This is a genomic window from Pseudomonas sp. GW821-FHT02H06 (assembly GCF_059421525.1).
On sequence record NZ_JBWKVD010000012.1, the window covers coordinates 1 to 56,867 of the forward strand.

52 protein-coding genes and 3 pseudogenes are annotated in these 56,867 nt (G+C 58.1%); 22 read left to right on the forward strand and 33 right to left on the reverse strand.

Annotated features, from left to right (window positions below):
* On the forward strand, positions 1–537 hold a 537-nt coding region (locus AC07VF_RS18735), incomplete at its 5' end, for a transposase (RefSeq protein ID WP_495007962.1).
* A 113-nt stretch (positions 538–650) separates the two neighbouring features.
* On the opposite strand, the gene AC07VF_RS18740 is transcribed toward AC07VF_RS18735, so the two are convergent.
* The 3 genes from AC07VF_RS18740 to AC07VF_RS18750 all read right to left on the reverse strand — a co-directional run bounded on the left by AC07VF_RS18740 (position 651) and on the right by AC07VF_RS18750 (position 3,790).
* Positions 651–1,100, reverse strand: a complete 450-nt coding sequence (locus AC07VF_RS18740; RefSeq protein WP_495007963.1) for a thiol-disulfide oxidoreductase DCC family protein — start codon at positions 1,098–1,100, stop codon at positions 651–653.
* Positions 1,097–2,092: an aldo/keto reductase gene (locus AC07VF_RS18745; RefSeq protein WP_282372009.1), complete on the reverse strand. Its 996-nt coding sequence runs from the start codon at positions 2,090–2,092 to the stop codon at positions 1,097–1,099. Before AC07VF_RS18745 ends, AC07VF_RS18740 begins: the two co-directional genes overlap by 4 nt.
* Positions 2,093–2,158: 66 nt before the next feature.
* Positions 2,159–3,790: a methyl-accepting chemotaxis protein gene (locus tag AC07VF_RS18750; protein ID WP_282372008.1), complete on the reverse strand. Its 1,632-nt coding sequence runs from the start codon at positions 3,788–3,790 to the stop codon at positions 2,159–2,161.
* A gap of 410 nt (positions 3,791–4,200) precedes the next feature.
* Between AC07VF_RS18750 and AC07VF_RS18755 the strand changes: the two genes are divergently transcribed.
* From AC07VF_RS18755 to AC07VF_RS18775, 5 genes and pseudogenes are all read left to right on the forward strand, one after another.
* The gene (locus tag AC07VF_RS18755; RefSeq protein ID WP_495007964.1) at positions 4,201–5,112 is read left to right on the forward strand and encodes a LysR family transcriptional regulator; all 912 of its coding nucleotides are present in this window, start codon (positions 4,201–4,203) and stop codon (positions 5,110–5,112) included.
* A 106-nt stretch (positions 5,113–5,218) separates the two neighbouring features.
* Positions 5,219–6,411: pseudogene (locus AC07VF_RS18760) on the forward strand (CaiB/BaiF CoA transferase family protein).
* Complete coding sequence (locus AC07VF_RS18765) at positions 6,408–7,346, forward strand: hydroxymethylglutaryl-CoA lyase (RefSeq protein ID WP_495007965.1); 939 nt, start codon at positions 6,408–6,410, stop codon at positions 7,344–7,346. Before AC07VF_RS18760 ends, AC07VF_RS18765 begins: the two are co-directional and overlap by 4 nt.
* Positions 7,347–7,455: 109 nt before the next feature.
* Positions 7,456–8,793, forward strand: a complete 1,338-nt coding sequence (locus AC07VF_RS18770; RefSeq protein ID WP_495007966.1) for an MFS transporter — start codon at positions 7,456–7,458, stop codon at positions 8,791–8,793.
* Between the two features lie 53 nt (positions 8,794–8,846).
* A complete protein-coding gene (locus tag AC07VF_RS18775; RefSeq protein WP_495007967.1) occupies positions 8,847–9,227 on the forward strand; it encodes a VOC family protein in 381 nt (126 codons plus the stop codon).
* 94 nt (positions 9,228–9,321) lie between these two features.
* Here the strand turns inward: AC07VF_RS18775 and tssA are convergent, their stop codons facing one another.
* From tssA to AC07VF_RS18850, 15 genes are all read right to left on the reverse strand, one after another.
* The gene (gene tssA, locus AC07VF_RS18780; protein ID WP_346625822.1) at positions 9,322–10,422 is read right to left on the reverse strand and encodes a type VI secretion system protein TssA; all 1,101 of its coding nucleotides are present in this window, start codon (positions 10,420–10,422) and stop codon (positions 9,322–9,324) included.
* 101 nt (positions 10,423–10,523) lie between these two features.
* Entirely contained in the window at positions 10,524–11,042 is a 519-nt protein-coding gene (locus AC07VF_RS18785) for an Hcp family type VI secretion system effector (protein WP_065988935.1), read from the reverse strand.
* A 160-nt stretch (positions 11,043–11,202) separates the two neighbouring features.
* Entirely contained in the window at positions 11,203–13,698 is a 2,496-nt protein-coding gene (gene tssM, locus AC07VF_RS18790; RefSeq protein ID WP_495007968.1) for a type VI secretion system membrane subunit TssM, read from the reverse strand.
* The gene (gene tagF / locus AC07VF_RS18795; RefSeq protein WP_192173525.1) at positions 13,695–14,621 is read right to left on the reverse strand and encodes a type VI secretion system-associated protein TagF; all 927 of its coding nucleotides are present in this window, start codon (positions 14,619–14,621) and stop codon (positions 13,695–13,697) included. Before tagF ends, tssM begins: the two co-directional genes overlap by 4 nt.
* Before the next feature lie 55 nt (positions 14,622–14,676).
* On the reverse strand, positions 14,677–18,615 hold the full coding sequence (locus AC07VF_RS18800; RefSeq protein ID WP_495007969.1) for a type VI secretion protein IcmF/TssM N-terminal domain-containing protein: 3,939 nt from the start codon (positions 18,613–18,615) through the stop codon (positions 14,677–14,679).
* Positions 18,616–18,645: 30 nt separating this feature from the next.
* Complete coding sequence (gene icmH / locus AC07VF_RS18805; protein WP_495007970.1) at positions 18,646–19,443, reverse strand: type IVB secretion system protein IcmH/DotU; 798 nt, start codon at positions 19,441–19,443, stop codon at positions 18,646–18,648.
* Positions 19,440–20,783 carry a type VI secretion system baseplate subunit TssK gene (gene tssK / locus AC07VF_RS18810; RefSeq protein ID WP_192173528.1) on the reverse strand — a complete coding sequence of 448 codons (1,344 nt, stop codon included), beginning with the start codon at positions 20,781–20,783 and terminating at the stop codon, positions 19,440–19,442. The genes icmH and tssK overlap by 4 nt, the downstream gene beginning before the upstream one ends.
* On the reverse strand, positions 20,776–21,561 hold the full coding sequence (gene tssJ, locus AC07VF_RS18815; RefSeq protein ID WP_495007971.1) for a type VI secretion system lipoprotein TssJ: 786 nt from the start codon (positions 21,559–21,561) through the stop codon (positions 20,776–20,778). Before tssJ ends, tssK begins: the two co-directional genes overlap by 8 nt.
* A 38-nt stretch (positions 21,562–21,599) precedes the next feature.
* Complete coding sequence (tssH, locus tag AC07VF_RS18820; protein WP_192173529.1) at positions 21,600–24,197, reverse strand: type VI secretion system ATPase TssH; 2,598 nt, start codon at positions 24,195–24,197, stop codon at positions 21,600–21,602.
* A complete protein-coding gene (tssG, locus tag AC07VF_RS18825; protein ID WP_346625830.1) occupies positions 24,194–25,264 on the reverse strand; it encodes a type VI secretion system baseplate subunit TssG in 1,071 nt (356 codons plus the stop codon). Before tssG ends, tssH begins: the two co-directional genes overlap by 4 nt.
* Positions 25,228–27,060 (reverse strand): type VI secretion system baseplate subunit TssF, encoded by a 1,833-nt coding sequence (gene tssF / locus AC07VF_RS18830; RefSeq protein ID WP_495007972.1) that lies wholly within the window; start codon positions 27,058–27,060, stop codon positions 25,228–25,230. Before tssF ends, tssG begins: the two co-directional genes overlap by 37 nt.
* Complete coding sequence (gene tssE, locus AC07VF_RS18835) at positions 27,060–27,542, reverse strand: type VI secretion system baseplate subunit TssE (protein WP_065988945.1); 483 nt, start codon at positions 27,540–27,542, stop codon at positions 27,060–27,062. Before tssE ends, tssF begins: the two co-directional genes overlap by 1 nt.
* 27 nt (positions 27,543–27,569) lie before the next feature.
* The gene (gene tssC / locus AC07VF_RS18840; RefSeq protein ID WP_065988946.1) at positions 27,570–29,072 is read right to left on the reverse strand and encodes a type VI secretion system contractile sheath large subunit; all 1,503 of its coding nucleotides are present in this window, start codon (positions 29,070–29,072) and stop codon (positions 27,570–27,572) included.
* Between the two features lie 14 nt (positions 29,073–29,086).
* Entirely contained in the window at positions 29,087–29,620 is a 534-nt protein-coding gene (gene tssB / locus AC07VF_RS18845) for a type VI secretion system contractile sheath small subunit (protein ID WP_062387737.1), read from the reverse strand.
* 68 nt (positions 29,621–29,688) lie between these two features.
* Positions 29,689–30,438, reverse strand: coding sequence for a hypothetical protein (locus AC07VF_RS18850; RefSeq protein ID WP_495007973.1), 750 nt, complete (start codon positions 30,436–30,438; stop codon positions 29,689–29,691).
* 597 nt (positions 30,439–31,035) lie between these two features.
* On the opposite strand from AC07VF_RS18850, the gene AC07VF_RS18855 reads away from it, so the two are divergent.
* Positions 31,036–31,599 carry a hypothetical protein gene (locus AC07VF_RS18855; protein ID WP_495007974.1) on the forward strand — a complete coding sequence of 188 codons (564 nt, stop codon included), beginning with the start codon at positions 31,036–31,038 and terminating at the stop codon, positions 31,597–31,599.
* Between the two features lie 293 nt (positions 31,600–31,892).
* On the opposite strand, the gene AC07VF_RS18860 is transcribed toward AC07VF_RS18855, so the two are convergent.
* Both AC07VF_RS18860 and AC07VF_RS18865 read right to left on the reverse strand, forming a co-directional pair.
* Complete coding sequence (locus tag AC07VF_RS18860) at positions 31,893–32,450, reverse strand: HD domain-containing protein (protein WP_495007975.1); 558 nt, start codon at positions 32,448–32,450, stop codon at positions 31,893–31,895.
* Positions 32,451–32,585: 135 nt separating this feature from the next.
* The gene (locus tag AC07VF_RS18865) at positions 32,586–32,849 is read right to left on the reverse strand and encodes a hypothetical protein (protein ID WP_192173536.1); all 264 of its coding nucleotides are present in this window, start codon (positions 32,847–32,849) and stop codon (positions 32,586–32,588) included.
* A gap of 199 nt (positions 32,850–33,048) precedes the next feature.
* Between AC07VF_RS18865 and AC07VF_RS18870 the strand changes: the two genes are divergently transcribed.
* The 3 genes from AC07VF_RS18870 to AC07VF_RS18880 all read left to right on the forward strand — a co-directional run bounded on the left by AC07VF_RS18870 (position 33,049) and on the right by AC07VF_RS18880 (position 36,104).
* A complete protein-coding gene (locus tag AC07VF_RS18870) occupies positions 33,049–33,777 on the forward strand; it encodes a hypothetical protein (RefSeq protein WP_346629085.1) in 729 nt (242 codons plus the stop codon).
* Positions 33,778–34,396: 619 nt separating this feature from the next.
* Complete coding sequence (locus AC07VF_RS18875) at positions 34,397–35,065, forward strand: hypothetical protein (RefSeq protein WP_346629086.1); 669 nt, start codon at positions 34,397–34,399, stop codon at positions 35,063–35,065.
* 307 nt (positions 35,066–35,372) lie between these two features.
* Positions 35,373–36,104, forward strand: a complete 732-nt coding sequence (locus AC07VF_RS18880; RefSeq protein WP_495007976.1) for a hypothetical protein — start codon at positions 35,373–35,375, stop codon at positions 36,102–36,104.
* A 514-nt stretch (positions 36,105–36,618) separates the two neighbouring features.
* Here the strand turns inward: AC07VF_RS18880 and AC07VF_RS18885 are convergent.
* From AC07VF_RS18885 to AC07VF_RS18915, 7 genes are all read right to left on the reverse strand, one after another.
* Positions 36,619–36,786: a hypothetical protein gene (locus AC07VF_RS18885; protein WP_495007977.1), complete on the reverse strand. Its 168-nt coding sequence runs from the start codon at positions 36,784–36,786 to the stop codon at positions 36,619–36,621.
* A gap of 205 nt (positions 36,787–36,991) precedes the next feature.
* Positions 36,992–37,501 carry an SMI1/KNR4 family protein gene (locus tag AC07VF_RS18890; RefSeq protein WP_495007978.1) on the reverse strand — a complete coding sequence of 170 codons (510 nt, stop codon included), beginning with the start codon at positions 37,499–37,501 and terminating at the stop codon, positions 36,992–36,994.
* A gap of 45 nt (positions 37,502–37,546) precedes the next feature.
* Positions 37,547–38,077 carry a hypothetical protein gene (locus tag AC07VF_RS18895; protein WP_495007979.1) on the reverse strand — a complete coding sequence of 177 codons (531 nt, stop codon included), beginning with the start codon at positions 38,075–38,077 and terminating at the stop codon, positions 37,547–37,549.
* A 92-nt stretch (positions 38,078–38,169) separates the two neighbouring features.
* Complete coding sequence (locus AC07VF_RS18900; RefSeq protein ID WP_495007980.1) at positions 38,170–38,586, reverse strand: hypothetical protein; 417 nt, start codon at positions 38,584–38,586, stop codon at positions 38,170–38,172.
* A gap of 22 nt (positions 38,587–38,608) precedes the next feature.
* Positions 38,609–38,917, reverse strand: a complete 309-nt coding sequence (locus tag AC07VF_RS18905) for a hypothetical protein (protein ID WP_065988957.1) — start codon at positions 38,915–38,917, stop codon at positions 38,609–38,611.
* 62 nt (positions 38,918–38,979) lie between these two features.
* Positions 38,980–39,282: a hypothetical protein gene (locus AC07VF_RS18910; protein WP_065989087.1), complete on the reverse strand. Its 303-nt coding sequence runs from the start codon at positions 39,280–39,282 to the stop codon at positions 38,980–38,982.
* A 277-nt stretch (positions 39,283–39,559) separates the two neighbouring features.
* The gene (locus AC07VF_RS18915; RefSeq protein ID WP_495007981.1) at positions 39,560–40,093 is read right to left on the reverse strand and encodes a hypothetical protein; all 534 of its coding nucleotides are present in this window, start codon (positions 40,091–40,093) and stop codon (positions 39,560–39,562) included.
* 220 nt (positions 40,094–40,313) lie between these two features.
* Between AC07VF_RS18915 and AC07VF_RS18920 the strand changes: the two genes are divergently transcribed.
* The gene (locus AC07VF_RS18920) at positions 40,314–41,024 is read left to right on the forward strand and encodes a CbrC family protein (protein ID WP_495007982.1); all 711 of its coding nucleotides are present in this window, start codon (positions 40,314–40,316) and stop codon (positions 41,022–41,024) included.
* Positions 41,025–41,042: 18 nt separating this feature from the next.
* The gene (locus AC07VF_RS18925; protein ID WP_495007983.1) at positions 41,043–41,513 is read left to right on the forward strand and encodes a hypothetical protein; all 471 of its coding nucleotides are present in this window, start codon (positions 41,043–41,045) and stop codon (positions 41,511–41,513) included.
* A gap of 2 nt (positions 41,514–41,515) precedes the next feature.
* On the opposite strand, the gene AC07VF_RS18930 is transcribed toward AC07VF_RS18925, so the two are convergent.
* The 6 genes from AC07VF_RS18930 to AC07VF_RS18955 all read right to left on the reverse strand — a co-directional run bounded on the left by AC07VF_RS18930 (position 41,516) and on the right by AC07VF_RS18955 (position 45,542).
* Positions 41,516–41,803 (reverse strand): hypothetical protein, encoded by a 288-nt coding sequence (locus tag AC07VF_RS18930; protein WP_495007984.1) that lies wholly within the window; start codon positions 41,801–41,803, stop codon positions 41,516–41,518.
* The gene (locus AC07VF_RS18935; RefSeq protein WP_495007985.1) at positions 41,800–42,723 is read right to left on the reverse strand and encodes a hypothetical protein; all 924 of its coding nucleotides are present in this window, start codon (positions 42,721–42,723) and stop codon (positions 41,800–41,802) included. The genes AC07VF_RS18930 and AC07VF_RS18935 overlap by 4 nt, the downstream gene beginning before the upstream one ends.
* A 214-nt stretch (positions 42,724–42,937) precedes the next feature.
* Positions 42,938–43,213: a DUF6966 domain-containing protein gene (locus tag AC07VF_RS18940; protein WP_495007986.1), complete on the reverse strand. Its 276-nt coding sequence runs from the start codon at positions 43,211–43,213 to the stop codon at positions 42,938–42,940.
* Between the two features lie 55 nt (positions 43,214–43,268).
* A complete protein-coding gene (locus tag AC07VF_RS18945) occupies positions 43,269–43,670 on the reverse strand; it encodes a DUF8479 domain-containing protein (RefSeq protein WP_197983970.1) in 402 nt (133 codons plus the stop codon).
* Between the two features lie 142 nt (positions 43,671–43,812).
* On the reverse strand, positions 43,813–44,037 hold the full coding sequence (locus tag AC07VF_RS18950; protein WP_192173546.1) for a hypothetical protein: 225 nt from the start codon (positions 44,035–44,037) through the stop codon (positions 43,813–43,815).
* Positions 44,037–45,542, reverse strand: coding sequence for a DUF6861 domain-containing protein (locus tag AC07VF_RS18955; protein ID WP_495007987.1), 1,506 nt, complete (start codon positions 45,540–45,542; stop codon positions 44,037–44,039). The genes AC07VF_RS18950 and AC07VF_RS18955 overlap by 1 nt, the downstream gene beginning before the upstream one ends.
* Before the next feature lie 752 nt (positions 45,543–46,294).
* Here AC07VF_RS18955 and AC07VF_RS18960 point away from each other — a divergent pair.
* The 10 genes and pseudogenes from AC07VF_RS18960 to AC07VF_RS19005 all read left to right on the forward strand — a co-directional run bounded on the left by AC07VF_RS18960 (position 46,295) and on the right by AC07VF_RS19005 (position 56,803).
* Positions 46,295–48,130: a type VI secretion system Vgr family protein gene (locus AC07VF_RS18960; RefSeq protein ID WP_495007988.1), complete on the forward strand. Its 1,836-nt coding sequence runs from the start codon at positions 46,295–46,297 to the stop codon at positions 48,128–48,130.
* A gap of 21 nt (positions 48,131–48,151) precedes the next feature.
* Complete coding sequence (locus tag AC07VF_RS18965) at positions 48,152–48,754, forward strand: DcrB-related protein (RefSeq protein ID WP_495007989.1); 603 nt, start codon at positions 48,152–48,154, stop codon at positions 48,752–48,754.
* Positions 48,751–49,533: pseudogene (locus tag AC07VF_RS18970) on the forward strand (PAAR domain-containing protein); the annotation flags it as partial. The gene AC07VF_RS18965 and the pseudogene AC07VF_RS18970, both read left to right, overlap by 4 nt.
* 336 nt (positions 49,534–49,869) lie before the next feature.
* The gene (locus tag AC07VF_RS18975) at positions 49,870–50,289 is read left to right on the forward strand and encodes a hypothetical protein (protein ID WP_495007990.1); all 420 of its coding nucleotides are present in this window, start codon (positions 49,870–49,872) and stop codon (positions 50,287–50,289) included.
* 354 nt (positions 50,290–50,643) lie between these two features.
* Positions 50,644–53,302: pseudogene (locus AC07VF_RS18980) on the forward strand (RHS repeat-associated core domain-containing protein).
* Positions 53,299–53,895, forward strand: coding sequence for an SMI1/KNR4 family protein (locus AC07VF_RS18985; RefSeq protein ID WP_346625847.1), 597 nt, complete (start codon positions 53,299–53,301; stop codon positions 53,893–53,895). Before AC07VF_RS18980 ends, AC07VF_RS18985 begins: the two are co-directional and overlap by 4 nt.
* Before the next feature lie 10 nt (positions 53,896–53,905).
* Positions 53,906–54,367 (forward strand): hypothetical protein, encoded by a 462-nt coding sequence (locus tag AC07VF_RS18990; protein ID WP_495007991.1) that lies wholly within the window; start codon positions 53,906–53,908, stop codon positions 54,365–54,367.
* Between the two features lie 8 nt (positions 54,368–54,375).
* Positions 54,376–54,840 carry a YrhA family protein gene (locus tag AC07VF_RS18995; RefSeq protein ID WP_346625849.1) on the forward strand — a complete coding sequence of 155 codons (465 nt, stop codon included), beginning with the start codon at positions 54,376–54,378 and terminating at the stop codon, positions 54,838–54,840.
* Positions 54,841–55,279: 439 nt separating this feature from the next.
* The gene (locus AC07VF_RS19000) at positions 55,280–55,966 is read left to right on the forward strand and encodes a hypothetical protein (protein WP_495007992.1); all 687 of its coding nucleotides are present in this window, start codon (positions 55,280–55,282) and stop codon (positions 55,964–55,966) included.
* A 117-nt stretch (positions 55,967–56,083) separates the two neighbouring features.
* Positions 56,084–56,803: a hypothetical protein gene (locus tag AC07VF_RS19005; protein ID WP_495007993.1), complete on the forward strand. Its 720-nt coding sequence runs from the start codon at positions 56,084–56,086 to the stop codon at positions 56,801–56,803.
* Positions 56,804–56,867: the final 64 nt, after the last annotated feature.

Sequence of the window (56,867 nt, forward strand, 5' to 3'; positions counted from 1 at the left end):
GTTCAGGCCAAAACCAGCCTGACTCAGAGCTGGGCAAATGACGCCAGTTTGAAAGCTGTGTTCGCCACTTTTCTCAAGTCCGTTGAACGCCTGGACCTGCTGGTTCAGAAGAAACTCAAAGATGTATTGCGCGAAGCCGGCTTGCTGGAAGAAGTCGCTCGCTGCCAAGCGATCGAGGGTATCGGTTTTCTCACTGCAACCGCTTTGGTCATGGCGTACAACCGAGGCGACTTTAAAAGCGGCGATTCTTTTATCGCTTTTTTGGGCATGGATCTGAGGGTAAGTGACTCGGGCCAAAAAAATGGCCGTAGATCCTTAACTAAGCGAGGGTGCTCGGAAGTTCGTCGATTACTGCACAACGCGGCCATGTCGGCCTGCCGATCAAGTGCCTGGAAAGGGTTTTACAACGAACACCTGAGCAGCGGAAAAGCGACTACCCAGGTGCTTGTCATGCTCGGCCGTAAACTCGCTCGGATCGCGTTCTCCCTGATGAAAAACCAAAGCGAATATCAACCGAAAGGGGGGATTTTGGCTTGATGACAACCATAGAATCTCCCACAAGATCGCGGAACGGCTTGAGATTTCGAGTCATGCGCAGGACGTGTGGGAGTGAGCTTGCTCACGAAGACGGCATTTCAGCCGCTGAAGATTTAGCGGTTGTTGAGGGCGTTCTTGCTCAGGAAGCGGCCCGGATGGTCCGCAGCAGGCAAGCGACACGCGTCATAACGGCCAAACAGCTGGTAGCGGTTCAGCGCGATCTTGTCGTACAGCCAGTCGCGCAACACCCTCGGGAAAATCCGCGCCATGAGCAGCCAGTGCCACCGCGCGGGCAGGTGGGCCAGGATCTTGAACATCGCGTCCGAGCGCACATAAAAGCGGTCGTTTTCCACCAGCACGATGGTGTTGAACTGGTCCTGGGGCAACCCGGCCCATTTCAGCAGGGCCTGACCTTCGGACGACTGCACGGCCGCCAACGTCAGGCGGTGCTCGCGGTCCTGGCTGATGATGAAGGTCGCCCAGCCATTGCACAGTTTGCAGGTGCCGTCGAACAACACGACGGCCCGGCCGGTGGCAAGCCCGGAGTTACCGTTGGGCTTCACGCGAAGCCCGTGACAGCATGGGGAACGTAAGGCGCTTCAAGGCGTTTCACTTCATCATCGCTGAGCACCAGTTCCAGCGCCGCGATCGCATCGTCCAGATGGTGCGGCTTGGAGGCACCGACAATCGGCGCCGACACGCCCCGCTGGGCCAGCACCCAGGCCAACGCTACCTGCGCCATGGGCACGCCGCGCTCGCCGGCAATCTGCTCGACCACATCAATGACGCGGCCATCTTCGACTTCCGTCGCCTCGTAAAACGACTGGCCGGAGATGTCGGTTTTCGTGCGTTCAGTCTGCTGACCGTGGGGCCGGGTGAGCCTGCCACGGGCCATTGGGCTCCAGGGCATCAGGCCGACGCCCTGATCCAGGCACAGCGGAATCATTTCGCGCTGTTCTTCGCGGTACAGCAGATTGAGGTAGTTCTGCATGGACACGAAGCGGCTCCAGCCATGGGCTGTCGCGACCTGCTGAGCCTTGGCGAACTGCCAGGCGAACATCGACGACGCGCCGATGTAGCGCGCCTTGCCGGCCCGCACCACGTCGTTCAGCGCTTCCATGGTTTCTTCGATGGGGGTGTGATAATCCCAGCGATGAATCTGGTACAGGTCGACGTAATCGGTGCCGAGCCGGGTCAGGCTGGCGTCGATGTTGGCCATGATGGCTTTTCTCGACAGGCCTTGTTCGTTGGGCCGCTTCGAGCCTTCCCACATGTTGGCCGGAAAAAACACCTTGGTCGCGATGACGGTTTCTTCGCGACGGGTGAACTCCTTGAGCAGCTTGCCGACGATGACTTCCGAGGTGCCCGCCGAATAGCTGTTGGCCGTGTCGAAGAAGTTGATGCCTTGCTCGACAGCATGCTTGATGATCGGCCGGCTGGCGTTTTCATCCAGCGTCCACGGGTGCGTGCCGGCATCCGGGTCGCCAAACGTCATGCACCCCAGGCACAGCCTCGACACGTCCAGACCCGTGGAACCCAGCTTTACAAACTTCATGCTTTACCTCCGAAATCATCTGATGCCGCAAACAGGCGGCTCAGTGTTGCGATTCCGCGGGTGCCATTAAGTTCTGAATTGCATCACCAGACCGTTCAGGCCCACCGCCAGTTGCGACAGTTCATTGCTCGCCGCCGAAGTCTGATGGGCGCCGGCAGAGGTCTGCAGCGACAGATCGCGGATGCTGGTCAGGTTGCGATCGACTTCCCGCGCGACCTGGGCCTGTTGTTCAGTGGCGGTGGCGATGCTGACGTTGCGCTCGTTGATCAACACGATGGCGGTTTTGATTTCGGCGAGGGCACGACCGGCGGCACCGGCCACGTCCAGGCTGACCCGGGCGCGCTCGCTGCTCTGGCCCATGGCCGTGACCGCCTTGTGGGTGCCGCCCTGAATCGAGTCGATCATCTTTTCGATCTCGGCGGTGGACTGCTGGGTGCGGTGGGCCAGGGCCCGCACTTCATCGGCCACCACCGCGAAACCACGTCCGGCTTCGCCTGCGCGGGCCGCTTCGATGGCCGCGTTGAGGGCGAGGAGGTTGGTCTGATCGGCGATGCCGCGGATCACGTCCAGCACGCCGCTGATGTTCTGCACCTGGCCGGCCAGGCCATTGATCTCATCCGCTGTGCTGCCGACCGAGTCATGCAGCTCGTTGATCGCCGAAATGGTTTCGTTGACCCGCAGGCGGCCCTGTTCCGCCGAGTCGCTGGAATCCCGTGCCGCCGTCGAAGCCAGGGAGGCGTTGTGGGCGACTTCTTCCACCGCTGCGCTCATCTGATTGATGGCGGTGGCGGCCTGATTGATTTCGTCATTCTGACGCTGAACCCCGCGCAGGGATTCTTCGGTCACGGCGGTCATCTCTTCGGAAGTCGAGGCCAGCTGATTGGACGAGTGGCCGAGCTCCGAGAGGGTGTGGCGCAGGTTCTGTTGCATCACCGACAGCGCCTGCAGCAGGCGGCCCGGCTCATCGGAACCGTCCACTTGAATCGGCTTGCTCAGGTCGTTGGCAGCGATGTTCTCCGCGACGGCCAGGGCCTTGGCGATGGGTGCGACCAGGCTGCGGGTAAACAGCGCAGCCAGGGCAAGGGTGGCGGCGAGGGCGATCACGATGGCGCCAATGATGACATCGCGGGACTGAGCGTAACTTTCATCTGCCGCGACATCCGAGTCCTGCATTTTCTGGTTGCCCAGGTCGGCGATGGTCGCGATGTCCTTGGCGAGGGCGTCGGCCGCGCGGGTCTGTTCCCCGGACGGTTCGGTCAGCGAAACGATAATGTCATCCCGTTTCTGCGCCACGGCGTCGAGAAAGCGCGTGTGCACGGCGAGGTAGGCCTGCATGTCGCGCTCCATCTCGCGGTAGGCGTTCAGGCCACGCTCGGTGATCAGCAATGACCTCAGGCCCTGCACGTCTTTCTCCAGTTCGGCACGGCCCTGACTGACGCGCTTCATGGCGGCGTCGGTGCTGGCGGGGCTTTGTGCGGCGCGCAGGCTGGTGTTGCCGAGGCGGATGGTCAGCAGGTCATTTTTGATGTCGGCGATGGCGAGGAGGGTGGGCAGCACGTTGTCCTGCAGGGCGTCGCGGGCGTCTTTCAGCCTGGACGATTGCATCAGTGAGAACAGTCCGACGGCGGCGATCAATACGGCGAAAAAGCCGAAGCAGATCAGCGAGCGGGGAGCAATGTTGAGGCGTCTGAGGTTCATCTGGGGGCTGTCCGTAGAAAGAGGAATCCCCCTGTTATCGACCTGAATCGGTTCAGCTTGATGGCGGATTATCCTCTTTTTGGCAGAAATGCAGTGTCTGGGCCATCCTTTTGGATGGATGCGGTTGCCGTCGCAGGCTCGGACGGCAACCCCGTTATGTCAGCCTCGTGTCGGGAAGGCGTCATTTGTCTCGACGTAAATGGATGGCGCACACGCTGGCATATTCCCGGCTAAAGCCGGTCCCACTAGCACAGCGCGTATCGATGGTGGGACCGGCTTCAGCCGGGAAGGTGTCGGATGGCACGCCGCGAAATTGATGGTGCTCGCGCTGGCCGATTCCCGGCTGAAGCCGGTCTCACCAAGCAGCAGCGCGTGTATGCTTTCGGCCGCGCCCCGATCGAGTACGTCCCATGCTCCATAAAAACCTCATCCGCCGACTCGACCTGATTACCCTCAAGCTCTTCGTGGCGGTGTACGAAGAAGGCACCCTGACCCGGGCGGCGGCGCGGGAGGCGATTGCGGTGTCGGCTGCGAGCAAGCGGCTGATGGAGCTGGAAGAAGTGCTCGGCATTGGCCTGTTCCTGCGCAATGCCAAGGGCATGCTGTTGACCGCAGCAGGCGAGACGATGTTGCACCATGCCCGGCGGATGCTCTCCGATCTGGAAAAAATGGGCCTTGAACTCGACGAGCACCTGCAGGGCATGCGCGGCTATGTGCGGATGCTGGCCAACCTCTCGGCTATCATTCAGTTCTTGCCGGAAGACCTGCACGCCTTCGTGGCCACTCATGAGTTGGTCAAAGTCGATCTCGAAGAGCGGCCCAGCAACGGCGTCGTGCAGGGCTTGGTCGATGGTGTCGCGGACATCGGCATCTGCTCTGAAGACACCGACACTCAGGGCCTTCACAGCGCACCGTATCGCCGCGACGAACTGGTCGTCGTGATGCGTGACGATCACCCGCTGGCCGGGGAGCAACAGGTGGCGTTTGAGGACACCCTCGGCAGTGACTACATCGGCCTGCACGCCGCCAGCTCCATCAACATGCGTACCCAGAACGCCGCTCGCGCCCACGGCAGGCCGCTGCGGGTGCGCATCCACGTGCCGGGTTTCGACGCCATGTGCCGGATGGTCCAGGCCGACATGGGCATCGGCGTACTGCCGCGCAAGGCGTTCGACCTGCTCGGTCCGTCGCTGGGCCTCAGGGCCGTAGGCTTGAGCGATGGGTGGGCCCGGCGCACGCTGATTCTGGTGGTGCGCGACACCGCGGCACTGTCGCCGGTCAGCCAGTTGCTGTTCGAGCATCTGCAGCGCCACGGAGGCTGAGCGTTCGCGTTTTGCGAACGGTCGTTGCCAACTGACGGTTGGATTCGCCGAACCCCGTTCCTCTAGTCTTGGCGACAAATTCCAAGAAAGACTCGAGGTCACCGCTATGACAGGCCCCCTTCAAGGCGTGCGCGTCATTGAAATCGGCACACTGATCGCTGCACCCTTTGCCGCCCGCCTGCTGGGCGAGTTCGGTGCCGAAGTGATCAAAATCGAATCCATGGGGCAGGGCGATCCGCTTCGTAAATGGCGAAAGCTGCACGAAGGCACTTCGCTGTGGTGGTACCTGCAGTCGCGCAACAAAAAGTCCCTTTCCCTGAACCTCAAATCCCCCGAAGGCATCGACATCGTCAAGCGGCTGGCTGAAAGCGCGGACGTGCTGATCGAGAACCTGCGGCCCGGAGCCCTGGAAAGCTGGGTCTTGGCTGGGAGGTGCTCCACGCGCTGAACCCCAAACTCACCCTCGTGCGCATTTCCGGCTACGGTCAGTCCGGTCCTTACCGCGACCGTCCCGGGTTTGGCGCCATTGGCGAAGCCATGGGTGGCATCCGCTACACCACCGGAACCCCTGGCTCGCCCCCGGCGCGGGTCGGGGTCAGCCTGGGGGATTCGCTGGCGTCAATGCACGCGGTGATGGGCGCGCTGATGTCGCTGTTGCGGGTCAAGACCGGCCAGGGCGATGGTCAGGTGGTCGATGTGTCCCTGGCTGAAAGCGTGTTCAACGTCATGGAAAGTCTGGTGCCGGAATACGACATGCTTGGCCACGTCCGTGAGCGCAGTGGCGGCGCACTGCCGGGCATTGCGCCGTCCAACACTTACCCGACCGCCGATGGTGCCTACGTGGTCATCGCCGGCAACAGCGACCCGATCTTCAAGCGCCTGATGCAGACCATTGGCCGCGCCGATCTGGCCGAGGATCCCGAGTTCGCCCACAACGACGGCCGCGCCGCCCAGAGCGACATGCTCGACGGGGCGATCAGCGCGTGGTCGTCGGCCTTGCCCATCGACATCGTGCTCAAGGCGCTTGAGGCGGCCGAGGTGCCGGCGGGGCGGATCTACAACGTCGCGGACATCGTCGCCGATCCCCACTACCAGGCGCGCGGGATGATTCTCGACGCCGATCTGCCGGGCGGGGCCACGGTGAAGATGCCGGGCATCGTGCCGAAACTTTCCGAGACCCCAGGCGCCGTGAACTGGCAAGGCCCTGCGCTGGGGCAGCACACTGACAGTGTGCTCGGCGAGCTGGGCATGAGCGCCGATGACATTGCGCAGCTCAAGCACAGTGGGGTGGTGCAATGATCACTGACTTTTCCCAGCGCCTGATCGTGCAGGAAGTGTCGCCGCGCGACGGCTTGCAGATCGAGCCGACCTGGGTGGACACCGCTGACAAGATCGCCTTGATCGACCAACTTTCTCTCGCCGGTTTCAGCCGCATCGAAGCCGGTTCTTTTGTTTCCCCCAAAGCCATTCCGGCCTTGCGTGACGGGGATGAGGTGTTTCGCGGCATCCGGCGCCAGCCCGGTGTGATCTACGTCGCCCTGATTCCCAACCTGCGCGGTGCCCAGCGGGCCATCGAGGCGGGTGCCGATGAGCTGAATCTGGTGATGTCCGCCAGCCAGACCCACAACCGCGCGAACATGCGCATGGGCTGCGAGCAGTCGCTGGCGGCCTTTGCCGAGGTGGTCGCACTGGCCTCGGGCACTGGGCTTAGCCTGAACGGCTCCATCGCCACCACGTTCGGTTGCCCGTTCGAGGGCCGCATCGATGAAGACCGTGTGCTGCGGATCGTCGATGACTATCTGGCGTTGGGCATGCACGGCATTTCCCTGGCCGACACCACTGGCATGGCCAACCCCCGCCAGGTGTTTTCGCTGGTCCAGCGCGTGCTGACCCGTGTCCCGGCATCGGCGCTGACGCTGCATTTTCACAACACCCGCGGCCTGGGGCTGAGCAATGTCCTCGCCGCTTACGAAGCGGGGGCGCGGCGCTTTGATGCCTCGCTGGGCGGTCTCGGTGGCTGCCCGTTTGCGCCGGGTGCATCGGGGAATATCTGCACCGAGGACCTGGTGAATATGTGCGATGAGATGGGCATCGAGACAGGCGTTGACCTGGCGCATCTGCTCGTCCTGTCGCGCGGTTTACCGGAGCTGCTGGGCCATGAAATGCCGGGGCAGGTGGCCAAGGCAGGGCGCAACCGTGATCTTCACCCGGCGCCGGAAAATCTGCCCGGCTGACGCGGCGCCCGTCCCGATTTTCCCCCACAAACGCGCGCACTCCGCTGCGTACGCGTCCAGACAACAAAAACAATAGGGCTCTCTCAGGGAGTCCATCTGGAGTATTGCAATGACCGTCTCTGTTCTGACCCCGAACAGCAGCCCCGCCGAGGTTGTAAGCGCCGAAAAGGCACTGATCCGCAAGGTCGCCTGGCGGTTAATGCCGTTGATCATGGTCTGCTACCTGTTCGCGTTTTTTGATCGCATCAACATCAGCTTTGCCAAGTTTCAGCTGCAAACCGATCTGAGCCTGAGCGACACCGCGTACGGGCTGGGGGCGAGCCTGTTCGTCATCGGCTACGTGCTGTTCGAAGTGCCGAGCAACATCATGCTGTACAAGGTGGGGGCGCGGCGCTGGATTGCCCGCATCATGATGTCGTGGGGCGTTGCCACGGCGCTGATGGTCTTCGTCACCGCCGAATGGCAGTTCTATGTGCTGCGTTTCATCATCGGCGCCATGGAAGCGGGTTTCGCACCGGGCGTGCTGTTTTACCTGACGCTCTGGTTCCCGCAGACCTACCGGGGTCGCATCACGTCGATTCTGTTCCTGGCGTCGGCCTTCGCCGGGCTGCTGGGCGCACCGGTCTCGGGGCTGGTGCTCGGTCATATGGACGGCGTGATGCAATTGCGTGGCTGGCACTGGCTGTTCCTGCTTGGCGGCCTGCCTTGCATTGCCCTCGGTTTCGCTGTGCTGAAGCTGCTCAAGGACCGTGTCGCGGATGCCCACTGGCTGACCGACGACGAGAAGACCTACCTATCCAGCCGCATCGCCCGGCATGAGCCGAACAAGCAGGGCGGCTCGCTGCTGACCGCGCTGAAGATGCCGGGCTTCCTGATGCTCGGGCTGATTTATTTCCTGATTCAGGTGGCGTCCTACGGCCTTAACTTCTGGGCGCCGCAGCTGATTCGCAGCGCCGGCGTCGAAAGCCCTGTGATCATCGGGCTGCTCACGGCCATTCCGTATATCTTCGGCGCCATCAGCATGATCGTTGTTGGACGCCTCTCGGACGCCAGCGGCGAACGCCGCAAATTCGTCTGCGGGCTGATGGTGCTTGGGGCCATCGGCTTTTTCAGCGCCGGATTTTTTGCCCAGCACACCAGCCTGCTGATCGTCTCCCTGGCCATGCTCGGTGGCGGGATTGTCGCCGCCATTCCGGCATTCTGGACCCTCCCGCCCAAGCTGTTGGCGGGCGCAGGTGCCGGCGCTGCGGGCGGTATCGCGCTGATCAACACCCTGGGGCAGTTTGGCGGCATCGTCAGCCCGGTGATGGTCGGCGGGATCAAAGACCTCACCGGCACCACCACGCCTGCGCTTTACGTCATCGGCGTCAGCAGCCTGGTCGCGGCGGGCCTGTTAATGTGGGCATTGCCGCAGAAGCTGAGAACGCTGGACAAGAACGAACACTGAGGTCCGTCAGGACTGCCTGACGGTCGACCTCTTTAGCCCACGGAGCGCGCACAATGATTGATCACCTCGACCATCTGGTCCTGACCACTGTGGACGCTGAGGCCTGCAAAGATTTCTACGTTCGCGTCATGGGCATGCAGCTGGAAACCTTCGGCAGCGGCCGCCTGGCGTTTCGCTTTGGCAACCAGAAGATCAACGTTCACGAGCGCGGTCACGAGTTCGAACCCAAGGCCCACCTCCCGGTGCCCGGCGCGCTGGACCTGTGCTTCATCGTCAGCCAGCGCCTCGACGCGGTGATCGCGCATTTGCAGGCCGAGGCGTGGCCCATCGTGGAAGGGCCGGTCCAGCGCACCGGTGCCACAGGCGCGATTCGGTCGGTTTATGTGCGTGATCCGGACCTGAATCTGATCGAAATTTCCGAACTGATGGGCTGACAGCGCTGGTCGATCCCACAGATCTTCATCCACCTGTAACGGCGGCGGCGGCGTCATTTTTGATGGGCGTTCGGTTGCCCGTCAGTGTTTCGTATCAGCCCTTCGGCTCTTTCGTCCCCAGCACATCACGAATGCTGTCGACCACGTTGCTGTCCTTGATGACGTCGTTGAGCCAGCCTTCCAGCGGCATGTTGCCCCATTTGATTGCGCGTTCGATCAGGTACGGCACCGGGCTTTGTGGCTCGGTCTGTTTGAAGAACTGCGCGACGCCGGCGAGCATGGTGAAGGCTTCGTCGCGGGACAGCGGCGTGGTGCGCAGTGGCGCCGACGCGGTGTCTTTCACGGTGATGGTCATGGCAGGCCCCGCAGCAGGTTGATCGGCCGGTTCGGCGACAGGTTCGGCGGTCGGCTGGGCAGGCGCGGGATTGATTTCCACGCCACGGTCCTTGAGCAGTTTTTCAGCCAGTTGCGCGGCGCGTGAGAGGATCTCGCTCAAACCGGCAAAGCTTGGCGCCTCAACACCGAACAGGCGATCGGCCGTGGCTTGCAACTGCCGGCACGCCTGCAGGCTGTCGGTGATTTCCGAGGCCTTGCGCAGGAAGTGCTCGGTGTCGGTCAGCACCACCGAACGCTGGAAGATTTCCGCGTTGATCTTGCCTTCGTCGAGCGCGACGCGCATCGCCTGAGGGTTCTGCAGGGCCAGGTTTTCGATGTGCCGGGACTCGTCATAACGCAGCAGGCCGAACTGATCGCCCTGGGTGATCGGCAGCCCGCCGACCACATCGGCCAGGGTGGTTTTCAGCCAGGCCAGGCGTGCCGCGCGCTCTTCCAGGCCTTCGTCCAGCGCCGGGTACAGGTCATCCCAGAAGCGCTCAAGAATCCGCTCGGCCAGGGTCAGGCCGAAGGTGATGCCGAGAAAGTGGTATTTGTGCGCCAGGGCTTCACTGAGCCAGGCGACCAGCATCAGATCCTTGCTCTGCTGAGCAAGGCCTTGTGCAGCCAGGGTGATCGTCAAGTCCCAATCCGAGGATTTCAGATCGGTCTGCCAGTCACCCTGGGTCAAGTAATCAGGGTCCGCTCGACGAGCTTCCTTGACGTTGTCGAACAGCGTGGAAAAGCTCAGGTCTTCGCCGCTTCCTCCATCGATCGGCGCTGTCAGTTCGGTCAGTGAAAGGTCGTTGAGAAATTCAGACATGGTCAACTCGGGATAAGAAAAAAGAACACCGCGCCGATCCAGCCGACGCGGTGTTGAATACGGTCCGCTGCGCCAGGCAACGGACCGCTGTGACTACTCGATCAAGCGAAAACCTTGTTCGCAGTACGGTCCCAACCGCCAGTGACGTTACCGCCACCCTGGCCATCGGCACGGCTCTGCTGGGTGTACGTGGTTTTGATGCGAGCGAAGTTGAAGCTGATTTCTTCGATCGGCAGGTCGCTGACGGCTTTGTCTTCGCCATCCTGACTGCCACCGGCGACGGCTTTGACCGACGACACCACAACCTCTTCCAGGTTGATGGTCAGGTAGGTCAGCTTGTCGCCGCCCGCACGGTTGACGTTCAGCTGGATCTTGGCGATGTGAGTGCCTTTGCAGCACGCTTCGAACAACTTAGCAGACGCTTTGTCGACTGCTTTGCGGATGCTGAAATCGCTCAGTGCGACACGCTCGGAGGACGCACCGCCCGAAGAGCTGGCAGTCGCCGACGTCGCTTGGGTGGCGCCGTACTCGTAGCCGAGTACTTCAATCCAGTCCTTGTGCTTGTCATCCAGAACTTCGCCTGGAATGCCGTCGATCTGAATATATGCGTCAAATGCCATTTCTTGATTCTCCTTACTTACAGGTTGGGGCTAGCCGTCCAGCGGCCAGGTCACGCCCCTTGATTTGACCCCTCTGAAGCGTCAGAGGAATCGGTTGCCGCTGCCCGGGCCTTCATGCAACAGGGCCCTGGCGTCGGGTTCTTCAGATGCCTGCGCCCAATCAGTTGAGCGCACGCACCTCGATTTCTACGCGCCGGTTCGGCTCAAGGCACTGGATCAACTGCGCGCGCGGCTGCTGCATGTCGCACTTGACCAGCGGCTTCTCGCTGCCTTCGCCCACGGCCTCCACCAGCTCGGCGGGCACGCCCTTGCCGACCAGATAGGTCTTGATGGTTTGCGCCCGCTGCCTGGACACCTGCAGGTTGCCCTGACGGTCGCCGAGCTGGTCGGCGTGACCGGCGATGATGATTTTGCCGATGTTCGGCGTGCTCAGCAGCTTGCCGGCGATGGCGCTCAACTGGCTCTGGCCCTCGGTTTTCAGGCTCTGGAAATCGGCACGGCCGAAGGCGAACAGGGTGTCCGATTCCAGGGTGATGGTCTCGATGGAGCGCAGTGACTGCGAGAGCAGGCTGTTGATGTAATTGCGCGAACTGGAGGTCAGGAACGCGTTGTCGAGAATCCTCGGCACGTCCGGCTCGTGGATCTGGTCGCTGTAGAAATTAACCTGGCGACTGGCAAGCTCGTAGTCCGTGCCCGAGTTCGTCGCAGCGCCCGTCGCGCCGATGGTTTTGCCGGTCTGCTTGGCGATGGCCGGGTACCAATAGTCAGGAATCTTCGCCTTGAGGAACGCCGGATCGGCTTTTTCCCGTTGGGAGCGCGAGAGCTGAACGTAGGTCTCCAGGGTGGCCTTGCCAAAGTCGGCGATCGACTGCGCGCGGTTGTCGTTGGGCAGGGCGCGGGGCTCGACGCTGTCGACGCCGGTGACCGGCATCAGGTCCTTGGCGTTGCGCTGGTAGACCTTGATCGTGGTCAGCAGGTACAGCGAGCGGGTGAGGTTGTCGGCAGTCGGCTTGAGCATGACCGTTTCCAGCCGGTTGAAGTAACGCGCACGCACCAGCGGCTCGACGTTGTAGCCCTGATAAAGGCCCAGACGCAGGCGCAGCGGCACACCCTGATCATGGTGGCGCACGTAGTAATCGGCGGTCCGGACACGCAAGCGGTCAAGGGTTTGCCAATCGGTGTACTGCCCCGGCGTCGCGTTGTCCTGGGCTGCCGCAGCGGTCAGCTCGGAAGACAGCGTCTGGATCTCGGTCTTGTTGTTCCAGAACGACCAGCCCCACGCGCCGCACAGCAGCAGGGCAATCAGGCTGGCGCCGCCGACCCATGCGGCCTTGCGACGGCGTTCGCGATCGTTGCTGGTGTACAGCGCCACCAGATGCTGGTCGGGGATGATGACCTTGCGGAACAGGCTGTTGATGAACAGCGGCTGAGGCTGGGCCTGGCCGTGAGCGGTTGCCTGTTCGGCTTCCAGAGAGAATCGCTCGCTGACCTGACGGGTGTGGCCCCCCAGTTCCGGCGCGTCGGCATCCAGTGCGCTGGTGAAATAGAAGCCGCGCAGCAGCTCGGCGTTCTGATAGGGATTGGCGCGCAGCAGGGCGTCGACGAACAGTTGCAGGCGGGGCTTGAGCGCCGCGAGTTCCAGCGGGAAACGGTAGACCGCCGAGTCGCGACGGGTGATCTGGATGTCCTGCAACACCAGTTGCTGGCTGGCCACTTCCTTCCAGTAGTTGACCAGCTCGTCCATGGCCACGCCGAAACGCTGGGCCCAGTCGGCTTTTTCATAGTCCCTGTGGGGGAAGGTCTTGCCCATCACTTCGCCACGGCCCACCTCGTCGAGCTGGCGATAAAACGGCGCGAAACCGGGGACCAGGTCGCACTTGGTGAAGACCAGATAAATCGGCAGGCGCACTTCCAGCAGCGAGTAGGTTTCCTGAATGCGCTCACGCAGGCGCTTGGCCAGACGTTCCTGGTCTTCCAGCGAGGCCTGCAGGATGTCGTGGATGCTCACCGTCACGATCAGCCCGTTGAGCGGGCGACGCTGGCGGTGCTGGCGCAGCAGTTGAAGGAAACCGCGCCATTTGCCCGCTTCTTCCTGATCGGTCATGTAGCGCCCGGCGGTGTCCAGCAGCACCGCTTCGGAGCTGAAGAACCAGTCGCAATTGCGGGTGCCGCCCAAGCCAGCGACGCGCACGCCTTCACGCTCGGCGTAGGGAAAATTCAGCCCGGATTGATAGAGCATGGTGCTCTTGCCGGCGGCTGGTTGACCGACCACCAGATACCACGGCAGGGCGTACAGCGCGTCTTTGGCACGGGTGCCGCGCGGGGTGTTGCTGCGCAGGCGATCGATGCTTTGCAGCAGGCGTTCGCGCAGCAGGCTGACCTCTTCGCGGTCCGCGGGGCTGGCGTTCAACACCGCCTGATCGGCGTCGTCGCGCAGCAGCCCTTCGAGGTTGTGCTGCCGCGAAGTGCTCCGGTAGAGATACAGCACGTAGCCAATCGAAAGCAGCAAAAACACGCCGATGCCGGTCAGCAGGCTGCCCAGGGAACTGAAGTCCAGCGCGCGGCCCAGCCCCCAGACGATGAAGATCGTCAGAAAGAAGCACACCCCCAAAATGTAGGGTTGGTAACGCAGCAGGTAATACTTGAGCTTGTTCATACAGACTTCACATCCAGCGCGTCGACAAAACGGTCGATGACGTCATAAAGGGGGCGTTCGGTGTCGGGAAACTGAGGCGGGCGGTGGTGTTCGTCGAATGCCGCGAAATCCGCCAGCACGTCGTAATGCTCCGGCCGTTCGGCCGGGTCGGTCAGGGCCGTGTACAGGCCGGTGTTGCTGCGCGACGGGAAGCACAGCAACTTGGGCCGCATGAAGTCATCGGCCAGCACGCTGACCTGGGGCGACACACGGCCGGTTTTCATCCGCGTCAGCCAGTCGACCCACAGATCCGCCGTCGGGTTCTTCAAGCCGCGTTCTGCCGGCAGCGGCAGGCTGATGCCCGGCGCCTGTGCCTGATTCAGCGGGCGGCGCAGCGCATGCAAGCGGGTCAGCACGGCATTGGTGACGAACTCCGGCCAAGAGTGACCCAGCGCCGTGGCGATGTCCCGCAGGTTGAAGTTGCGCAGGAATTTCTCGTGCACCTGGCGGAACAGGGCGAAATCCTGCCCCTGCAACGGGCGCAGGGCCTTGATCCGCTCGAACAGCACTGCCGATCGCTCGCCCTGGGCACCGAGGTGAAGCAGCGGCTTGATCTGCGCGCAGAACAATTCGCTCAGGGTGAACGGGTTGACCAGCGGCCCGCCATCCCCCGCCTTCACGGACTGGAAGATGAACAGCGGGTAACGGCGCTGGCTGGAATCCATCGAACTGACCAGCCCGCCCAACAACCAGTTGCCCGAGCGCGCGCGGTACGAGAAGAAGCACAGCGGCAGGCGATCGAATTGCGCCCGCCAGTCGTCACCCGCATGAATCGCCGCCAGGGACGCCTGCAGCCAGCCGTCGAACTCGCAGACGTCATCCGCCGCGCCGTGCAGGCTGACGAAGTCCGCGCTCGATGGCAGCTTGCCGAAGCAGCCGATCATCGACGGCGCTCCCGGCCGCTCACGCCGCAGCGTGCAAAGAACAGCGCGCCGCTCATCACTTCGCCGATCCTTGCGCCACGTCCTTGGACGGCGTGTTCAGCGCGCTCAAGGATTTGACGTTAGCGAGGTCCGTCAGCTTGACCCCGCCGTAGTTGCGCACCGCGAGGCTGACCTGACCGTTGGCGGTGTTCCAGCTGAAGCGCTGCTGGATGCCGTCGAGGTCATCGACCCGGGCGCTGTCGTTCATGCGCAACAGGCCCCAGCGACCGGGGTAGTCGAACACGGTGATGCGCTCGCCCGCCAGCGTCACGACGTCCAGTCGTGCGCCCGGCGCGGTGGTGGTACCCGGCCAGGAGAAGCGGCTCCAACTGGTCTTGCCGTTGCGGTAATGCTGAACCTGACCGTCGAGGGTGAAGATGATGTCGGTGAAGAACGCCGACGGTTCCAGCATGATCTCGAAGCCGTTTTCCTTGTCCGACAGGCTGGCGATGACCTGGCCGAGGGAACTGGCTTTGTCGATGCTGGTGACCATGTTCGGGTTGACCAGCGGCGCAGTCTTGGCGCCGCTGCTCATGCCCAGGCCTTCACCGCCGGACAGGTTGCCGATCTCGTTGCGCTTGAAGTTCGGCAGCAGGCCGGACTCGGGATCGACAAAACGCTGCAGGTCTTTGACCGACGCTTCGTTGCGACTGCCGGCGGCGATCGGGTAACGGTGCGCCATGACTTGCTCCCACGGCTTGGCAATCTGCTGCGCCCAGGCCTTGGCGATCTGCTGGCCGGCCGGATCGCGCAGGGTTTCCCAGGCGAACTGGATCGGCAGGCTGAACAGGCCCTGCAACGATTCGGACAAGCCGCCCTGGCTGGTATCGACCGTGGTCTCGACGTAGTTGCGCACGTTGGTGACTTCGCTCGGCTGACCTTCCAGGGTTTCGCTGATCAGCTGCTTGCTGCTCTTGCCGACATCCTGGGAGCGCTGGATATTGTTCATCCGCACCTTCAGTTTGCGCAGCGCCGCCAAGTAGCGATCCATGATCGTGCTGTCGGCACCCTCGGCGTTCTGCGTCGCGAAGACCCGCGACACCGGTTCGAAGCGCTGGGCCAGGCTGCCGTCATCCACCGCTGGCAGTGGGGAAAGCATGGCAGCAGTCGGCACTTGCGGGCCGCTGACCAGTCCGGTGACCTTGCTCCAGAAATCATCAGCCTTCGGCGTGCCGGGCTGTTGATTGACCTGGGGCGCAGGCACGTCCCACTGGGTATTGTCGTTGACCCCGGACAACAGGATTTTCACCGGCGAGTTCTGCACGTCACTCAGCAGCGACAACTGTTGCGTGGCGTTGGCCATGTCGGTGAAGTGGCGCACGCCGACGCTGCTCAGCAAGGTGTACCAGGACTGGGCGTAGTCACGCTTGTAGCGCGCCATGAACTCGCGCATGAAGTTGGCTTTCTGGATGATGCTGTCGCCGCCGTCGCCGTCGAGCACCCAATCGGACTCGTTGCGCAGGTTGCTCGACATCAGCTTGATCAGCTCGGGTTTGACGAAACCGTCCCAACCCTGGCGGGTGAAAATCGCCGGCACCGCTTCGCTGCCGTAGAGCAACTGACGGCCGGGCAACGGCACCAGCTCGTTGAGGCCCACGGCCGGGAATTGCCGACTGGCTTCCAGTTGCAGGCGCAGGTATTCACGGTCCACCAGCGAGCTGGAAATCATGAACGACTTGAGGCTCTTGCGGGTTTCTTCGACCAGCTGATCGTTGCGGGGCAGGGCAGGGGCCTGACCGGTTTTGAGCAACTGCACGTACATCGGCACGTTATCGGCGATCACCTCGTCGCTGACCGGGCTGTCCGCCGACGCCGTGTTGCTCCAGGCGACGGGCAAGGCAGCGCTGACGAATTCCGGGTCCGAATGGGCGTTGGGTTGCGTCAGCATCAGGTACAGCTTGAGCGAATTGTAGGACTCGATGATCGACGCGACTTGCTGCTCATCCAGACGGCCGAGCATTTCTTCGGACAACGACAGGCCGCCGGTGGTGGCCGACAGTTCAGCGGCGTCACTGGCCGTGGCGGGGTTGCGCAGGTCGGCCAGGGCCGCTTCGCGGGTTTTGGTCACGTTGCTGCGCACGGCGCCTTTGAGGCGGCTACCGACATCGCCGACGCTGCGCGGAATGCTGCTCAGGCTTGGCTTGCCGGTGTTGGCGGCAAAACTGCGCACGCCGCGATCGACCAGCTTCTGGCCCTTGTCGTTTTTACCGCCAGCCTTGCCGCTTGATTTACCAGCAGTGGCAGCGAGTTCGTTCTGCGGGTCCACGGATTTGGTGAACTCGTTGAACGCGCGCATCTGCATTTGCAGCTTCAGGGCGACTGGCTCAAGGGCCTGGCTGCGCAGTTGCTGCAGATAGGCCGTTTGCGCGGCAGCAAAGATTTCGTCACCGCGATACAGGCCGGCACTCAGTTGCAGCGGCACGCCCTTGGCGCGGTGCTTCTCGATTTGCGCCAGTTCATGGCGCAGCAGTTCCAGGCCTTCGCCTGCCGCCATGCGCTGGGCGCGGTCGGGCGCATCCTGCAGCTCGGTCAGCTTGTCTTGCAGGGCGGCGATCCACTCGCGGTTGTGCTGAAACGACAGCGCCTGCCAGCCAATGAAACCGAGACCTGCGAGCAGCGCGGCGGCAATGACCACCGGGGTCATCGACCTGTCGCGGCCGTCGCGGGACTGATACGAGATCAAGTCGCGATCGGGAAAAATCACCCGGCGGAACGTGTCAGTGATGAAGTAGCTGCGGTCGCCAGTCTTCCGGCCATTGGCCTGCGCGGCATTCGCGCTGTCGCTGGCCGGCTGCAGGGCAAAGTCTTCGGCCAGATCGTCGTCGAACACCTGGCTCAGTTGCTCGGCGGTCTGCAGCGCGCTGGTGAAATACAGGCCGCGCAGCAACAGCGGGCTGCCGTGGCTGGCGGGCTGGGTGAAGTGCTCGAGGAAGGGCACCAGCGCGCCTGACAGATCGGCAAAGTAGTTCGGGAAGTTGAGCAGCGCGCTGTTGGCGTCGGAACCGAGCCTGATCATCTGCGCGTCGACGTGACGCTGAACGCCGTTGTGCAGGTTCTTCAGTTTGCTGTCGAGGACTGTCTTCAAACCCTGTGTGCGGATTTCCGACAGCGCGAAGGTCATGCCCAACGGCTGCTGGCGCTCGTTCAGGTCCAGACCGTCGAAGGCCTGATTGAAGCCCGGCAACTGGTCGGTCTTGCTCAGCATCAGGTAGATCGGCGGATGGGCGTCGAGGCTGCGGCTGTACTCCTCGATGCGTGCGACCAGCTGGATCGCCATTTCCGCACGTTCATGGGCGGTGGCTGCCAGCAGCTCCGGCAGGCTGACCACCAGCACCAGACCATTGATCGCGGTTTTCTTGCGCTGCTTTTTCAGCAGTTGCAGGAAAGCGGTGAATTCGCTGGCGGCCGAGTCCTCGGCCAGGTAACGGCCGGCGGTGTCGATCAATACCGCCTCAGGGCTGAAATACCAGTCGCAGTGGCGGGTGCCGCTTTCGCCGCTGCTCTGGCCACTGGCGGTGGTGGCCGAGAGCCCCGAGCGGGTGAGCAGCGAAGTCTTGCCGGCCGCCGACTGCCCGATGACCAGGTACCACGGCAACTCGTACAGAGCCGATGAACCGCCCCCACCTGCCGAGCGATCGGCGCGGAGCATGGTGATCGCGTGCTTGAGGCGGTCGCGCAGCACTTGCTGGTCGCGGAAGTCGCCGTCGGCCGGCAGTGAGCGGTCAACTTCGTGATGCACCAGTTTTTCGAGATTGCGCTCTTTCTGAATGCGTCGTATCTGACGGATAAAGCCGACGAAGATGTAAAACCCGCTCACGATGAGCAGGGTTTGCAGCAGGTATTCCCGCGACCATTGGCTGCGTGCCGCCATGACCACGCAGGCGACGAGGCTTATCAGCCACAGCGTGATGACGAGGAACCAGAAACTTTTTAGAGCGCGAAGTAGTGTTTTCATGTCTTCCTGACTCGCTTACCCGAGCAGTGCTCAGGCACTGAACAATTGGCTGATGTGTTCGGACAATAAGGCAACGTCCTTGCCCAGCAGCCAGTCCAGCGTCAGGTAAACCGCCAGACAGACCAGCGCGATCAGCGCCAGGTAAACCCACACCGGCACCTCGTGACGCAGCATCTGCGAAACCTGATCGGGCAGCGCCCAGTCCGGCGACAGCGCTTTGGGGGTCTTGCGATAGCGGGCGATGTCCTGACCGAGTGTGTTGGCCAGATAGCGCAATTGATCCTTGCCTTCACCGACGCTGAATTTGCCCTCGAAGCCCAGGGCCAGGCACAGGTGATACACCTCGAGCACGTCGAGGTTGCGTTTGACGTCGGCGCGCAGGGTTTCGATCTTGTCGAAGAAACCTTCGCCCGCCAGGTGCACGCCGAAGTGACGGAACTGCAGCGGCGACACTTCGATGTGCCGGCGCAGCTCGTTGACTTTCTCCGCCGGCGCCGCCAGTGCGGCGTTGGCTGAAGCGGGCGAATCCTCGGCTTTTGCCACGACCGGGGCGACAGGCATTTTGGCCCGCAGCACGCTTTCGTCGAGAAACGCGCACAAAGCGTATTGCGTGTCCTTGACCTGCTCGACGCTGTAATTTGAGGCGCGGGCTTCTCGCTCCAGGTTGGCGAAGAAGGTGTCGACGCTTTCCTCGAACGCGCTGACCGAGGTCACTTGACGGCCACGACGCAGGATCAGCGCCATGCTGATGAAATCCTGCACCAGGTCTTTGAGGGTCGGTTTTGGCTGGTCGGCGGCCATGGCGCCTTGCATTACGGCTTCGCTCATTTGAGTACTGCCATCAGTTCAAGCTTGAGGTTGGTGAAAGCGCTGGGTGCGTAGAACGAGATCGCCTGGGCGCTCATCATGCGTTCGTAGACCCGGCCATGGGGTTCGATGGAGAAGTAGTGATTGTCCAGACGCACCGGAATGGCGTTGGGCAATCGTGTCGAATGGTTGAGCGTAGCGCCGGGCATCGCGCTGTTGACCACCACTTCGATGTCTTCCGGGGAGCCGACCTTGACCGCGCGCGGCACCAGTTCCAGCAGGCTGGAGCCCGGCATGTCGGCGTGCACGGAAATATAGAAATCGGCATCGACCAGTCGCGGATCGTGCAGCTGGCCCTGCCAGTACGACGGCTTGGTCTGGGTCAGGTTGATGACGATGCACTGGTTCGGGATGACGTTGTCCAGCAGCGTGCGGATCATCTGGTCCAGCGTGACCAGCGACGCCGCCGGGTCGTGGTGGTTGTACTCGGGGATGTCGTTGAGCTCGACCTCCAGCGAGAAGGTCAGCAAACCACCGGCCAGCTCTGCGAGGAACAGGTACAGACGCTCCGGGTGTAAACGCGGGTGGGCGAGCAAGTGCGCCAGATTCGGGTACGCGCGGTTGACCGTGTTGAGCAGCCAGAACAGCGTGACGTCGCTGGAGCCGAATTCGGCGATCTGGTCGGCACGCTCGCGGCGGCGGCCCGACAGCGCCTTGCTCTTCGAATGCAGGGCGCCGAGCAGACGCTTGCCCAGACCGATCAGGGTTTCGTGGGTGCCCAGGTGCAAGGTCGGGTGCACGAAGTGGGTGTCGAGGCTGAAGCCGCCAATGTTGTTGCGCGACAGCCGCGCGATCGGGCAGTAGCTGTAGCCGTCCAGCGAGTCGCCGTCGATCAGCATGACCACGTTCAGGCGCAGGCTGGTGATCTCGTTTTCCAGATCGCCCTCGTTGAGGTCGGGCAGGGTGTCGAACTGCTTGCGGAAACGCCGCGCGCTTTTCTGTTCCTGGCCGTCCTCGACGTAATTGAGGCCGAACGGCTCCGGCAGTTTCAGGGCGGCGTAGACCTTGAAGTCATTGCCCTTGAGCAACTCGCGCAAATCCCGCGCCTCCGGCAGCGGATCGTGTGACGGCGCGTCGAACAGGCTGCCGTCGGGAAATACCAGTTTCAGCCGCTTGAATTGCAGGGATCCGCCAGCCAGCGCTTCTTCGTCGATCTGCATGGCCTGCACGCCCCAATGGAAGGGCGTGCTGCGCAGCGTCGATTCGGCCAGCTGGTGCTGATGGAATTCATCCTGATACTGGAAGTGCTGCGGCAGAAGAAACATGCCTTCGGACCACATCACGCGGCTCTGCTTACTCATGAACGCCTTCCACTAATGAATCGAACTTTGACTGCACGCCTTTCTGTGCGCTCTGTTGCGCAGAGTCCACGGCGGTGTCCTTGGCCTTTTGCACCATCGCGTCCTGCACCTGTTGGCTCAGGGGCGGATTGCCTGCATTGGCGGCGGGCTCGGCCGTGGGCATGACGTTGCTTTTGGCGAACTGCGCCTCGGTCTGCGGCTTGTTCAGCACGTCGTTGCCACGCACCGCCAGCACGTGGTTGTTGTCGAGCAGCACACGCAGGCCGTCGGAGGAAAACCAGATGCCGTCCTTGCGCAGGGAGTTGGCATCGAAGGCGACTTTCCAGTGGCTTTTCTCGTCGGAGCGGAAGAACGCAGCGATGCCGACATAACCGGTGGCCTTGTTCAGCGGCCACTGGTCGATCTGGCCCATGCCCGGCAGCAACGTGATTTCCTGGCTGTCGATGAGCGTGTTGCCGAGGGCCTGCTGCGGGTTGTCCCACAGCGAATCGGCGTCGATGGACGCAAACCGCTCCAGCGCGGTGAGCTGATAGACCCGCAGCACAACCGACAGCGGCCGGCCGCTCTCATCGGGGTTCAGCTGGTTGCCGCCGTCGGCCGTCAGGATGACTTTTTCCTTGTCGCCGAACAGCATGTCGCCGGCCCACGTGTCATCGACGCGCTTGCTGGCCCGGTCGGTGATGCCGCAGGCGGTGAGCGCCATCACGACCGTCAAAAGGGTCACACGGGTGGCCCAGCCGGCCCCGGCGCAAAGACGTTCCCTGTTTCGCATGTTCATGACTGCTACCTATGAATGCTCAATCAAATCAAGCCGGATCACGTGAGGCTGTAGGCGAAATCGCCGTCGCTGCTCAGTTCGATGTTCAGGCTCTGAATCGGTTTGTCCTGGGCCATGCGTTCCAGCACGTGCTGGGACAGTTCCGGCATGAGGGTCTTGGACAGAATGTTGTCGATGTTGCGTGCGCCGCTGTCGACCTCGGTGCAGCGCGCGGCGATGGCCTTGACCAGCGCCTCGTCGTAGCCGAGCACCGCCTGATGGTTGCGCTCGAAGCGTTTGCGAATGCGCTCCAGCTTCAGCGCAACGATGCGCTCCAGAATCTCGTCCTGAACCGGGTAGTACGGCACGATGGTCAGGCGCCCCAGAAAGGCGGGCTTGAACACCTGGTTCAGCTCGTCGCGCAGGTCTTCGACGATCTCGTCCGGCGTCGGCTGCTCGGTGGTGTTCAGGCAGCGCTGCATGATTCGATCGGTGCCGGTGTTGGAGGTAAGGATGATCACCGTGTTGCGGAAGTTGATCTCGCGACCTTCGCCGTCATCCAGTACGCCCTTGTCGAACACCTGAAAGAACAGCTCAAGCACGTCCGGGTGGGCTTTCTCCACTTCGTCCAGCAGCACCACGCTGTAGGGTTTGCGCCGCACTGCTTCGGTCAGCACGCCGCCTTCGCCGTAACCGACGTAGCCGGGAGGTGAACCCTTGAGACTGGAAACGGTGTGGGCTTCCTGGTACTCGGACATGTTGATGGTGATGACGTTACGCTCGCCGCCGTACAGGGTGTCGGCCAGCGCCAGAGCGGTTTCGGTCTTGCCGACGCCGCTCGGTCCCAGCAGCAGGAACACGCCGATGGGCTTGTTAGGGTCTTCCATGCGCGCCCGGGAGATCTTGATGCGTTTGCCGATCTCCGCCAGGGCGTGATCTTGCCCGAGTACGCGCTCGCCCAGCAGTGCCGGCAGGCGCTGCACGGTGTCGATTTCGTTGCGCAGCATCTTGCCCAGCGGGATGCCGGTCCAGCCGGAAATCACCTCGCCGATGGTGCCGCCGTCGACCAGTGCGTGGACCAGCGGCTGCTCGCCCTGAACGGCTGACAGCTCGGCGCGCACGGCGGAAATCTCGCTGACATCGGGTGTCTCGACGCTGCCCAGTTCAGCGAGTTTCTTGACCAGATCCAGCTCGCGCTGCCATTGCTGCTCCAGGGTCTCGCGGGTGTTCTGGACGCTCTGCAATTCTTCGTTCAGCGCGGCCAGACGGCGGGAGTGGTCGCTGCCTTTGGCGGCTTCTTGCTGCAGCACGGCGATCTCGGCCTGGACGTTGTCGATCTGGCGCTTGCAGTCTTCCAGCGGGCCGGGCTGCGCCGACTGCGCCAGGGCTACGCGGGCGCAGGCGGTGTCGAGCACGCTGACGGCTTTGTCCGGCAACTGACGCCCGGTGATGTAGCGGTTGGACAGGCGCACGGCCTGCACCAGCGCTTCGTCCATGACCGTGACTTTGTGGTGCTCCTGCATTTTGCCGAGCAGGCCACGGAGCATGTAAATGGCTTTGTCTTCGTCCGGCTCCTCCACCTTGACCACCTGGAAACGGCGGGCGAGGGCGGCGTCTTTCTCGAAGTACTTTTTGTACTCCGCCCAGGTAGTCGCGGCGATGGTGCGCAGCTCGCCACGGGCCAGTGCCGGTTTCAGCAGGTTGGCGGCATCGTTCTGCCCGGCCTGACCACCGGAGCCGATCAGGGTGTGGGCTTCGTCGATAAACAGAATGATCGGGTGCAGGCTGCGTTTGGTTTCTTCGATGACCGACTTCAGGCGGTTTTCGAACTCGCCTTTGACCCCGGCGCCGGCTTGCAGCAGGCCCAGATCGAGGGTGTGAATCGCCACATCCTTGAGCACCGACGGCACGTCGCCCTGAACGATGCGCAACGCCAGGCCTTCGACGACGGCGGTTTTACCCACGCCGGCTTCACCGGTGAGGATCGGGTTGTTCTGCCGGCGACGGGTCAGAATGTCGACCATCTGCCGCACTTCGAACTCGCGGCCCAGCACCGGATCGATGCGACCGTCGCGGGCGCTCTGGGTCAGGTTGATGGTGTATTGATCCAGCCCCGGCGTTTTGCCGTTGCCTTGAACAGTGCGGCCATTGGCGGCTTTCGGGCTTTCCAGCGGACTGGCCAGCCCCGATTCCGGGCTGCCTTCCACCAGCGCCGCGAGGTTGACCCGCAGGTCGTCGGCGTTGATTTTGTCCAGCTCTGGCGCCGAGGCGACGACCACGCGGTGCAGCTCGTCATCGTCCAGCAACGCTTGAATCAGGTAGCCGGTGCGGATCTGGCTCTGGCCGAATTCGATGGAGGCCAAAACCCAGGCCTGCTCGATCATCCGAGTGATGTGCGGCGACAGGGCCGGCGTGCGCGTGTTGCCTTTCTTGAAGGTGCCGAGGGCGGTGACCAACTGCGCCTGCAGGCGCTCGGGGACCACGTCGTAGTGACGAAGGATCGCCGGCAGATCGTTGTCGTTGTTTTCCAGCAGCTGCAGCAGCAAGTGCTCGACTTCAACGTCGTAATGATTTTCTGACAAGCACAGGGCGGCAGCGCCTTCTGTGGCTGTGCGACTGGTTTCGTTCAGTTTGGCGAACAGCGACTTCAGGTTCACAGTGATACCCCATCAAAAGGAATATGGAAAAGAGCACAACGGGCCGGCTCGACATCGGCGCCCGGACGTTTCAACCAGCCCAGCCAGCCCAGCGCGACGTTGCCCTGCCGGCCGATTTTCGCCAGCGGCACCGCCTCGCGCTTGAGGGTCGGCGCGATCTGGAAATCCAGGTGCGCGCCAACGTAAAAACGCACCAGCTCCACCAGCTTCTGGTAGTCCTCGGTGCCGGGCTGAAAACGCTGATAGTCGGCCAGCGTCAACGGGCCGATGTCGATGCGCACGGTGGACTGGTAATCCCAGACCCGGTTGCCGACCACGGCGCTTTGCCCGAGGGCGGCATTCTTGCGGCCCAGCTGGGTGCACTGGCTGACGTCGAGCTTCAGCCAGCGCCCGGCGAACTGCCGGACCTTGAACGGCAGTGAGAAGTAAAAGCTCAGCATCACTTGCAGGTTCAGCGCGTTGCGCGGCTTCTGCGCGAACATCCCCGAGAAATAGCTGAACAGCTCCCGACGCAGCGGTGAGCCTTCAGGGCCGAATTTCTGCTTCTGCGCCTGCGGCCCAAGGCCCACCAGATGCAGCAGGTAGCGATCGAAGTTCGACGTGCCGTTGCGCTCGTACTCGATGTAAAACTTGTACTTCTGCCAGGCCTCGTAGAACAGCGTGGTCATGCGGTGCGAGAACACGTCGAGAAACGCGTGGGCAGCGTCATCGCGGTACTGAATGTGGCGTTCCAGCAACAGCTCGGTGTACGGGCGTGGCAATACGCCGGACGGCCCGACCAGCCCCATGAACGTCACCTGCACTTCGGTCAGCGGCAGCCCGGCCGCCGACACCTTGCCCTCGCGCTCGAATTTCAGATCGCTGACTTCGCTCGCCGGGAAATTCAGCGACAGCTGCGAACGAAAGCGCAACGGGTCTTCATGGGGCCGCGTCTGCAGGTCCATTTGCCCGTTCCTGCTGTAATGCAGGCGGAGCAAACGCACCAACTGAAAGAATTCGAATCGGTGCGGCTCAGCCCGTGCCTGGTCGATCAGACCAGGGGTTGATCGCCGGTTCGCGGGGGCCATTGGACCACTCTCTTTTCGCGCTGCAAGGTGCGCAGGGTTAATTGGGTAAAGCTGTTGATCGAGCAGTACTGGCCGAAGAAATGGTCGAGGACCATGCCGAACAGAAACACGCCGCTGCCGGTGTACTGGCTTTCATCGAACTTGAGGGTGATGCCCACGCCGCGCACGAAGTTCGGACGCGGGTGGCCGATCCGCGCGACCACCGGCTCGCTGCTCACCGAGACAATGCCGTTGATCTGCTTACGGATCGCCGAAGTGTTGCGGTAGTTGTAGAGCGACAGCAATTCCAGCAGCACGTCGCGGCCTTTGCTGACCAGCGACATGTGGTTCAGCGACAGGTGCGAAACCAGGCGCCAGATCACGCCGTTGCCCAGTGGCACGCGCACCGACGCGGTGGGCTTGCGCAGGCAGCGGATGTCGTCGATGACCGAGCCTGCCGGGACGCTGAAGTCCCCGCGCGCGCCGCCGAAGGGCAGCAGCGAAGGCAGGTCCCGGTTGCTGCAGGTCAGGCGGATGCTCAAGGTATCGCTGGCCGAGTTGATCAGCTCCAGATCCCGGTCAACCACACGAATGAACATGTCGGTGCCGTCCCGTTGCCGGCTCTGGGAGGGGCGTCGGCGGGCGATCCAGAAGCTATTGCCCGGCCCCTGATCGGCGCGCGGCTCGAAGAACGGATGACAGCTGCTGACCTGCTCCAGGCCGCCGACTTTCTTGACCCGGCGCACGCGGTCAATGGACACCACCTCGGCCGTGTTTTGCATGCGCACGTCCGGGATGATGGCGTATTCATGCTGAGCATGGGTCAGGGTGATCGGCTCGGCCTGCTGGCGGAACAGGTTGATGATCGGCGTGCAGTTGAGCTTGAAGTTGGCGCGGCCGATGTTCTGGGTCAGACGGGCCAGGCGGTCGTGCAGGTCGTAGTCGGAAAAGTAGAAATTGATCTCGACCTTGCCCAGCTTCTTGCCCGCCAGAATGCGGCGGAAACCGGACAGGTCGAAGAACATGAACTTGTCCGGGAAGGTGAAGTATTCGTGCAGCAGCCGGTAGCCGAGGAACGAGCGCTCCGAATAATCCACCAGCCCTTCATCCAGACCGTAACCAACCGCTTTCAGCGCGTCGGCCGGCAGGGCCACTTCGCGCATGCGGCCTTCGTCTTCAAAGGCCAGCGTGGCTTTGGCCAGGTTGTTGAAGAGCAATTCGTACAGCTGCAGCATCAGCGTGCTTTCGCCGTCGAGGAAGAAGCGCAACGAGTCCAGCTCCATCTGACCGAACAGCACGTCGGAGGTCGCCGTCAGGCCGATGCGCAAACGCGCCACCAGGTCCGCGCTATGGCCGTTGAAAGCCGAGCGTTCCATCTCCACGAACGAGGCCTGCTGCACGCTGATCGGCCACAGGTCGACCGGGTAGCAGGTGCGGAACTTGCACACCACGCTGTCGATGGGCGTGGCATGAATCTCGGTGTGACGGGCGACACGATAGGCGTCGGTGACTTTCTCATTCTTGCCCAGGGTGAACTCGACGATGGACATCGACGGGGTAGGGCGCAGGTAGTGCGGGTACAGCACCTCAAGGAACGACTCGACGATTTCCGGAAACTCGTCATCGAGCTTCTTGTGCACCCGTGCCGCGAGAAACGAAAACGCCTCGATCAACCGCTCGGTATGAGGGTCCTCGCAGTTATCGCCCTCGATGAGCAACCGCGAGGCGATTTTCGGGTACTGGCTCGCGAACTCCTGGCCCAGAAAGCGCAGGTGCGACAGTTCCTTTTCGTAATAGGGGAGCAGGTCGTCGAGCATCAGTTGAGGTTCTGTACTGTGTATTCCTGGGTATTGACCTGCAACACCGCGTCAAAGGAAACCTGACGGGAGATGTCTTGCAGGCGCAGTACGGCGTCAACGCGAAAGGTCAGCATGCGTTGGCCGGTTTGTTGTGCGAGCAGTTGTACCTTGACGCTGCGAAAGCGCCGGTCGCCGTCGGAAATCGCTTTCTCCAGCTGCTGCTGAATCAGGTAGCGGTCCTGCGGGTCGAGCACGCTTTTGCTGGTGAAATCGGGCATGCCGTAGTCGAGGATCGTCCCGGGCAGTTGCGGGAAACCGGCGAGCTCGCCAGCCACCAGGGACTGACGGGTGTTCACCAGGATTTCCAGGTCCCGCACGATGCTGGCCTTGTAATCGGCCAGCGAACACAAGCGTTGCGCCGAGGCTTCAACGGACTGGTGCGGACGGTCGTCCAGCAACCGGTCCAGCAGTGACGGCAACAGCTTGTGTTGGCTACTCATGTTGCCTCCCTGGCAGACCCGATTCGGTTAACCGCGTGTGGATTGCGGCAGTTCGGCGACCAGTCGCAGCGACGCCGTCAGTTCATCCAGTTGGTAGTGCGGACGCAGGTACGTCACGGCCTTGTACACGCCAGGCTTGCCCGGCACTTCGAAGACTTCGGCACGGGCTTCACGCAGCGGGAACTTGGCCTTGGCTTCCTGACTGGCGGTGTCGTCGAGCAGCACGTAGCTGGACAGCCACTTGTTGAGGAACATCTCGACGTCTTTGCGCGAAGCGAAGCTACCGACCTTGTCGCGCATGATCGCCTTCATGTAGTGAGCGATGCGCGAGGTGGCGAAGATGTACTGCAACTGCGCCGAGAGACGGGCGTTGGCGTTGGCGATGTCGGTGTTGTACTGCTTTTGCTTCTGCGTCGACTGGGTGCCGAAGAACGCCGCGTAGTCGGTGCCCTTGCAGTGCACCAGCGGAATGAAACCGAGGTCGGAAAGCTCTTTCTCGCGGCGGTCGGTAATCGCGATTTCGGTCGGGCACTTGAGGGCAATTTCACCGTCATCGGTCTTGAACGTGTGGGTCGGCAGACCTTCCACCAGACCGCCGCCTTCCACGCCACGAATCGCCACGCACCAGCCGTAGCGGGAGAACGCGTCGGTGACGCGGGTGCCGAGGGCGTAGGCAGCGTTCATCCACAGGTATTTGTTGTGGTCGCGGCCATCGACGCTTTCGACGAAGTTGAATTCTTCCACCGGCGTGGTATCCGGGCCATACGGCAGGCGACCCAAGACGTGGGGCAGGGTCAGGCCGACGTAACGGGAGTCTTCGGAATTACGGAAGGACTTCCACTTGGCGTATTCGACGGTGTCGAAGATCTTCGCCAGGTCACGCGGGCCGGACATGTCGGTGAACGAGTCCCAGCCAAACAGCTCAGGCGACGCCGCCGAAATGAATGGCGCGTGGGCCGCGGCGGCGACGTGGGAGATCTCTTCGAGCAGGTACATGTCTTCCGGGTTACGGTTGAACTCGTAATCACCCAGCAGCATGCCGAACGGAGCGCCACCAAAGGTGCCGTACTCTTCTTCGTAGATCTTCTTGAACAGCGCGCTCTGGTCGAATTCGGACGAGGCCTTCAGGTCACGGACCAGGTCTTTCTTCGAGGCGTTGAGCAAGTGAATCTTCAGCGTGGTGCTGGTCTCTGTCTGGTCGACCTGGTACTTCAGGCCACGCCAGGACGCTTCCAGTTGCTGGAATTCACGGGCGTGCATGATCTCGTTCATCTGCTCGGAGAGCATCGAATCGATCTCGGCGATGCGCGCATCGAGCACGGCGATCAGGTCTTTGCTCGGCGTCATCTCGCCTTCGAGCACCTGACCTACCAGCTCACCGATCAGATCACGGGTGCGGGTGCGTTCGGTTTCGGAGCGGGCAACACGGCTTTCGGAAATGATGCTGTCGAGCAGCGAAGACTGCGGGGCGAAGTTTTCCACTTCAACCAGATCAGTGTCCTGCTGGGCCACGGTTTGTTTGTCGTTCATGGTCGTGCTCCTGCTTACTCTTTGGCGTCGGTGGCGGGAACGGCGGCTTCACGACCGAATTCCTTGCCCAGCGTTTTCAGCTTCTCGGTGTTCTGCAACACGTCCATCAACAGCTCTTCGAGCTTGTCGTTACCGCCCATCTTGTTGCGCAGGTCGGCGAGCTTGTTGCGCACTTCCAGCAGCTTGCGCAGCGGCTCGACTTGCTTGACCACGTTCTGCGGTTCGAAGTCTTCGAGGGCGTTGAAGTTGAGCTCGACGCCCAGCTGCGTGCCGTTCTTGGCCAGGGTGTTGTCGACGCGATAGGCCAGGCGCGGCTTGATGCCTTTGAGCACGCCATTGAAGTTGTCGCGGTCGATGAAGATGAATTTGCGATCCTTGAGCTTGGGCAGCGGCTCAAGGGGGTTGCCGGAAAAATCGCCCAGCACGCCGACGACAAAGGGCAGCTCTTTCTTTTCCTGAGCATCGCCGATGTCGACGTCGTAGGTGATGTGGACCCGAGGGGCGCGAACGCGGTCGAGTTTGTGCTGGGTACTTTCCTTCTTCGCCATCGTGTTCTCCTGTGCGAGCAACTCGCTGCAAGTCATTTGCGTGTCGGCTCGACGTTGAGCCGAGCGCGTTACAGTCCTTCGATCGTCATCAGCAAGCGCTGACGAATCTCATCTTTCATTTCCATGATGCTGTCCTGGCCCACCAGTTCTTCAAAACTGGCGTTGCCGGCAATCTGCGTGCTGCTGCGAATGACCGAGTCGTCCGGCAGCGTCGAGCGCACCGGGGAGCTGATCACGCAGAACGGCAGGTCGCCAAAATCCTTCAGTCGCTCAAAACTCACCGGAAACCGCAGACCGTCGAACAGACGACCCAGGCCCGGTGATTTGCTCACGCAGTAAAACAGCACCAGGTAGTGCACGACGAAGCGGTACAACTCGGCGCTGCTGCGGTTGGGGTCTTTGATGACGCTGCGAAAGCGCGCCAGATCAAATGAATTGAAACCGATCACCCAGCGCGTCGGGCTGGTGATGCGGACGGTCTGACCGCTGTCGGCCAGGACCCTGTCGTATTCCAGCGGGAACAGCTCGGGGGTGGTGCTGATCAGGTTCAGCGGCACTTCCATCTCGTTGACCAACTGGAACGGAGACGCCGAACCAATTCTGTCGTACAGCTCTTTGAGTGCTTTGAAGTGGTGCTGGGTCTCCCGGCCACTGCTGCGCTGGGCACCCTGGAGGTATTCACCGAACAGATTCTGCGGACGAATCAGCAGCGCCAGCGTGGCCAGGTAATCGGACGCCTGTGCTTTAAGCACGTCGGAAATCGCCCGGGTCTGGCTGCGCAGCTTTATGAGTGCTTCTACGTCAAACGTTTGAGTCATTGGTACATCGTCCCTGAACCCTTCTCAACAATGCGGCGAATGCGGCGAAACATAGTGAAGAGATCGCGTCGCCCGGCTGGCACACCTTCTCGAAAAGCTGATTCGGATGAACGTCATCCCGAAAACTCGATGCGAAGGTTAGGCACATGAAACGTGGCCGAACACCGATAGCTAGTAGCCAGCAGTGTCAGCTCAGGCAGTTAATTGTGTGGGAAAGTTCCTACAGACGCGAAGTTTTTCTCACATTTGATACAGCTCGCAATGATGTCTCAAGGCTACTAGGGGGCGTTATGGGGTGGTCGAAATGGCTCTAGCCCTTGTGGATCAAGGGTTGCAGGGTTTTATTGGATCCTTTCGGGTGGTGTAAAGAAAAGCGCGGAAAGGTGAACCGGTTCACCTACTGATCTGAACTAAGCGGGCAACTAAGGAAAATGAGGGGAAACGAGTGGGGCGGAGGGGGTGGCCAGTCTCGGCATTTTTTCGCGGAAATTGGATTTTTTCGGGGGAGGGGTGATGTAGTTTGCGCAGGTTCGGCTTGAGTCGTTGGCTTGGGTCGAGCGTCGTTTTTGGGGACGGTATTTATCAAGGAGCGTGGCTATGCAAATGCGAGGTTGGTTGAGGGCGGTTCTGGGGCGCGAGGGGCGGGTGGAGGAGGTTGTGCCAGGGTCGAAGTCAGAGTCAGCTTCTGCCGACGGCAAGGAGCAGGGGCAGGAGGAGCCGTTGTCGCGGGTGCAGCAACTTCTCAGCGGGTTGCCGGTTTGTCAGGCACCTGGTGCGTTCGCGACGCCGCCGCCCGTTTGTCCTTCGGTCTGGGAAAGAGACAAGGCATTACTCGCCAGGTATCACGCCTATGTGGACGACGCCGAGAAGATTGGCTGGCGAGCGCTGTCAGACGCCCCTCGGGAAGAGGGACGTGAGCTTGCAGCGCAATGGCGGTCCAGGGCGATCGACCTTTCCAGCGCTAAAGCCACCGAACAATGTGATGGAATTTACTGGTACTTCCAGAGCGCAGCCATCGCTTCACTGTTCGCGGACGGACCGGAATCGGAAGCCTTTGCCCGCTACAGGAGGGATGCGGAATCGTATCGGGGATGGCGCAGGGTGAGCGGTCAGGTGCGGTTGTTTGATGAGTATGTGAGCGTGATTGCGTCTAGCCCATAGCTCAAGCCGGGCGCTGAGTGAAGGGCTGACTGGACCCTTTGGGCTAGACCGCTTCGCGAGCAAGGCCCGACTGGTCTCATGTGGGCCACAGATCCGGGACACACTGCAGATTCTGTGGGAGTGAGCTTGCTCACGAAGAGGCCGGTGCACTCAGCAGATATCCGTCGGCTGGAATACCATTCGCGAGCAAGCTCGCTCCCACGGCATGGTGGGCTGACCCGATATGTTGGCCAGTTTCGGAAAACTTGTGGGAGTGACCGGAGTGGCGCTTCACCGTGCTCACGAAGAGGTTTTCAGATGTCCCGCTGCTCATCGACGTACAAGGATTTGTAGCGCGCCATAGCATCGGTGAGTCGGCGCTTCAAATAGTCATTGGTATGCCCAAGCGCTGCCAGGATCTGCGCAGATTCCTCGTGATAGGAGGCGCGCTTTTCCAGCGACCACGTCGATGGCGCGGATTGGAGATTGGTGATTCGGTCGCACAATTTAATGGCCGCCGCTTCCCGGGAATGCGCGGCGATTGCCTGGAAATAGCGCTCGTCCGAGAACGGCACGATCAGGTTCTTGCTCAGGCAGGCGACAGTCGATGCGGCAACGGCGCCGAACACTTCAGCCAATGCCTCCTCCGAGATCGCGGTGTCCTCGATCACGTCGTGCAGCAGCGCGGCGGGCATGGCGATGGCCAGATCACCGATGTCACTTTCGCGGTCCGCGAAAATCAACTCGTTGGCGACCATCGCAACATGGGTGGTGTACGGCAGATTCGATCCCTTCATCATCTGCCCGACGTGGGCGTGGGAGGCGAACAGCCAGGCTTTGTTGTAGAGGTGCTGCAGGTCGGTGGACGTCAATCAATTCACTCCTGAGATTGGGGAGATGGGCGGTGAAGGCTTTCCAGGGGCTGGCCGTCGGGGAGCTGGATTTTCAAGCCGCGGGCAATCTGGTCGCCAATGCTTTAGGCGGTGAACTTTGGATTCGCCGCATTGCTAGCAAGCGAAGCCTCGTTTCGAGCCTGGCTTTTGCATCAGCAACTCGTCCATCTCTCGCCGACGGCAACGGTTGACGAATTCAAGCGCTGAGGCGAGATCGTGGTGGAAGCGTTCGGACATCTGTTGGTCTATTGCGTAATATTCTTCGTACTCGATCAAGCCGTTGAAAACAGGGAAAGCCACAAAGAACTGGCCTGAGGTTTCTTCGATGCCAAGACAGAACCTTTCTTCTCGGTTTACGTAAGTGTCGCTGAATGTCATCGTTCGTAGGGCTCCAGTTTGCTGGCTAAAGCAGCTTTAGCGCTGCCTCATTATGCAATATCTGATAAAGCTCGCTGCGCAAAGCTTTACACAGGTTGGTTGTCGTTGAGCAAGGCGGTGCGAATGAGGTCGAGTTTTTGTCTGGTCAACCGTCAGTGATCGACGATGAATGTATGTGCTTATGGGCTAGGGAACGGTAATGATTGATGCGCATAATCTCAAGAAGGTCAGTTGGACATTGCTAACATTCCTTTTATCCATGATGGCCCTAGGTCCATCAAATCTTGAATTTTTCTGGCATCTGTACCTCGTGGTGGCGCTGCTGGCGATTCTGTGGACTCTCTACCTGGTTTATTTTTGTGAGAGATTTACCGTTTATATGATCTCGCTGGTCGTGGCGTTTTTAGGCGCGTTTTGTTCACCAGTCTGCTCGGTCGCGTATCTCGCAGCAGGAAGCATCTGGGGCAAAGAGGGTCTTCTGCCGTTATTGCTAGGGTGCGCCCCGGTTGGTATCACGCTGCTGACCTACTATGCACTGGCCAGAGGTAGATCATCCTTTCATCCGTTCGAATATGACGGGCTAAAAGTTCAGCCGAGGTATGAGAATAGACAGCGATCAGTTGCCTCGTATAATCCCGTGTTAGTTGCCGGGGCTACAACCTTGGCGGCAAGTATTACTATAAATTCACTCGGCCATTTAACTGCTGCAATGGTCGCTATGGTTGGACTGCAGGCGTTTTGCATCGCCGCGTTGTTTCACGCTCGGCACATCATCAGGGGGCTACGCGCGCTCCGCCTTCAAGAACAATCAATGCCTACGCCCTACACGTTCATGCAAATTGACCAAATTCGCGAAGCGCGGAGGCGCTGGTATTTGAGCAGATGGTTCACGTCGATCGCGGCTTGGAGGGTGTCGCAGGATGACTGATTGCTCGATGATTCGTCTCGACTTGGTTTGGTGGGTATCTCGCATCGCTGATTTGTGAACGGTTATAGCGACGGAAACGGCGCGGTGTGGGTTGACGTCATCCGATAGCCAGGCGGGATGGAACCGGAAGGCAGTTGCAGGGCAGAAGCCAGTGCCCATTCGCCGATGCGTGCGCGTCTAACACATTTCGACAATCCAGAGACCGTTTGGCTGCGCAGTCTTCCTGCAACGAGGCGGACTGCTGGAACTCCCAAGCACGATACTCAACGCTGCGCAAAATCGACTCACCGGGTTGACAGGGAGATGCTCAAAAGTGTCTCCTTTCTCGCGGTGACGCCTGTAACGATTCTGAGACTGTGACCTCCTTCGTAATTTATGCGCTGCGAAGATATGAGAGGTCCGACTTCCTGAATACTTTTCGCAGCCGGTTGCAAGGCTTGGAATTCAACTACGGGGACAGTTGCCGCCGATTGCAATTTTTTTGCTCGAAAAGCTATCGCTCGCTACAAGCGTTGATAGTGCGACCGGGAATTCATCACTAATGTGCAGATTGGAGTTATCTGGTTCAATGAATACGATGTATGATCCAGACCCGCGTACAATCAAACGAGGTCCCCTATTGACCTTTCTGTTTGTCGTGGGCGCAGGTGCGTTTGGGCCTGCTAACTTTCCTGAATGCACTTGGCTATATTTCGGTTTCGTGGCCTTATTCTTTTTATATATTCTCTATATGATTTACTGGTGTGAAAGTTTCACATCTTTCACGCTCGGCATGTTTTCGTCATTTGTATTCTCATTTGGCGTCGCTGCGGCGGGTCTAGCCCATGTCGCGCTTGTCGTAGATTTGCACGCTTCGAGATCCCAGGCTGCCGTTGCAAATATAGGGCTCGTGGCGTTGATGGGATTGATCTACGCATTTGTCTATTTTTCTCCTCGTAAGAGTTTTCCTTTTCAAACCGATGGGAACAAGGTTTCACGTGTCGCTATGCGAAGCAGTCATTACAGTCCCGGCCTCATTGCAGGTGTTGGTACTGTGGTATCAGCTCTTTTGATCAACTCTGTGTCATCACTGACGTCTAGCGCCGTCGCTGTGTTGGGCGTCTTTTTTTGCTGCGTTGCCCTCATGCTTTATGAACGTGATGCGATTAGCGGCCTGCGCACCCTCCGTTCTCGGGAGAAGTCCATGCCTGCTCCATTCACATTCAAGCGAATCGACGAGATCCGTAAAGCCCGCAGCCGTTGGTGGATCAGTAGATTGTTCAAGTGGATTAGTTCCCGGCACCAGTGACCAGGTGCATGATTAAAGGTAATTCTGCGCACGCTGAATTGTCTCTTCGCGTATTCACCCAAGGGGTAAAGGAGATTTACATGATCATGCACCTCGCATCGTTTCTCGCGCCGCAGAACGTACAGCTGATCGCGTCCAGGCTCTGCCAATCCGAAACCGCCGAGTTGCGCGCTGTCGACAGACGCAGGATCTCTAGCCAATCAAAGTCTGTGCTTGAGGGTATGGGTTGGGTTGGAATATTTATTGATCCATGGGTTGAGGCAAACCGATAAAGAATGCGTTGAAGCGTTGAAAGGGATACTGGCTGATGATTTTGGACTCCGATTATCTCAAGCACGGTGCTTGGGTCTCGTTTATCGCACTTGTCTTTTCCATGGCTATCGGGCTCTCTGCGGTTCCGCTCTTCTGGCCAGCCTATATTCTGGTTTTTCTCTTGAAACTTAGCTGGTTTCTCTACCTGATCTATTTTTGTGAGAGGTTTACATTTTATTTGTGGTCAGTCCTAGCCAGTGTGCTGAGCTTCTTGATCATACTAGCAGGCAGTGCCGCTTACGCTTCCGCTGCCGACGTGTGGGGCCCGGCAAGTGCCGAGGCATTCATTGCAGGATTGTTACCCGTGGCTTTAGTATTTTTTACTTATTTTATAATTGCGCGCACAAAACCGTCGTTTCATCCGTTTGAATACAGTGGAAACAAGGTAAAGGTAGTGCCGAGAATTAGTCAGAGTAAGTCAGCAAGGTATCCGGCTGCGTTGTTGGCTGGTGCCTCCACATTAGTCGCGAGTATCTTCGTCAAAATCTTTGGGGTACCCGCAGCGGGAGTTGTTGGTGCGGTCGTCCTGACGACCTGCGCTTTAGTGATTCTTTACCACCTGCGTCATTCAGTTAGAGCGCTGCGCACGTTGAGGATAAAAGAAAAAACCACATCAGGGCGCTACACGTTTATGGAAATCGACGGCATCCGCGAAGCGCGCGGTAGGTGGTGGATCAGTAGATTTTTCACCTGGGTTGGCTCTAGGTGCGCCTCGACGGACGCCTAGGCCATTCGGGGTATGGTAGCCCGTATTTCCCAGTACTTTCGGCAGGTACCCGGTACAAACGGGATTCCGGCAATCGGCTCTACAAGAATGCTGGAGTAACTATAGTTGATTTTGTTTCCCACTTGACGTAGCTAGTAGGCCGTCTGGCTCTGTAGTGCCCTCTGGATCTAGTGAATCCTCATGAAGACCTTGACCCTGAACCTGCGGCGCCGCCGCGGTAGGGTAGATCACTAAATGTGTACCTGATGTCGGGCCAAGTTCACGAGTGGCCATGGCTATGTCACCTTTAGGGATGATTTACACATGCGCCTCGACCACCTTTGTCGTTGGCATCGTAAATGACTTGGGAGAGAGTAGCCTTGCTGCTAAGCGTTTCCGGTCCTCAAGACGCTGCCATATTCGTGAATTGATTCGGCGAGTTATATAGCTTCCCCTCGTCTAGTTCCGGGCTTCTGTATGAGCAACTCGTCCAGCTGTCTATTGCGGCATTTGGTAACGAACGTCAGTGCGGCATTCAGATCACTTGGAATAGATCAAGCTGCGCGCGATCAATTTCGTAATATTCTTCATACTCAATCATGTCATTTCTCGCCGGAAATGAAGCATAGAACTTTCCTGAAAATTCTTCTATTCCTAGTGAGAAGCGCTTTTCGCGATTGAAGTAAATATCTGTAAATTTCATAAGATCCTCTGCGATAGATCAGTCTTTAAAATTCGATCCGCGGATACCTCTTATTGATGCCGGCAGGTGTCCTCGATCACGTTGTGCAGAAGCGCGGCAGGTATCGCGATGGACAGATCACCGATTTCACTTTCCCGGTCCGCGAAAAATCAGTTCGTTCACGCTCACCATGCCACCTGGGCGAACCGCCCTAAAGAGTGATATCTCAGAAGGACAAATCGATGCTGACGATCTTTTTACTCTTTTCCAACGCTTCGCTATCGCTTGTCTCGTTTGGCGTTAACCGGTTCAGGAAGTCTTCCAGACTGGAAGAAATCAAGACATATCCTCGGTCGACACCCGCCGCGTCATGTGCCCAGTAATGAACGGCCCCAGTTGCTTTAGCAATGCAAAACTGGTCGCCCGCGGGCGATTCGCCGAAGGTGTAGGTCTTGTCGGGGATTCGGCCGGAATACATGTTGTTCCTCTGGAAGATGTTGTATCCGTCGGGTGATAGGCCATAGATGATGTCCAGGTCGTAGGTCCCGGTCTGGCTCACGAACTGGGCACCTCGGGTGAAGACTACTGCTCCGCCTAGATCGGAGGAGAGATCCACCAATAGATCCTCAATCTCAATGACACATCCCTCCTGCAGAGGTTCGTCAATCTGGCGAGAGGTTGGGCTTGCGCAATGAGCACCGAATACCTCAGACATTCTTTTGCTGATTGCTCTCATGTTACCGCTCCTGACCCGATGACCCAGTGCCAATCCTTCAAATGATTATGCTCCATCAGGAACGGAGTCAGGGCAGTTAAGCTTGTCCCGGACGTGGTGTGCTGTGCGCACCAAGGGATCCCACAAGCCTGCCTCGCTGTTCCAGGCAGCGCCTGCCCAACGTTGGTCGGCGGTCAACTCAGCCCTGCGTTCGACCAAGCGTCGTTTGAGGATATCTGAGACGGCACTCAAATCAATCTTGGGCAGCGCTGCATATGGCCCGTCTGGCTGCGCTTCTTTACTCGCGAGGCAGTAGCAGTAGCACCAGATCCAGCTTTGAGCCATATAGATCGCCCGATTTTGATCTGGATAATGGTTGAGCAGTTTCAGCAAAGCCTGAACAAAACTCGCTGAGAATGAAGCGTTACGGGCGTTAAATTGCGGCATGAACAGCCGATCGAAAGCGACGACAACATTCTGAGGGTCGGCGTTGTCGTCTTTGGTCTCGAGAAAATAAAAGGGCTCGCCTGCGAGGAATCTGTCGAATTCATCGTGATGCAATGCAAGCTCAAGTACGTTGGCAGGTTCCTTGTTCATTCAGTTCTCCATCGTGAGCGTGTGGCGCGTGAACGAGGGTGATTTACGGCGTGGTCTGCACGGGCTGCTTAATTGGAGGGAGACTACATCAGTTAGGTCGCTTCGAAGGCGTGTTCGGCTTCGATTATGATAAGACCCAGTGACAGGTTGTAAGGCCACTGATCCGTAATGACTCTAGCCATCCCGAGCTTACGATGGCTGATCAGTTCCGGAATCTCGCCTCGCGAAATCAGGTGTAAAGCCTTCAGTAGTACTGCTTCGAAGCGAATGAGTTGATCCTCGGTGGTGATCTCAAAAATCGCCTGCCGCCGGTCAGTCAGTGCGCAGTCAATTGCACGAAGGGCCGCTTCTATTTTTTGTTTGGCAGTTTCTCTGCGGTTCATCTTGGTGGCGTCCTGCATGACTTTTCTTCCGTTTTCAAGATTCAGAAGCTCCCCGGCCCACGTGACCAAAACTGCTAGCAGCATACCGGTGATGGGCGCCGGTTGAGGAGAGCGGGCGTTGCTCAAGCCAACCGAACGCCATCAGCGCCTAGTGGTTTTGAGACCTGAATTCACGCATCCATTTCAGGGCAGGCGTTTCTCCCCCTGTGAGCTCAGTGCAAAAAGTTGCAAACGCCTGCTCAAGCGCTTCATACGCCTGGAGGCCTCGTTCGCTAAAGCGGTATCGCCCCGGAATCTGGCCCCACTCCCAAGGCGTCGTAATCGCCCCTTCCATGACGAGCTTTAGCAGAGGCTTCAGTTCAGCGTATAGCTCCGCTGCCTCAGCATCGAGATCGGCATACGCCTTGAGATGGGTTTCCAGGTTGAGTGCTGCAGCGTGAAGCTTGTTGTTACTCATGGTGAGTTCCTTCGCATGCAGCTGTGCGTGCAAATCTTTTGTAGATAGTGAGCTCGAACGTGTTACTTGCCGCGTCTCGCTTTGAAGGCTTTGAGAGCGTCGGATTCGCCGCCGGTAAGCTCAATGTAGAACGCAGCGTATGCTTCGGACAAATCACTGTAGCCTTGGAGATGGGTCTCCGAGAGCAGCCTGTAGCCTGGGATATCTCCGATTTCCACCGCCTGAAGAATGCTGCATCGCTCGGCCCGCTCGATAAGGTCCTGAAGCGAACCCGATAGTAACGCTGCGGCAGGGTCAACGACTGCGTATTTATCTAGCGTGCGCTGCAGCTCACGCGCCGATGCCTGGAGTTTGTTTTTATTCATCGCGGCCCTCTTCAAAACTGCCTTCCTGCGCATTACAAAAGCTGACCCTGCTGATCAGCGCTCCGCGGCAAGTTGCCGGTCTAAACGGGATTTCAGTCATCCTCTAGCCCTCGCTGCTCAAGTGGTGTTGAAGCGAGCCGCCACGGCTCTGCTGATGGTTGGGTAACCGCACCTTCGTGGCGTTCGGGCCGCAGTCCGCAGGCTGTGATCTGAGGGTGATGCGGATTCATGGAAACACGCTTCGAATCGGCGCAAATGCCAATAGACGAACGTCCCGCTAGAGATTATCAGGCACGAAGTCGGGACCTTCAAACTTGTCCCGAACGCCTAACGCCATGCGCATCAATGGCTCCCAGAGACCTTGCTTACTGTTCCACGACTCGCCTGCCCACCGCGTGTCGTTAATCAATTCAGCTTTGTTGGCCTCAAGTTCATGCTTGAGCGCTCTTGCGATGCCAGCTGTATCCATTTCAAAAAGGTCACCATACTTGCCGTTTGGATTTGACTTCTTTTGGATGAGGCAATATTGGTAATACTGGATCCAGTAAGATACAGCATAAATCGCTCGATTTTTGTCTGGGTAGGTGTCCAGAGCCTTTAACATTGCTGTTGCAAATTTGACCGCAAAGGTTTGATTCTTGGTTTTTATCCAATAGTCGAGCACTAACAAGTCGAAGGCAGCCTGCACGTTTTGTGGTTCTTGGGTGTCTACCTTGGCTTCTTGAAAATAGAAAGGCTCGCCGACGATAAATTTGTCGAGTGCGCCGTCCGCTAGCGCGATCAGCAACACATTGTCCAGGTTATCTGTCATTGGGTTCACGTCCTTGCGCAGTCAATTGCACGGATGGCCACCTGTTTTTTTTGGCGGTTTCCCTGCGGTTCATAGTGGGGGTGGCATCCGGCATGATTAATCCTTTCGTTTCCAGGGCCCAAGGCCTACCCGGGGCACGTGACCACACTCCCGCTAGCATACCGGTGATGCGCGCCGGCCGGGTAGGATGAGCTCCTCAGCTTGAAGCTAGATATTAGCTATGGTGAATTTGCTCCGCACGCAGCTGTGTTTCCAAGCCAAGCGCGTGTTCGCTGATCGCCATGGAGATGTGCCGATTTATGTTCACCTGGATGAGCAATCCGCCATTTTTTTACTCGATTCAAGTAGCGTGCAAGAATGCGATCGACCAATGACCAAGGATGCGTTTATGACACTGCCCCGCTTTCTCTACCATCCCGATCCCGTCGGTACCGGTTCGGTGCAACCTTCTTCCGTCACGTGCGTGAGTTGCAATCAGGCCCGCGGCTACATATACGCAGGGCCGGTATACGCCATTGAGGAATACGAAAACTGCATCTGCCCTTGGTGCATTGCCGACGGGAGTGCGCACCAGCGCCTGGGCGCGACGTTTGTCGATGACGAGAGCGTTGGCCTGGATGGCGATGACACGCTGAGCGAGGCGCAGATCGCCGAAGTCTGTCAGCGCACGCCTGGTTTCAGCGGGTGGCAGCAAGAATGCTGGTTCACTCACTGCGACGACGCGGCCGAATTCATCGGTAAGGCCGGCCACAAAGAGTTGATTGAAATGGGCCCGGCAGCCATCGCCGCCGTTCAGGACTCAACGGGATTGGAGGAGGGGCCGCAGTGGCAAGCGTTTTTAAATGCTCTGGATAAGGATCATGGCCCTACCGCCTACCTGTTCAAATGTCGTCACTGCGCCACGCTGGGCGCTTATCAAGACAACCATTGACGCCAAATGTTGAAGTCTATGAATAAAACCGAATGGCAAGCTCTCAAGCTCAGGCTTAAAAAGTACTTCGCGATTTTCTTCCTGGTCTGCCTCGGAGGGGCGCTTATCTATGGCTACATCCACAAACCTGAGCTTCCTCCTCAAATAGTCCTGAAGCAAAACTTCATACCAGGGGAGTGGCTTTATATCGTGGAGGAGGCGAGGGACCGTTCAGATCCCAAGTGGCTAAAGTTCTACATGGATCATCGTGAATCGACTGACGAAACCATGAAGGTGTATTTGGGCAAGACCCCGCCCTTCCTGGTCTCGGACACTGACTTGAAAGACGTGGAAATCCAACGTGTCCCCAACGGCCTGCATATCAAGCTGAGAGGAGCCATATCGGATTACCGCAGCGACCTTTACCTGAAAGACGGGGACACTTACACCACTTACCGTGTAAGCCTTGAACAAGTCGAAACCCGACCGCCCTTGCCGAGCGGCCGGTGAGCTTATTTCAATAAGGCGATCACTGCGCAGGCCAGCATGATCAACAGCGCCGGCCACTGCATCGGTATGAAAAAGAAGTGGTGGCGAACGCCATCGGGATGAAGCTCGCGATTCAACACAAAGCCCAGCACAACGTTGATGGCTGAACCAATACCTAAGCCCATCAAGAGTTGCATGAGCGATGTATTTCCGGGCTTAACGCTGGAATCCGGCCATAACCACATCATTAACAGCAACGTCGCTAATGGTGTGAACAACGTCAGCCAGCCTGCGCCTCGGTAGATCATCATCGGACGTTCATCTCAAAAACATTAGCGGCTGGTCTGCGTGCCTGCTCTTCAACTGCCAACACGACATCGAGCGTGTTGAGGAACAGGTCATGGCTCAGGATGCCGGTGGCGATGGTTGACAATACGGGCTTGCCGTTCTCGTCCTTGATCACCACGTTTTCGGTCCAGGCGCTCAGGTCTACCGTGCGCAGTGACGACACCGGCACTTTGTTGCCCTGGTACTCGAAAAAGTCCCGGCTCAGAAGAATTGGCGCCGTGGTCACTTTAAGGAAGTTGCCGGTTACTCGCTTGCCCCAGACCTGCTTTGAACTGATGCAGTTGAAGGTGACCGACTGGCCCGCCTCCAGCGCTTCGGCCACAGCCGGCAGGCGTGCGCGGACGTGTAAGTCACGGACCAGTTCCTGAAATGCCTGGAAGCCTTTCAATGTATCAACCACTCGATGAAAGGGCTCTGAGGCATTACGACGATAGGCCAGGTTTGTGATCAGGCCGGTCAATACAGTTTGCCCGGAGCTGAACAGGTACAGGTCCTCTATCTCGGCAAACGCCGTGTAGTCGCGCTGGTCTTTAGTAATGCGCACGATGCCGTTTTCAAAAACTTCGTAGTCGGTACTGCGCAGCTTCTTGTGCCAAGCGGTGGTACCCAATAGGCATAGACCGATAAGGGCCAACAAGCCTATGGTGAAACTAAACACTACGTGTTTGCCTGAGAAATTGAGGGTCATGCCGCGGGACGTGTGAAGCGTGACCGGGCCGTTATCGCCCATCGGCACAATTGTGCTCAGATAGAACACGAACGCGGCGAGGCCCAAAAACACAACGGCCAACACCAGGCCGAAAATCAAAAAGGCCTTGCCCTGGCGGAACGTTGCGATCGGCTCACCGGTGTCGGAAGAAGTGTGGGAGTTGTTTGGTTGCATGAGTGTTTGCGTCCTTGTCTTTGAATGGGTGCGCGGCCTTAGGCGCGGGGCAGGGTAGGTGGTGCTTTTTCTAGAGAGTGGAGCGGTGTAGCTGGATTCATGGCATACCCGGCGTGATTACTGTCAACGCTCCCTGTGCCCGTACTGCTTTTTTGAGCTGCCCCCAACCTTGCTGCTCGGCGGCGGATGCGACAGCGATGGGGTATAGGGATCGCTAGTGTTGCATGCAGAGCTCATATAACCGGGTGCGTAATTCGGCAAACTCATTGTTCTCGTCGATCAAGGGCTGGTCGTCATAGTACAAAACGATGTCAGTCAGGGACCCCATTCCTCCATACAATCCGATTAGCTGTGAGAGGGCGAAGTCGTAGCCGTGGGGTAGATCTGCTCGATACTGATCGAGACGCTCAGCCCATTCGTATTTATTCCCGGCGCGTAGTAACGCGGACATGCGGATCATCGTCGCGCTTATCGAAATGCTCTTTGTCATCCCAGAGGCCCTGAGCCGATTACGCGAGCTCAACTCAACTACCGGGGATTACAGGCTACGTTTCCCGGCAAGTCCCTGGTCCGAAGGTGATTTCAGTAATAGGCTCGGCCTGGCTGCTGGAGTAGCTGTAAGTGATCTTGTTTCCCAGCTCTAGCATAAGCAAATAGGCAGTCTGGCTGCACAGCGCCTTCTGGATCTGCTGAGTCAGGTAACTCTCGTAGTACACCCGTTCACCTGGGCGATTTGCATAAACAGAAAGCGTGATCTTGTAGAGCACGGTGTGATCGGCATAGCTGATATTGTCGATGCGGGTCATAGGGTCGAGCATGATGGGAAGCTGTTTCTGTTGCTCGGCAATCACGGCTTCAAGTGCTTGCTCACTGTCCTGAGCGTAGGTCGGTGTTATGCAGCAGAAGGCTATCGCTGAGGCAATCAAGCATCGGATTAAGCGGCTCAAAATAACGTTCCTTGTTGTCGTTTACACGATTGGTGATTCAGGTGTAAATCTTTCTGCATGGAGGTCTGTATTGTGAATCAAGCACAGGATGACTCGTGGCTCATAACGGCGATTACTGTGAACCATTCCGCGTGCCGTTGACTTACTTACCTCGATCGTACTCAGCTTTAGTCATCTCCTCACCATACCGAAGAGCGTCATTGAAAAGACGGTTCTCGTGGGGAACGGGCTCGCGGCTTTCCTGCTCTCCATAGAACCGCACAAATACCTGCTGTGAAGCGTGATCCCATCGGTAAGTGACGTCCTCGAATGGGTAATCTACGTAAACATCTTCCTTTGCAAAGCGCTCCCCCTTGTTGATGCCCATTACAATCCCCTCACTGTGTCGTAGTAAGCCTTGCTTTTCGTGGCAATAGCCTCGGCACCGCTGGAAGTTGGACTCATTGTTCGCCAATCCTCATAGTAAGCATGTCCAAGACCGCCCGGCACACCGGCCTTGGAGGCCACGGCGTCATAGGTGTCGCTCCCCAACAGGTTTCTGGCCAACGCCTCAGGCTCTTTAGCAAAAATCATTTGGGGAGAGTTCACTTGAATTTCACCGGGTATGCCGGCTTTGGTCATGAACGATGAATTGACCCCACTGTAGCCAAGTGGGTCTGCAGCACCATCGATGATTTTCACCTTGGCACCGCGTTGCGCCAACTCCTGAGTAACTGACGCAATTTTGTCTGCGGGCACAATGATCGTGTTACGTGCCAGGTCCTTGATCTTTGTAGGGTCACCGCCGTAGTCATTGGCGATCTTTTCCAATGCTCGCGCCCTTGATTTGATCGGTGCTTTTGCAACCGTGCCGCCGTACTTGGCAGCGATCTCATCAGCCACGGCGTCTATCTCGGCCTTAGCTGCACCGGCTTTTGCATAGATTTCTTCGAAGTTTGGGCGTGTTTTGGGTGGTTTGGTAGATTTGGAGCTCTCGTTGGGCAGCGGTGGTTCAGGCTCAGCCTTTTTCAATGGCGTCACATCTTTCGCCTGCAATTCCGGCTGAGCCAGAATCTTCTGCTCATTGCGCGCTAACCACGCCGCGAATTCCTTGTTCGAAATATCGGCCTGTAGTTTGGCGCTGCGGGTAGCGATGCTCTCCAGACTGTTCATCACGCCGGCCTTCATCTGCCCGCGTGTCAGATAAGTCACGATGGCCGTTAGCAGCAGCATCACCAGTTGCCCTTGCCCGCGGGCCAACTGCCGAGCGGCGCGTTCGGTGCGCTCCTGGACCTGTGCAGCCGAACCGCCACTCGGGTCGAGGCCTACGGGTTTCAAACCATCTTCGGCGTGCCATGCGGTGGCGAGCCCTTCCTGCAACGTCGACAAGCATGCAGGCAGGCCCTTGTAGAAATACTCCGCAATGGCCGACAGACCTAGTGCCATGAGAATCACGTTGCCCACTTGCAGGCCGATCCCCGCGCCAGCGACGGCCCCGGGTGCTGCACCAATACCAAAAGCCCACGCGCCTGCAGCGCCGCCAAGAGCGCCACCCACTGCGACGCTGCCCCCAAGGATCATCACCACTTGCTGCACCAGCTTGATCAGTACCGGCAGAATTTCCTTGATGTTGATCGACGCCCATTTGCGGGTGAGATCGGACTGCATGATCGGGTAGGAGAGGGCCATTGCCTGCCGGACGTGATCGATTCGGGCTCCGCCCATGTAGCCGTAAGCCTGGCTGACGCCGTTACTGAGCCGGCGGCTCATACCGTCCCAACCGTCGTTCGCGCTCTGCAAGCCGCTGCTGACGCCTTGGTTGAGGGCGTTGAATTGTTCGTCGAGGTTTCGCTCGATGTCGTCCCAGCTTGGCACGTTGGCTAATAGGTCCATTTACACATCACAGTCCTTGAGGGGGAAGCGCTGTACAGCGTCCCGATGAGCGTGTCTGTTGCGGCTGACCGTTATGGCTAGCACGTCGCCAGCAGTAGACGTCAAGTCCGCTATCGACCGCTAACGTACGATTTAATTTCCGGCGATGCGCATTTTTCTCAGTTTTTTTACACTCGGCAATGATGGCAGAACACCGTCATTCAACCATCTGGTGCCTATAACCCCCGGCAAGCGCCTGTGAACACGGGCACTTCGAGACATTCACCTGCCGGTTAAGAAATTTCAAATGGGATCCACAGTGCTGCGCGACCGTTCGCAAAATCGATTCACCGGGTTGACAGCGGGAGGCGCATAAGTGTCTCCTTTGCCGCTGTGAAACATCTGTAACGATTCTGAGACTGTGATGTCGTTCGCGACTTACAGTGTCTGGTGGCACTTTCGCATTGCGGCGCGGTCGCAGTGTCCAGCAATTGAATGTTTACCCGGAACCAAGTGGCGGTGCTGCCGACTGCGCACATGCGCGCGGGCCCCAACCGTCGATTCCGAGACTGTTGTTTTAAAGAAGCGTCTGTAGCTCGGGTCCTACGTGATTGTAGGAATGCCCCCACGGCTGGCGGCGAACCTGCCTCATGGCGCGTCATCCACCCGTTAGCGACGATGCAACAAGGGCTCCGGCCCCCCTTGTCGGCTCGTAACCTGTTGTTGCTGAGCATGGCGGTAGCGTTCTACCCCGTGCCATCCAGGAGATTTTCATGATGATGGACCTTGCCGCGTTGCTCTCGCCCCAGAACCGGCGCCTGTTCAAGTTCAATAACCTCGCCAACCCGGAACAGCAACTGCTGCTCGAAACCTTCAAAGGTCGGGAAGCGCTGTCCCAGGCGTACAGCTTCGAGCTGCTGCTGATCTGCGAAGACTCCGGCGTCGAGCTCAAGTCGATGATGGGGCAATTGGTCACTATCGAAATCGAACTGGCTGACAGCACGCCGCGCTATATCGCCGGTTACCTCACTCGCTTCGCCAGCACCGGCAGCGACGGCGGCATGGCCCGCTACACCGCGACGCTCAACCCCTGGTTCTCGATGCTGAAAAACCGCTTCGACACGCGGATCTTTCAGGGCAATACCGTCGAGGAAGTGGTGACCCAGGTGTTCGCCCTGTGCCCGGCATTCTCCCGCCATGAATTCCGCCTGACCAAGCCACAAAAGCGCTACACCTACATCACCCAATACCGTGAAACCGACTTCAACTTCGTCCAGCGTCTGCTCGAAGAAGAAGGGATGTTTTACTACTTCGAGCACACCGCCGAAGGCCACACCATGATCATCTGCGACGACTCCAGCATGCTGCAGCCGTTGCCAGAACAACCGCAGATCCGCTTCCACACCGCGTCCGTCACCGAGACCGCTGACTCCATCACTCAGTGGAGCGGCAACCGCCATTTGCAGGCGGGCAAGATGGCCGTGCAGACGTTCGACTACCGTCAGCCCAACAACCGTCTGCCCGTCGGGATGAACAGCCTGAACAAACAGGGCGACGTCGAGACGTTCGAGATCTACGACTTCCCCGGCCAGTACACCCACGGCACCTACGACGAAGGCGAAACGCTGTTGCGTCTGCGCATGGAAGCCCTGGAAATCCGCGGCAAGAAGTTCGAAGGCGCGAGCAACTGCCGCGCGATGAAGCCTGGTTACACCTTCGAGTTGGTGCAGCACTACGACCATGATCAGGGCTCCGCCGACGATCGTCAGTTCCTGCTGATGGGCGTCGAAAGCGAAGGCCACAACAACTACCTCAACGGCCATCAGGCGAGCTACTACAACACCTTCTCCTGCGTGCGCAAAAAGATCCCGTTTCGCCCGCAACTTTCCACGCCACGCCCGACCATCGCCGGGCCACAGACCGCCATCATCGTTGGCCCGCCGGGCGAAGAAATCTTTACCGACGAACTCGGCCGCGTGAAAGTCCAGTTCCACTGGGACCGCAACGGCAAGTACAACGACCACAGCTCCTGCTGGGTCCGCGTCGCCCAATCCGGCGCCAGCGGCGGTTTCGGCAGCATCCAGATCCCGCGTGTGGGTGATGAAGTCGTGGTGGTTTTTCTGGATGGTAATCCGGATCGCCCGTTGATCATGGGGAGTGTCTACAACAGCAAGAACACCCCACCGTGGTCGTTGCCGGCGAACAAGACGCAGAGTGGTTTTCTTACGCGCTCGATCAAGGGTAAAAGCTCGAACGCCAACTCCTTCATGTTTGAAGATAAGTCTGGCGCTGAGAAGGTCAGCCTGCACGCCGAACGGGATATGGAAACCGAGATCGAGGCGAATGAGATCCACAAAGTTGGAGGCAATCGTGAAGTTAAGGTCGGGGGCACCCACACCGAAACGATCCAGCTGCAGACAGCCATTAATGTTGAGGATGGGGCGTACAAGCTCTCCGTCAAGAAGGGTGAAGTGAAGATCACCGCCACCACATCTATCACGCTGCAAGTGGGCGCTAGCTCCCTGACCATGAAGTCCGACGGCACCATCACGTTGTCCGGCAACGTCGTGGACATCGAAGGCAAATCGATCATCAACCTGAACAAGTAGCAGACGGACAAGGAACGCCCCATGCGCACCAGTATGTATGACCGGATTTCCGAGAAACGCATTGCGGAAGAACAACGCCTGGAAGCTGAACGCCTGGAACAAGAGCGTGTAGCTAACCTGATTCCGAAACCCCACGAGCGTTTTCAGACCAACGAATTGAGCTTCGTGCGGCCGGAGAGCTTCAAGGACAAGACCTTTCACGTATTCACCTTGACGGACCTTGGGCCCAGCCCATTCTCGCTGGTGATTGGCCGCTCGGTCGTCGCAGCGGATACTGATTTAGAAACGGTTGCGCAGCAATTGCTGGCTGAACTGAATAAAACCCTCGCCCACCTGGAGTGGGTCGAGCCACTGTTCCCCACTGAGGTAGCAGGCGTTGATGCCCGACAGGTTGAATTCAGATGGCGGCAGCAGGGACAGCCCGTTCACCAACTTCAGCTGATTTTCCTGCACCGTGATGAGCATGAGCAACCGTTGCTGATGCAGATCACCGGGACCAGTAACCACCCAGGCGGGATGACGCCAGCCGAGCGTGAGGCTTTCGTCTCCATCGTGGAGACACTTGAATTACGGATGCCGCTAGATCCTGATGACGAGCGCGATGGAGAGGCCGCTGCGGTATGAGTGCGGCCGCCCGGGTCGGGGACCCGATTGAACATACATCGGCGTTGGAAGGTTTGCTCTTGGGATTAGCCGTTGGCGCTGCGGCAGTGGTGGTCGCGGCGGCAGCGGGTGTCACCATTATCGCAACAGGTGGATTGGCCGCAGTGGCTGCGGTTGGCGCGGTCATGGCGTTGACGGCGGGATTTGGGGAGCTGATTGGCAGTCTGTCTTGGTGCACCAACAAGGCCGGGCAGATATTCAAAGGATCAGGAAACGTCTTCACCAACGGCAAGCCCGCAGCACGGGCTCACCTTGATACCGCTACGTGTGACAAACATGGCTCGGTGCCGCAAGTCATTGCCCAAGGAAGTCGCACGGTTCACATCAATGGCCAGCCTGCCGCGCGCGTGGGAGATCGCACCGTCTGTGACGGGAAGATTAGCGCTGGGTCTGGCAACGTCAACATCGGTGGCGCGACTGAAAAGACTGACGACATTAATCCTGAGGTCGAGCCATGGCTTCACTGGTTGGTTGGCGGGATTGGGTTCGGTAGCGCTGTGGTCCTAACGTCGCCCCTCGTAGCGATCACTGCATTTATAGACGGTGCGGTACTCGGGGGGATTGGCAGTATCTTAGGTGGCCGATGGTTCGGGGAAGACTCGAATGAGCAGAAGGTCATGGCGTTCAGCGGGGCGCTTGTGGGAGGCTGGTTTGGCGCGCGGTATGAGGTGCAAACTCGGGGTATTGGATCGAATCTAGCCAATATCAAGGTCGTGCCTAGGACGCCGAAGGCTTCTTTTGGGAAGGCGACGTCAGATGATTATCGAGCTACCTTTTTCGAAGCCAATCCTGAGTCAAAGGGTAAGGTGGTTGTCCATCATGCTGTGGAGCAGCAGGTCCAAAAGCGGTACCCTGATTTAGTGAAAACCGAGGAACTCCACTCCCTTGAAAATCTTCGCGGAATACCTAAAGAAAAAAATTCAGAGCTGCATTTGAGTACAATACGAAAAGAGTGGAACAGGTTTTATAGGGAAAATGCTTCGCCTACGAAGCAGCAGTTGTTAGATAAGGCAACTGAGATCGATAACATGATTGGCTCTCAATTTGATCCGCCAATACGATAAATAGGAATTAATATGTTTTATTTTGTTGAGCCTGAGGTTGCTGGTGGATTGGGTGATGGTACTATCGTCGATACCAATTCTCATCCTCCGGTAGTTAGCAGTCTTGAATACCGCTTTGAAGGATGGCTTGGCGATAATCTGTTAGAAAGCTTCCCCTGCTTCATCATTACCGAGTCCCTTGCTAAAAAACTTTTAGAATCAAAGCTAACAGGCACTACGTTTGCGCCAGTGTCCGTAACTAAATCAGAAGAATTTGTAGAGCTGCATCCACATATCTCTCTTCCGAAGTTTCTTTGGCTTAAAGTGGAAGGTAGTGCTGGAATCGATGATTTCGGTCTGTCGGTCGACCACCGCCTTGTTGTATCGCAGGCAGCGTTGGATGTTCTAAGGACTGCTCAACTTGATAATGCAGATATTGAAAAGTATCGATGATTCCGCGGCGTGCGGTCTCACCAAGACTTACTATTTCTTTTTTCAGTAGTGAGGAGAAGTAGATTCAAGCATCGTGGCGCGACTTTAGAGTTAGTGGCTATATAGAAATTACGAACTATAGAGTTATGGTTCTGTGGATCTTGTCTCCTAGTGTAGAACCGCTGGGAAACCATCGACGGTCAGCCGCGTGTTGTGGAGCATTGGACCAGCGATGGCGAGCACTCTAATTTTCGCTACGACTTCCAAAAGCGCAAGTCCTGGGCAGTTGACGTCCTCGGCCGTGAGCTTGAAGTGCATTACAACGAGGATCGCCTTGTCATCGCCAGCCGCGATTATGGTGGCGAACGTTACGCCATGGACCTGGACGAAGCCGGCAACCTGATCGGCATCACGCTACCCGATGGCAATAAGCTGGCCTTCAAGTATGACGACTTCTCCCGCCTGATCGAAGAGACCGATCCGCTGGGCCGCCAGATCCGCTACAAACACCACCTCGGTACGAGGTTGGTGACCGAAACTAGCTTTCCCGACGGCAGTGTCTGGAAAGCCCGATACGACGGTAAAGGCAACCTGATCGCTGAAGTTGATGCACTCGGCCACAAGACCGAGTACCTCAACAGCGACGATGGCTTGCCGCACACCATCATCGACGCCACCCACAAATCCAAATACCTGTGGTGGAACGAGCTGGCGCAGGTGGAGCGCTTTCAGGATTGCTCGGGCAAGAACACCTTCTATACCTACGATGATCGGTCCCATCTGGTTGCCGTCACCGACGCGTTGAATCAGAAGACAAGGCTTGAGCGCAAACCCGACGGTGAAGTGGTGCGCATCGAGCACCCGGATGGAACGTCCGAATCGTTTACCTACAACGCATTGGGTCAGGTGCTCACGCACACCGATGGCAAGGGTCAGATTACGCGTCTGCTGCGCACGGCGCGCGGACTGCCTGCCAGCCGTCAGGACGCCAAGGGCCAGCGCATCAGTTACGAGTACGACAAGGCGATTCGGCTCACTGCGCTGGTCAACGAGAACAATGCGAGTTACGAGTTTGCCTACGATGCGTCAGATCGTCTGATCGAAGAAAAGCGTATCGACAACCTTACGCGTCGGTTCAGCTACAACCATGGCGGGCATCTGACGCGGGTTGATGAAGTCGGCTACGGGGACAGGGCAGAGCTGCCGCAGCGCAGTACGGAATTTGAGCGTGATGTGATTGGCCGATTGCTGGTTAAGGCCAATCAGGATACGCGGCTAGATTACGGCTATGACGAAGGTGATCGGCTTCTATCTATTTTGCGTCTGCGTACAGCGACCGGTAAAAAGCTGAGCGTTGCGGAAGAGATCCTCGACTTCAGTTATGACCTGCTAGGTTGTTTGGTTAAGGAAACCACACCCCAAGGCGCGCTGGCCTACGAATACGATCCGCTGAGCAACCTGACCACGCTGACCTTGCCGACTGGCCAACATCTCAATCACCTGTACTACGGCAGCGGGCACCTGCACCAACTGAACCTCGACGGTTTGCTCATCAGCGACATGGAGCGAGATGATCTGCATCGCGAGGTTTACCGCACGCAATGCAAACTGACCAGTTGTTTTGGTTACGACGCGATGGGACGTAAGAGCTGGTAGTTGGCATCAACCATCCCGGCTGAAAAGCTGTCGCAGATCCAGAACCCAGGCATCAACACCTCGTTGCTAGTAGATCATGCGTACAACCTGATTCATCGGCGATATGAATACGATCCGGCAGGCGAACTGACCCGCACGCTCGATAAACTGCGCGGAGAGATCAAGTACGAATACGAAGCTAATGGTCAGCTTCATAGCCGTGACACGGGCCGCTTGGTTGATAGCGAGGAGTTTCGATACGACGCTGCGGCCACCGGCTGAACTTCAATACCAGCCAATTCGATCAGGTCAAAGACAACCGCATCAAGCAATGGCGTGATCAGGAATATACCTACGACGCTTGGGGCAACCTGATTGAGAAGCGGTCGGGCTTATCCAAGCTGCAGACGTTCACCTACGACTGCGAAAACCGGCTCGTGCGTGCGGAGACGATGGTTAACAGCCAAGTGCACAGCGTCGGCACGTATCGGTATGACAGTCTGGGTCGCCGGGTTGGAAAGACGTCCGAGATTGATGGCCAGACCGAGCACAAGCATTTTCTCTGGCAAGGATTGCAGATGCTGCGCGAAGAAACACCGTGGCAGAGCAGCCTTTATATCTACGAGCCTGGTAGCTACGCGCCCTTGGCGCGAGTGGACCAAAACGAAGGCGAAGAGGAGAAAAAGCTTTATTACTTCTACACGGACCAGATCGGCACGCCGCTTGAGATGACGGATGTCGACGGTCAGATTGTTTGGCAGGCGACGCACAAGTCATGGGGGAAGTTGAGACACTTGCCGTCAGTGAGGTTGAGCAGAATCTGCGTTTCCAAGGCCAGTACTTTGACGACGAAACGGGGCTGCACTACAACACGTTCCGATACTACGACCCGGAGGTGGGACGGTTTATTACCCAGGATCCGATTGGGTTGTTGGGTGGGGATAATCTTTATGCTTACGCTCCGAATACTAATGGGTGGGTTGATCCTTGGGGCTGGGTATGCAATCGCCCCGGCGGATACAAGACCGGGGACGTAGACACTCATGGTAATTTGTCGCCAGGCGTCAACCGCGCAAGCGGTCACAAAAATGTATTTGATGATCAGCGAGTTCAATCTCACCACTTTATTCAGGATGCCTGGGCGAAAAAGAATATAGCTGGTTACAGTACTAATAAGGCTCCGGCGATTTTGTTGAAAAGCTCATCAGGAGAGTCACATGCTAATGTATCGGCGCTCCAAGCAGTTAGGCGCAGAGCTGGTGGGTTTGGAGGGTCAATCAAAAATGAATTTGGAGTAGCATACAGGGAGCTGTTGGACGCGGGAGTAAGTCCTGATGCCGCGAATAAAGTTGCAAGCAGGTCGTATAAATATTTTGACTCATTAGGAGCCTTCGAGTGATTGCGTATACTGAAACGAATCCGCCTGCTTCAGACGATAATATTACCGTCGCTTGTGGTCAGTTGAATATTGATAAGAGTGGTTGGCTCGTTGAGTTTTGGAAGGTTCACGATGGCGCAATGCTTAATGACCGTGTGCTGATATATTCAACTGCGCACATAGCAGAGCGTAACGAAACTTACCAGATAAATATGAATTTTCCTGATCATGTTCTAGTAGGAGATGACTCTGGAGGAGGTTTGATCCTGATTCCAAAAGTCGGTTCGAGTGAGTTCTATTTTATAGATTCTGGCGATCCGTTTATTGACGATGCTGAAATATATCACTCTATGGAAAGCTTGGTCGAGAATGTTATTGAAGGAGAGGATTCTGACTATGATCCGGATATAGGAGATATTGTGTCTATTTCCAAAGTCAAGGCTAAGTCATCTGAAGTTTTGGGGGTTAAGAAAGGGCTTGGCCTAGACTTTTCAATAAAGGTAGTAGCTGAAAGATTGGACATCGAAAATTTTATGCTACTTCAAGGTGTTAATGTTAGTAAGTATAGAAAAGTGTTGGCTGAGTATGGTCATTTAATTAGCTTTGTAAGTTAAAGCAGGTGTGGTGTTCTTTAATAGCTTCCTTTTCTATGATGCTCGCCCTATTGCTGTCGGGCTTCCAGGTGTCCGCACTGAGGAAATTATCTACACTAAACGTCCGCCCGCCGAAACCAGAGAATTGAGGAATGTGTTTGATCGCAAGGTGCGCCCCGATTATTTAAAGTCACTATCTGAGAATCCTGAGAATATCCAGCACATGAAAAACGCCGGCATTTATGACTCTGGTATTTCGCGAATGCAACAGGGCAAACTGCCTAGCCGTGACTGGCAAGTCCACCATGATCTACCTCTGGATGACGGTGGGACAAATAGCTTTAATAACCTGACACTCATTAAGAACGATCCCTATCATAAAGTTATTACTAATTACCAAAACACCGTGACCCGCAGCATGAAGCCCGGTGATATTCAAACGTTGGACTGGCCAATCATTGATCTTGATGTCTACCCTCCGCCCTTACTCTAGAGGTTTGCATGGAGAACTTGGAAGAAAAGATAGCATATGTAAAAAAGACGTATGAGGTGGACGGATTTTTCTTTAATGAAGGTGCGCACGAGCATGAAATCAAGTCGTTTGTCAGGTCTAGCGAGATGGAGCTGGGGTTCAGCCCTCCGAGTGATTACCTTGAGATTCTAAAAAGATTTAATGGTCTAGTAGTTGAAGGGGTTTTTCTCTATTCAACAAAACCAAAAAAACTTGTCGGCGGTAATGGATACTCTCTGGCCTTCATCGAAATGAATAAGTTATCGCGAGAACTTGAATGGATGGATCAATATGTTTTGTTTGGAGACAGCGATCAGGACGCTTACGTTTTAGACCTTGCTGAGGGACGCTACCAAGTTAGAGATAAGCAAGCGTTTGATAACGTATATGAAGAATTTGATAGTTTTTCGAGCCTGCTCGAATATATGGTGGAATTGATGGTAAGTCGTGTATAAGTCGAAGTGCGCCCTAGCTGACGTCGTCATTCCAAGGGCTGCGTCCGGGCCATCCTCCAGCCACGCAAGCCCGCCGTATCCGCCCGACAATCTAGAGACCTGAATGAATCAGGAATCTGATGCATTGATCAGTAGGCTGCTAACGAAACTCGATACGTCCTCTGCGACTAAACTGACTATGCCCTTGAGAAACCTTTTGTGGGCGACCATCACGGCCGGAGAAACATATCCTTGGCGTTTCTGGGGCAGTCCTTTTACATCTTGAACACGCGATCCGAGAATTGCTACGTGGTAGGCAGAAAGGACGGGCGGGAGGCGTCGTGCTAGCCCTCTAGCGGCTTCAGCAGTAGACCGCAGGCTTGAGGTGCCGGCTTCGGCTCTTTCTCAGTGAGTGTATCGTCCGACTAATGACGCTCAAATAAGCAGCAGGGAACAGCTGATGTTTGACACAGATCCACACCGCTTCATGTCCATCATCTTTAGCACCTGGCTCTTGTTCACGATCCAAGCGGTGTTTTCCGTAGGTATTTTGCCCAGCCTTTTATTTTTCCCAATGTGCGCGGCGGAGGTGTGGCTGAGTTGGTGGTGCTTCGATTGCGCTTACCGCACCGAAAAATTCACCCGATATGCCAATCTCAGGCTTTTTCTGAATCTCGGCTTTGCGCCAGGTTTTACATTTCTTCTGGTATTGATCGCAGCCTATAAACAGTTGAAATTAGGACCCGTCACATCACTTTTATTGGCATGCATTCCACTGCTCATCGCATTCGTCATTTACCTGGCGCTGTACAGGTGGAGAAGTCGAACGACGTTACTGGTTGCCCGGGGAAATCGGGTCGAGGTGACCGTGCCTCCGTTCCAGAACCAGTCCTTGCAGGGCGGAATAGGGGCTGCGCTTTCGACCGTGATCTACCCTATGGTCCATTCCTACGACTCTCCCGCTTTATTGCTTGCCTGTATCTTTTTCGCAATCTCACTGTTCATGCTCTTTTACCATCGGGTCAGTATTGCTTCTCTTCGCAGTTTGAAGGAGCAGGAGCTCAAGGAGCGGGTGAGCTACACGTTCATGGAGGTGGAGAGGATACGCGCACGGCGTGCTGCCTCATTCATAGGCCGCTGGTCATGATGGCTCTGTGTATCCGCATCGAAGAAAAAATCGTTAGAGTGAGTGTGGGAAGATTAGCCCGCTGCGCGATGTGCGATAGGTACACACCGGCACCACATGGAAGGAGCTAGCGTCTAAATGTCCACTATCTACGATCCTGACGCCCGAACTGTCAACGCCCTGACACGGACGCTTTTCATAGTTGCCATTGGCTTGGGTGCCGTTGGTCTCTTGCGCTCAGCCACAGACGGATGGGTGTACGGGCTGCTGTTTTTCCTGCTCTCAGGTTACACGCTGTACATGAGATATTGGTGTGAGCGTTATACGACATTCGCCCTAAGTTACTTCACTTTGATGATTTTTTTCTTGGCAGTTGCCCCCGCGTGGGTCAGTTACACCGTGGTCACGGACGACTTGGGAGGGTCTCCGGCTGAGGGACGTATAACCGCCGGGTTGTTATTGGGTTTCATCGCGACGCTGTATGCTGGCCTTTATCTAACGCCTCCTCGAGGGTTCGCGTTCGACGTATCCGATAACAGGGTTTCATTTTCCGTATCTTCCACATCCGCGGGAGCGGAAGGGTTGGTTGCCGGTGTTGGGACCTTAGCCGCAGGTGCAGTGATTAAATCAGTCACTCCGTTCACCACGGGCATTTTGATCATTCTGATTTTCCTGTTTGCCACCGTTTGCATGCTGATCCACGCTCGCGACCGTATCAGGGGGTTACGAACACTGCGCAAGAGAGAAAAGAGCAGGCTCACGCCTTACACGTTCATGCAGATTGATGAAATACGCGAAGCACGCAGCCGCTGGTGGCTGGGCAGGCTGTTCAACTGGCTTGCTTCCAGGCGCCGCTAGTCAGGCGTCAGCCTGTCGAGTCACACTTGATGTCCAATGGACGTCGGAACCCGGCGCGCCTTGC

Coding starts and splice junctions, on each gene's coding strand:
- AC07VF_RS18745 (WP_282372009.1), bottom strand. CDS start 2,092: ATGAAGTTTGTAAAGCTGGGTTCCACGGGTCTGGACGTGTCGAGGCTG.
- AC07VF_RS18750 (WP_282372008.1), bottom strand. CDS start 3,790: ATGAACCTCAGACGCCTCAACATTGCTCCCCGCTCGCTGATCTGCTTC.
- AC07VF_RS18755 (WP_495007964.1), top strand. CDS start 4,201: ATGCTCCATAAAAACCTCATCCGCCGACTCGACCTGATTACCCTCAAG.
- AC07VF_RS18765 (WP_495007965.1), top strand. CDS start 6,408: ATGATCACTGACTTTTCCCAGCGCCTGATCGTGCAGGAAGTGTCGCCG.
- AC07VF_RS18770 (WP_495007966.1), top strand. CDS start 7,456: ATGACCGTCTCTGTTCTGACCCCGAACAGCAGCCCCGCCGAGGTTGTA.
- AC07VF_RS18775 (WP_495007967.1), top strand. CDS start 8,847: ATGATTGATCACCTCGACCATCTGGTCCTGACCACTGTGGACGCTGAG.
- tssA (WP_346625822.1), bottom strand. CDS start 10,422: ATGTCTGAATTTCTCAACGACCTTTCACTGACCGAACTGACAGCGCCG.
- AC07VF_RS18785 (WP_065988935.1), bottom strand. CDS start 11,042: ATGGCATTTGACGCATATATTCAGATCGACGGCATTCCAGGCGAAGTT.
- tssM (WP_495007968.1), bottom strand. CDS start 13,698: ATGAACAAGCTCAAGTATTACCTGCTGCGTTACCAACCCTACATTTTG.
- tagF (WP_192173525.1), bottom strand. CDS start 14,621: ATGATCGGCTGCTTCGGCAAGCTGCCATCGAGCGCGGACTTCGTCAGC.
- AC07VF_RS18800 (WP_495007969.1), bottom strand. CDS start 18,615: ATGAAAACACTACTTCGCGCTCTAAAAAGTTTCTGGTTCCTCGTCATC.
- icmH (WP_495007970.1), bottom strand. CDS start 19,443: ATGAGCGAAGCCGTAATGCAAGGCGCCATGGCCGCCGACCAGCCAAAA.
- tssK (WP_192173528.1), bottom strand. CDS start 20,783: ATGAGTAAGCAGAGCCGCGTGATGTGGTCCGAAGGCATGTTTCTTCTG.
- tssJ (WP_495007971.1), bottom strand. CDS start 21,561: ATGAACATGCGAAACAGGGAACGTCTTTGCGCCGGGGCCGGCTGGGCC.
- tssG (WP_346625830.1), bottom strand. CDS start 25,264: ATGGCCCCCGCGAACCGGCGATCAACCCCTGGTCTGATCGACCAGGCA.
- tssF (WP_495007972.1), bottom strand. CDS start 27,060: ATGCTCGACGACCTGCTCCCCTATTACGAAAAGGAACTGTCGCACCTG.
- tssE (WP_065988945.1), bottom strand. CDS start 27,542: ATGAGTAGCCAACACAAGCTGTTGCCGTCACTGCTGGACCGGTTGCTG.
- tssC (WP_065988946.1), bottom strand. CDS start 29,072: ATGAACGACAAACAAACCGTGGCCCAGCAGGACACTGATCTGGTTGAA.
- tssB (WP_062387737.1), bottom strand. CDS start 29,620: ATGGCGAAGAAGGAAAGTACCCAGCACAAACTCGACCGCGTTCGCGCC.
- AC07VF_RS18850 (WP_495007973.1), bottom strand. CDS start 30,438: ATGACTCAAACGTTTGACGTAGAAGCACTCATAAAGCTGCGCAGCCAG.
- AC07VF_RS18855 (WP_495007974.1), top strand. CDS start 31,036: ATGCAAATGCGAGGTTGGTTGAGGGCGGTTCTGGGGCGCGAGGGGCGG.
- AC07VF_RS18865 (WP_192173536.1), bottom strand. CDS start 32,849: ATGACATTCAGCGACACTTACGTAAACCGAGAAGAAAGGTTCTGTCTT.
- AC07VF_RS18870 (WP_346629085.1), top strand. CDS start 33,049: ATGATTGATGCGCATAATCTCAAGAAGGTCAGTTGGACATTGCTAACA.
- AC07VF_RS18880 (WP_495007976.1), top strand. CDS start 35,373: ATGATTTTGGACTCCGATTATCTCAAGCACGGTGCTTGGGTCTCGTTT.
- AC07VF_RS18885 (WP_495007977.1), bottom strand. CDS start 36,786: ATGAAATTTACAGATATTTACTTCAATCGCGAAAAGCGCTTCTCACTA.
- AC07VF_RS18890 (WP_495007978.1), bottom strand. CDS start 37,501: ATGAGAGCAATCAGCAAAAGAATGTCTGAGGTATTCGGTGCTCATTGC.
- AC07VF_RS18895 (WP_495007979.1), bottom strand. CDS start 38,077: ATGAACAAGGAACCTGCCAACGTACTTGAGCTTGCATTGCATCACGAT.
- AC07VF_RS18905 (WP_065988957.1), bottom strand. CDS start 38,917: ATGAGTAACAACAAGCTTCACGCTGCAGCACTCAACCTGGAAACCCAT.
- AC07VF_RS18910 (WP_065989087.1), bottom strand. CDS start 39,282: ATGAATAAAAACAAACTCCAGGCATCGGCGCGTGAGCTGCAGCGCACG.
- AC07VF_RS18915 (WP_495007981.1), bottom strand. CDS start 40,093: ATGACAGATAACCTGGACAATGTGTTGCTGATCGCGCTAGCGGACGGC.
- AC07VF_RS18920 (WP_495007982.1), top strand. CDS start 40,314: ATGGTGAATTTGCTCCGCACGCAGCTGTGTTTCCAAGCCAAGCGCGTG.
- AC07VF_RS18925 (WP_495007983.1), top strand. CDS start 41,043: ATGAATAAAACCGAATGGCAAGCTCTCAAGCTCAGGCTTAAAAAGTAC.
- AC07VF_RS18930 (WP_495007984.1), bottom strand. CDS start 41,803: ATGATGATCTACCGAGGCGCAGGCTGGCTGACGTTGTTCACACCATTA.
- AC07VF_RS18935 (WP_495007985.1), bottom strand. CDS start 42,723: ATGCAACCAAACAACTCCCACACTTCTTCCGACACCGGTGAGCCGATC.
- AC07VF_RS18940 (WP_495007986.1), bottom strand. CDS start 43,213: ATGACAAAGAGCATTTCGATAAGCGCGACGATGATCCGCATGTCCGCG.
- AC07VF_RS18950 (WP_192173546.1), bottom strand. CDS start 44,037: ATGGGCATCAACAAGGGGGAGCGCTTTGCAAAGGAAGATGTTTACGTA.
- AC07VF_RS18955 (WP_495007987.1), bottom strand. CDS start 45,542: ATGGACCTATTAGCCAACGTGCCAAGCTGGGACGACATCGAGCGAAAC.
- AC07VF_RS18960 (WP_495007988.1), top strand. CDS start 46,295: ATGATGATGGACCTTGCCGCGTTGCTCTCGCCCCAGAACCGGCGCCTG.
- AC07VF_RS18965 (WP_495007989.1), top strand. CDS start 48,152: ATGCGCACCAGTATGTATGACCGGATTTCCGAGAAACGCATTGCGGAA.
- AC07VF_RS18975 (WP_495007990.1), top strand. CDS start 49,870: ATGTTTTATTTTGTTGAGCCTGAGGTTGCTGGTGGATTGGGTGATGGT.
- AC07VF_RS18995 (WP_346625849.1), top strand. CDS start 54,376: ATGGAGAACTTGGAAGAAAAGATAGCATATGTAAAAAAGACGTATGAG.
- AC07VF_RS19000 (WP_495007992.1), top strand. CDS start 55,280: ATGTTTGACACAGATCCACACCGCTTCATGTCCATCATCTTTAGCACC.
- AC07VF_RS19005 (WP_495007993.1), top strand. CDS start 56,084: ATGTCCACTATCTACGATCCTGACGCCCGAACTGTCAACGCCCTGACA.